The sequence below is a fragment of the Paenibacillus sp. 4624 genome, from assembly GCF_050435065.1.
Lineage (GTDB): Bacteria > Bacillota > Bacilli > Paenibacillales > Paenibacillaceae > Paenibacillus > Paenibacillus amylolyticus_D.
This window is the reverse complement of sequence record NZ_JBNDJR010000003.1, coordinates 172,590-230,260: the sequence shown is the minus strand read 5'-3', so window position 1 is coordinate 230,260 and position 57,671 is coordinate 172,590. Positions and strand designations below refer to the sequence as shown.

The 57,671-nt window shown below is 43.5% G+C and carries 44 protein-coding genes and 1 pseudogene (2 of these 45 cut by a window edge); 6 read left to right on the top strand and 39 right to left on the bottom strand.

Features of this window, described 5'->3' with window-relative positions; translation table 11 throughout:
* The 5 genes from ABIE27_RS08725 to ABIE27_RS08705 form a co-directional block, all read right to left on the bottom strand.
* Positions 1-9,182, bottom strand: the 5' portion of a protein-coding gene (locus ABIE27_RS08725; protein WP_429350340.1) for an amino acid adenylation domain-containing protein. Its footprint begins 2,782 nt before the window's first position; only the first 9,182 of its 11,964 coding nucleotides appear in the window; the start codon lies at positions 9,180-9,182; its stop codon lies beyond the left edge, outside the window.
* A gap of 265 nt (positions 9,183-9,447) precedes the next feature.
* A complete protein-coding gene (gene fabD / locus ABIE27_RS08720) occupies positions 9,448-10,653 on the bottom strand; it encodes an ACP S-malonyltransferase (protein WP_429350339.1) in 1,206 nt (401 codons plus the stop codon).
* Positions 10,654-10,852: 199 nt separating this feature from the next.
* Positions 10,853-11,707 carry a Cof-type HAD-IIB family hydrolase gene (locus tag ABIE27_RS08715; protein ID WP_429350338.1) on the bottom strand — a complete coding sequence of 285 codons (855 nt, stop codon included), beginning with the start codon at positions 11,705-11,707 and terminating at the stop codon, positions 10,853-10,855.
* 51 nt (positions 11,708-11,758) lie between these two features.
* Positions 11,759-12,274: an SMI1/KNR4 family protein gene (locus ABIE27_RS08710; RefSeq protein WP_240037037.1), complete on the bottom strand. Its 516-nt coding sequence runs from the start codon at positions 12,272-12,274 to the stop codon at positions 11,759-11,761.
* On the bottom strand, positions 12,235-12,741 hold the full coding sequence (locus ABIE27_RS08705; protein WP_123065826.1) for a GNAT family N-acetyltransferase: 507 nt from the start codon (positions 12,739-12,741) through the stop codon (positions 12,235-12,237). Before ABIE27_RS08705 ends, ABIE27_RS08710 begins: the two co-directional genes overlap by 40 nt.
* Positions 12,742-12,931: 190 nt before the next feature.
* On the opposite strand from ABIE27_RS08705, the gene ABIE27_RS08700 reads away from it, so the two are divergent.
* Positions 12,932-14,092, top strand: a complete 1,161-nt coding sequence (locus ABIE27_RS08700) for a S8 family peptidase (RefSeq protein ID WP_123065789.1) — start codon at positions 12,932-12,934, stop codon at positions 14,090-14,092.
* A gap of 136 nt (positions 14,093-14,228) precedes the next feature.
* Here ABIE27_RS08700 and ABIE27_RS08695 read toward each other — a convergent pair whose 3' ends face one another.
* From ABIE27_RS08695 to ABIE27_RS08665, 7 genes are all read right to left on the bottom strand, one after another.
* Complete coding sequence (locus ABIE27_RS08695; protein ID WP_123065790.1) at positions 14,229-14,627, bottom strand: RidA family protein; 399 nt, start codon at positions 14,625-14,627, stop codon at positions 14,229-14,231.
* Positions 14,628-14,969: 342 nt separating this feature from the next.
* On the bottom strand, positions 14,970-16,412 hold the full coding sequence (locus ABIE27_RS08690; protein WP_123065791.1) for a 6-phospho-beta-glucosidase: 1,443 nt from the start codon (positions 16,410-16,412) through the stop codon (positions 14,970-14,972).
* A gap of 67 nt (positions 16,413-16,479) precedes the next feature.
* A complete protein-coding gene (locus tag ABIE27_RS08685) occupies positions 16,480-18,393 on the bottom strand; it encodes a beta-glucoside-specific PTS transporter subunit IIABC (protein WP_429350337.1) in 1,914 nt (637 codons plus the stop codon).
* 344 nt (positions 18,394-18,737) lie between these two features.
* Positions 18,738-19,577 carry a BglG family transcription antiterminator LicT gene (licT, locus tag ABIE27_RS08680; protein WP_123065793.1) on the bottom strand — a complete coding sequence of 280 codons (840 nt, stop codon included), beginning with the start codon at positions 19,575-19,577 and terminating at the stop codon, positions 18,738-18,740.
* A 156-nt stretch (positions 19,578-19,733) separates the two neighbouring features.
* The gene (locus ABIE27_RS08675; protein ID WP_123065794.1) at positions 19,734-20,039 is read right to left on the bottom strand and encodes a hypothetical protein; all 306 of its coding nucleotides are present in this window, start codon (positions 20,037-20,039) and stop codon (positions 19,734-19,736) included.
* A 382-nt stretch (positions 20,040-20,421) separates the two neighbouring features.
* Positions 20,422-21,510 (bottom strand): acyltransferase, encoded by a 1,089-nt coding sequence (locus ABIE27_RS08670; RefSeq protein WP_123065795.1) that lies wholly within the window; start codon positions 21,508-21,510, stop codon positions 20,422-20,424.
* A gap of 126 nt (positions 21,511-21,636) precedes the next feature.
* Complete coding sequence (locus ABIE27_RS08665) at positions 21,637-24,327, bottom strand: family 78 glycoside hydrolase catalytic domain (RefSeq protein ID WP_429350336.1); 2,691 nt, start codon at positions 24,325-24,327, stop codon at positions 21,637-21,639.
* Between the two features lie 137 nt (positions 24,328-24,464).
* On the opposite strand from ABIE27_RS08665, the gene ABIE27_RS08660 reads away from it, so the two are divergent.
* Entirely contained in the window at positions 24,465-25,346 is an 882-nt protein-coding gene (locus ABIE27_RS08660; protein ID WP_429350335.1) for a helix-turn-helix domain-containing protein, read from the top strand.
* Between the two features lie 34 nt (positions 25,347-25,380).
* Here the strand turns inward: ABIE27_RS08660 and ABIE27_RS08655 are convergent, their stop codons facing one another.
* From ABIE27_RS08655 to licT (ABIE27_RS08640), 4 genes are all read right to left on the bottom strand, one after another.
* Positions 25,381-25,953, bottom strand: a complete 573-nt coding sequence (locus tag ABIE27_RS08655) for a 5' nucleotidase, NT5C type (RefSeq protein WP_123065798.1) — start codon at positions 25,951-25,953, stop codon at positions 25,381-25,383.
* A gap of 138 nt (positions 25,954-26,091) precedes the next feature.
* Complete coding sequence (locus tag ABIE27_RS08650) at positions 26,092-27,555, bottom strand: glycoside hydrolase family 1 protein (protein ID WP_429350334.1); 1,464 nt, start codon at positions 27,553-27,555, stop codon at positions 26,092-26,094.
* 16 nt (positions 27,556-27,571) lie between these two features.
* Positions 27,572-29,497, bottom strand: a complete 1,926-nt coding sequence (locus tag ABIE27_RS08645; RefSeq protein ID WP_429350333.1) for a beta-glucoside-specific PTS transporter subunit IIABC — start codon at positions 29,495-29,497, stop codon at positions 27,572-27,574.
* A gap of 186 nt (positions 29,498-29,683) precedes the next feature.
* Positions 29,684-30,526, bottom strand: coding sequence for a BglG family transcription antiterminator LicT (gene licT / locus ABIE27_RS08640; RefSeq protein WP_123065801.1), 843 nt, complete (start codon positions 30,524-30,526; stop codon positions 29,684-29,686).
* 267 nt (positions 30,527-30,793) lie between these two features.
* Here licT (ABIE27_RS08640) and ABIE27_RS08635 point away from each other — a divergent pair, with 267 nt between their 5' ends.
* Positions 30,794-31,810, top strand: a complete 1,017-nt coding sequence (locus tag ABIE27_RS08635) for a hypothetical protein (protein ID WP_123065802.1) — start codon at positions 30,794-30,796, stop codon at positions 31,808-31,810.
* A 56-nt stretch (positions 31,811-31,866) separates the two neighbouring features.
* On the opposite strand, the gene ABIE27_RS08630 is transcribed toward ABIE27_RS08635, so the two are convergent.
* The 4 genes from ABIE27_RS08630 to zwf form a co-directional block, all read right to left on the bottom strand.
* The gene (locus tag ABIE27_RS08630; RefSeq protein WP_123065803.1) at positions 31,867-32,970 is read right to left on the bottom strand and encodes a metallophosphoesterase; all 1,104 of its coding nucleotides are present in this window, start codon (positions 32,968-32,970) and stop codon (positions 31,867-31,869) included.
* Positions 32,971-33,249: 279 nt separating this feature from the next.
* Complete coding sequence (gene gndA / locus ABIE27_RS08625) at positions 33,250-34,668, bottom strand: NADP-dependent phosphogluconate dehydrogenase (protein WP_429350332.1); 1,419 nt, start codon at positions 34,666-34,668, stop codon at positions 33,250-33,252.
* A 66-nt stretch (positions 34,669-34,734) separates the two neighbouring features.
* A complete protein-coding gene (gene fsa, locus ABIE27_RS08620; RefSeq protein WP_090916923.1) occupies positions 34,735-35,400 on the bottom strand; it encodes a fructose-6-phosphate aldolase in 666 nt (221 codons plus the stop codon).
* Positions 35,401-35,446: 46 nt separating this feature from the next.
* Positions 35,447-36,970 (bottom strand): glucose-6-phosphate dehydrogenase, encoded by a 1,524-nt coding sequence (gene zwf / locus ABIE27_RS08615; protein WP_429350331.1) that lies wholly within the window; start codon positions 36,968-36,970, stop codon positions 35,447-35,449.
* 112 nt (positions 36,971-37,082) lie between these two features.
* Here zwf and ABIE27_RS08610 point away from each other — a divergent pair, with 112 nt between their 5' ends.
* Positions 37,083-37,988, top strand: coding sequence for a LysR family transcriptional regulator (locus ABIE27_RS08610; RefSeq protein ID WP_123065806.1), 906 nt, complete (start codon positions 37,083-37,085; stop codon positions 37,986-37,988).
* Positions 37,989-38,105: 117 nt separating this feature from the next.
* On the opposite strand, the gene ABIE27_RS08605 is transcribed toward ABIE27_RS08610, so the two are convergent.
* The 10 genes from ABIE27_RS08605 to ABIE27_RS08560 form a co-directional block, all read right to left on the bottom strand.
* Positions 38,106-40,112, bottom strand: coding sequence for a chemotaxis protein CheA (locus ABIE27_RS08605; RefSeq protein ID WP_123065807.1), 2,007 nt, complete (start codon positions 40,110-40,112; stop codon positions 38,106-38,108).
* Positions 40,113-40,125: 13 nt separating this feature from the next.
* Positions 40,126-40,551: a chemotaxis protein CheW gene (locus ABIE27_RS08600; RefSeq protein WP_123065808.1), complete on the bottom strand. Its 426-nt coding sequence runs from the start codon at positions 40,549-40,551 to the stop codon at positions 40,126-40,128.
* Positions 40,552-40,572: 21 nt separating this feature from the next.
* Positions 40,573-42,165 (bottom strand): methyl-accepting chemotaxis protein, encoded by a 1,593-nt coding sequence (locus ABIE27_RS08595; protein WP_123065809.1) that lies wholly within the window; start codon positions 42,163-42,165, stop codon positions 40,573-40,575.
* Positions 42,166-42,713: 548 nt separating this feature from the next.
* Complete coding sequence (locus ABIE27_RS08590; RefSeq protein WP_429350330.1) at positions 42,714-43,397, bottom strand: hypothetical protein; 684 nt, start codon at positions 43,395-43,397, stop codon at positions 42,714-42,716.
* 165 nt (positions 43,398-43,562) lie between these two features.
* A complete protein-coding gene (locus ABIE27_RS08585) occupies positions 43,563-44,147 on the bottom strand; it encodes a cupin domain-containing protein (RefSeq protein ID WP_123065810.1) in 585 nt (194 codons plus the stop codon).
* A gap of 204 nt (positions 44,148-44,351) precedes the next feature.
* Complete coding sequence (locus tag ABIE27_RS08580) at positions 44,352-44,861, bottom strand: hypothetical protein (protein WP_429350329.1); 510 nt, start codon at positions 44,859-44,861, stop codon at positions 44,352-44,354.
* A gap of 85 nt (positions 44,862-44,946) precedes the next feature.
* Positions 44,947-45,318: a hypothetical protein gene (locus ABIE27_RS08575; protein WP_429350328.1), complete on the bottom strand. Its 372-nt coding sequence runs from the start codon at positions 45,316-45,318 to the stop codon at positions 44,947-44,949.
* 23 nt (positions 45,319-45,341) lie between these two features.
* Positions 45,342-46,082 (bottom strand): hypothetical protein, encoded by a 741-nt coding sequence (locus ABIE27_RS08570; RefSeq protein WP_123065813.1) that lies wholly within the window; start codon positions 46,080-46,082, stop codon positions 45,342-45,344.
* 2 nt (positions 46,083-46,084) lie between these two features.
* A complete protein-coding gene (locus tag ABIE27_RS08565; RefSeq protein WP_123065814.1) occupies positions 46,085-47,392 on the bottom strand; it encodes an SPFH domain-containing protein in 1,308 nt (435 codons plus the stop codon).
* Between the two features lie 274 nt (positions 47,393-47,666).
* Positions 47,667-48,734, bottom strand: a complete 1,068-nt coding sequence (locus tag ABIE27_RS08560; RefSeq protein ID WP_429350327.1) for an ankyrin repeat domain-containing protein — start codon at positions 48,732-48,734, stop codon at positions 47,667-47,669.
* 158 nt (positions 48,735-48,892) lie between these two features.
* Between ABIE27_RS08560 and ABIE27_RS08555 the strand changes: the two genes are divergently transcribed.
* Entirely contained in the window at positions 48,893-49,867 is a 975-nt protein-coding gene (locus tag ABIE27_RS08555; protein WP_429350326.1) for a serine hydrolase domain-containing protein, read from the top strand.
* Between the two features lie 179 nt (positions 49,868-50,046).
* Here the strand turns inward: ABIE27_RS08555 and ABIE27_RS08550 are convergent, their stop codons facing one another.
* The 5 genes and pseudogenes from ABIE27_RS08550 to ABIE27_RS08530 form a co-directional block, all read right to left on the bottom strand.
* Positions 50,047-51,069 (bottom strand): serine hydrolase domain-containing protein, encoded by a 1,023-nt coding sequence (locus ABIE27_RS08550; RefSeq protein WP_429350325.1) that lies wholly within the window; start codon positions 51,067-51,069, stop codon positions 50,047-50,049.
* A 10-nt stretch (positions 51,070-51,079) separates the two neighbouring features.
* A complete protein-coding gene (locus ABIE27_RS08545; protein ID WP_429350324.1) occupies positions 51,080-51,796 on the bottom strand; it encodes a DUF1361 domain-containing protein in 717 nt (238 codons plus the stop codon).
* Positions 51,797-52,017: 221 nt separating this feature from the next.
* Positions 52,018-52,968, bottom strand: coding sequence for a sigma-70 family RNA polymerase sigma factor (locus ABIE27_RS08540; protein WP_429350323.1), 951 nt, complete (start codon positions 52,966-52,968; stop codon positions 52,018-52,020).
* Positions 52,969-53,002: 34 nt separating this feature from the next.
* Positions 53,003-53,470, bottom strand: a complete 468-nt coding sequence (locus ABIE27_RS08535) for a carboxymuconolactone decarboxylase family protein (protein ID WP_429350322.1) — start codon at positions 53,468-53,470, stop codon at positions 53,003-53,005.
* 486 nt (positions 53,471-53,956) lie between these two features.
* Positions 53,957-54,475: pseudogene (locus tag ABIE27_RS08530) on the bottom strand (cupin domain-containing protein); the annotation flags it as partial.
* 182 nt (positions 54,476-54,657) lie between these two features.
* Here ABIE27_RS08530 and ABIE27_RS08525 point away from each other — a divergent pair.
* Positions 54,658-54,972, top strand: a complete 315-nt coding sequence (locus ABIE27_RS08525; protein WP_429350321.1) for a hypothetical protein — start codon at positions 54,658-54,660, stop codon at positions 54,970-54,972.
* 112 nt (positions 54,973-55,084) lie between these two features.
* Here the strand turns inward: ABIE27_RS08525 and ABIE27_RS08520 are convergent, their stop codons facing one another.
* The 4 genes in view from ABIE27_RS08520 to ABIE27_RS08505 are tightly spaced (at most 53 nt apart) and all read right to left on the bottom strand, a layout consistent with a single transcriptional unit that may run on beyond the window.
* On the bottom strand, positions 55,085-55,696 hold the full coding sequence (locus ABIE27_RS08520; RefSeq protein WP_429350320.1) for an SMI1/KNR4 family protein: 612 nt from the start codon (positions 55,694-55,696) through the stop codon (positions 55,085-55,087).
* Positions 55,693-56,139 carry a hypothetical protein gene (locus tag ABIE27_RS08515; protein ID WP_123066131.1) on the bottom strand — a complete coding sequence of 149 codons (447 nt, stop codon included), beginning with the start codon at positions 56,137-56,139 and terminating at the stop codon, positions 55,693-55,695. The genes ABIE27_RS08520 and ABIE27_RS08515 overlap by 4 nt, the downstream gene beginning before the upstream one ends.
* A gap of 53 nt (positions 56,140-56,192) precedes the next feature.
* Positions 56,193-57,494 (bottom strand): hypothetical protein, encoded by a 1,302-nt coding sequence (locus ABIE27_RS08510; protein WP_429350319.1) that lies wholly within the window; start codon positions 57,492-57,494, stop codon positions 56,193-56,195.
* Between the two features lie 26 nt (positions 57,495-57,520).
* Positions 57,521-57,671: the 3' portion of an SMI1/KNR4 family protein gene (locus ABIE27_RS08505; RefSeq protein ID WP_429350318.1), read on the bottom strand. It continues 599 nt past the right edge of the window; 151 of the gene's 750 nt are visible here — the last part of the coding sequence; its start codon lies beyond the right edge, outside the window — the gene reads right to left on this strand; its stop codon occupies positions 57,521-57,523.

Sequence of the window (57,671 nt, the reverse complement as noted above, 5' to 3'; positions counted from 1 at the left end):
ATTTTCCCATCGAAAATGATCCTTTGTTTCAGATGCTCTTGTGTGACCAACACCATCGCTCCTGAATCACGCAAGATATGCTGGATACGCTCTTCAGGAGAATCCGGATCAAGCGGTACATATGCCCCGCCCGCTTTGATAATGCCCAAGATACCAACAATCATATTCATGGAACGCTCTGTCATAAGGCCTACGAGTTGATTCGCGCATACCCCTTCAGCTCTTAGCGTATATGCCAGCTGGTTCGCCCGTTCATTCAATTGACGATACGTTAATTGCTGCTGATTACCATAACTAACAGCCAATTGGTCAGGTGATCGTTCTACCTGTGCCTCGAAGCGTTCCTGAAGGGTCTGATCCCGGGAATAGTCGATTGCGCTATCATTAAAATCATGTAATAGAACGTACTGCTCCTGTTTAGACAGCATTTGAATATCAGACAATACAACATCCGGTTCGATCACGATGTCTCTGAGGATATTCAGCAGATGTGTCTTCATTCGGTCGATGGTATTCCGTTCAAATAGATCTGTCTTATAATTCAAGTGCATCTCCAGACACTCGTGATCATCTTCAACGATGAACATCAGATCATATAATGATACGCCGACATTGCTCTCTCTCACTTTGAAACTGCAATCTTTTTCCTGCCTTTGGTTCAACGCTGTATTTTGAAAAATATACATGGTATTAAATAATGCTGTTCCAGTCGACTCGCGATGTATGTTTAATTTTTCAACAAGATGGTCAAATAGATAGTCTTGGTTGTTCAATGCATCGAGGGATTGATTTTTGATCTCCTCGAGATAGGATCGGAACGACTTATTTGCCTTAGGCTGTGTTCGAATCGCTACCGTCTGAATAAAGACACCTACAATACGCTCAACATCTGGATGATTTCTTCCTGAGGTTGGCGTCCCTACGATAATGTCCTCTTGAGCCGTATACCGATGAAGCAACGTATTATACGCGGCTAACAACACCATAAACAATGTGGTGCCTGTCTGTTTGGCAAGACTGTTCAGCGAATCCTTCAAGTGGTGATCCAAAACAAAAGACAGTCTTGAACCAGCCGAAGTCACATAGGGTGTTCGAACAAAATCGGTAGGCAGATTCAGACTAGGTATCTCCCCACTGAATTGATCCAGCCAATATTTCTCCTGCTGACTGTAGTTTTCACCTGTCATGTAGTCTTTCTGCCAAGCAACAAAGTCCTTGTATTCAACCTTGATTTCCGGCATGTTTCTTCCGTCATATGCATCGATAAGTTCATTCGCTAGAATACCAACGGAATAGCCGTCGGATATAATATGATGCATCTCAATGAGAATCTCTGCATGATCATCGTTAACACGAATGAATTCCGCACGTATTAACGGAGCTTGGGAGCAATTAAACGGTTTGGTAAACGCCTTGATATGCTGTTCAAATGAGTCATAGCTTTGCTCCGAGCGTTTCACTTGAAAATCAATCGATGGGGCAATGGCTTGATAAAGTTCTCCTTCAACCAGATGAAAACTGGTGCGAAAAGCTTCGTGACGCTTCACCATTTGTTCTAATGCATCAATTAATCTAGCTTCATCTATATCTCCTCTAACGGTCAGATGACCGCACATATTCTGGAACACACTACTGGGCTCAAATTGATCCAGAAAATAGATTCGTTGTTGTGCAGGAGAAGTCTCGTAAAGCTCTTTGACCTCCAGTGGTCTAATCGGAACGATTGGGCTTACGTTCTCGTCTGTAATCAGACTGGCAAGCTCCTTCAGATGTCTATTCTTGAATAATTGAACGATCGAAATATGTTGTGCAAACTGCTGATGGACTTTGGTGAGCATCACAGTCGCCTGGAGAGAGTTGCCTCCGAGATCAAAGAAGTGATCATTTCTGCCCACTTGATCCAGAGACAATACGTCCTCCCAAATCCGCGCCAGCTTTCGTTCAATATCATTGAGCGGATACGCAAACTCGGCAGTATGCCTAATGCTAACAGCACGTTCTGTTTTAAACTGATTGTACATATCGTCTAATTGTGCCTGTTGTTGATCTGTAAATAATGTCAACGACAAGATCTCAGCTTCAGGACGACTGACCATACGATGCAGTAAACCTATAAACCCTTCAGACCACAATTTCATGATCTCATGTCCAATCAGATCGGTATTGTAATCAAAATCGAGATAAAGTTCATGGCTTACATCCGTAATATTTAGAAATAAATCATATGAAATATGTTTGATCGGATACGACACAAGCTTCGTTTCAATATTATCGAATTGAAGGTGATGAATCGTTCGATCCATATTAAATAAGATGCGGGTCTCGGGTGCGCTCGTAGAGGCAAGATGCTCGGATACAAGCGTTAATGGAACATGCTGATGTTCCATGACAAGAGCCAACTTCTCCTTAAGCTGAACAATATGGTCCGCAACAGACTGCTCCGTTAACAAGCTATGATGAACAGGTACAATATTGACGCAGTTGCCCATCAAAGCATTTTTCCTCATATGAGATTGACCTGCCGTAGGCACTCCGATCACAAGCTGAGACTGCCCTGTGAGCCGATGTAAATATAAATGAAACGCGGCAAACATCGTGACAAACAAACTGTTTTTATTATTTATACTTAATGCTCGCAAGGATGCTGTTAAGGAATGATCCAGTTTCATGGAGTATCGTGCGCCTGAATATCCCTTTTGCACCTCAACGGACTGTGCCGTTGGTAGAACTACGTTCGGATAGGATAAGGAAAATTGCTTTTGCCAGAACTGCAGCCCTTGGTCATACGCACCTCTGCCCTGTTGAAGCCGCTGCCAAGTTAAATACTGACGAAAGGGAGTGGCTTCTGGCAATTGAACTTGAGTTCCTCGAATAAGAGAAGAATAAATTTGTTCCAATTCTTGAACAAATAAAGCAATCGACCAGCCATCTGCAATAATATGATGAAAGGTAAGCACCATAACATATTGATTCGCTGCCTGTTTAAGCAACGTAATTCTAAACAAAGGTTCCCCTGATTGCAGATTGAATGCTTCACTCGCGTCGCTAGATAACCAATCGGATATTTCCTGCTCTTGCTTCTCGCCAACATACATGGAGAAATCCAGCCATGTGCAGTGAAATTCCATTACTTCCTTGATTTGTTGTGTCTCACGATCCGCATGAATAACAGTTCGCAGAGCTTCATGACGCTGTATGATCTGATTCACAGCTTGTTCTAGAGCGGACGGGTTCATGTCGCCCTTCATTTTCAAAATAATACTCTGATTTAATGCCGCATTTGCATCTTCACCGTGTAGTGTAGTTAGTAATAATTGCTTTTGCTCCAATGACAAGGCAATTTCCATAACAGGTGAAGCACCAGGAATAAAGCCCAGTTCCCGCAATTCACTGATCGTCTCTTTCACAATCTTAATGATTGTATTCATGTCATCCATGGAATGAACTGTAGATATAAAGCAGTTGCGACCTTCCCAAATATATAAACCTTTATGGATTAGATGGTAGAAAAATAACTCCATATCTCCAAAGGAAATAAATCTAAACAGTGATCCAAAGTTCACCATCTGCATAGGCACATTCGATGTTTTAAAAAACTCATTTAATTCCTTTACAAGATAATCTGTTCTTTCATTTAATTCGTCGTATAAAACTCCTGCTTCGGATTGAAGATGCTGCAGTACGGCTAACGTTACTCGCATAGTAAGCGGATGGGTACAGAATGTTCCACCAACAAAGGTTTTTTTGTCTGCGTCAGGAGGGAAAGAAGAATCACCAAAATTCCAGGAGCCTCCGTCTACAGCATTCATATATTCAGCTTTGCCCGCAACGATGCCAATTGGCAGCCCGCCGCCAACCACTTTTCCATAGGTAACCAAATCCGCCTGAACTCCAAACCATTCCTGTGCTCCACCCAATCCGATCCTAAATCCAGTTATGACTTCATCAAAAATAAGTGCAGTACCAGATTGTATAGTAATCTCTCTAAGTTCATGTAAAAAAGGCGTTGGTTGCAGATCAGGTCTTCGACTCTGTACTGGCTCAACAAGCACAGCAGCCAATTCATCACCCATACGACGAATCAGTTCAAGGGATTGCGGATGGTTATAATTCAGAATGATCAAATCCTCCATAGAACTTTTCATAATTCCAGGAGCCATGGGCAGTGCAGAAGATAAAATATTTCCGGGGTCCGCTACTCCTAATACGCCGTCATGTGTACCATGATACGACCCGGAAAATAATACAACTTTGGAACGTCCCGTTACTGCCCTTGCCAAACGAAGCGCAACCATGACAGCTTCAGTACCCGAATTATAAAATGCGACACGCTCTACACCTGTCAGCTCTGAAATTTTGGCTGCAACATCTCCTGCCAGATCGGACATAGGGCCTAATGGAGGCATCTGTCCTTGAATGCTCTCAGCCATAATATGTTGAATAAACGATGGATTATGACCAAACAAATTCACACCAAACCCCATCGTCAAATCCAAATATTCGTTCCCGTCTACATCCCATATTTTGGACCCATCAGCACGTGCAGCAATGATGGGGTACACCATTTCCTTCCAATAAGAACGAAACCCAGCAACATTACGATTGTTGGCATGTACATAACGGGTTTGATTGGTTTTTAGCTTAGAGCCCTTGGTTTTAGCAGTATATTTGGCTATAAATTGTTCAATATATTGGTTCTGCAATTCTGAGAATGGACTTTCTTCTTGAATTTTCAGTGATTGATACGGTATAAACGGCTTGATTTGTTTGGAATCGAGATTAGATGTAACGTTTTCCGTTCGAATCCCCTTACCATTTTCATTGTTTGCTTCCATATTGGGCACTTCTCTGACCTTTTTAACTTCATTGAGTTCATTAAGTTCATTGAGTTCATCGTGTTTAGGATGTTTCATTTGCGAATGATTCACTTGAGCAGCTGTTTGCTCACCCAATAGCAAATTCAGACTTTTTAATTGGGATTCCATCAGCTGAATGGCAGACATCACAATTTGGTCTGAATTCGCTGATGATCTGGCCGGATTTGTATGAGGCACCGATGCAAGATGTTGTTGTTCAGAATGTTCCTGTTCTGGCGCATCATCTAAGTGTGCAGACATATCAAAACCCTTTGTATTCTCTGACACATATTGCACTAAGGAATGGATATTCGTAAGATTCTCAAAAAACATCTCCATCGGAACATCCAGGCCAAACCCGTCTAATATCTCTTTCTTGATTTGCACAAGGATGATGGAGTCCAGTCCCATCTGCAGAAAATGGGCATGTTCATCTAGTTCTGCCAGTTTCAGACCGGATGCGCGGCTGATGCTTGTCTTAATTTTCAATTGTACATCGTTTGTTTTTTTCTCCATTGGAACCCCATTCCTTTCTACCTTATGTTTTGCAGATACCGGTTGTTTGACTTCGATCCAACACCTTTTCTGCTCAAAAGGATATAAAGGCAATGGAATTTTAGGGATGATCTCGCCTTCGTACAGCCTCTCCCAATCGATCACTGCCCCTTGTGTAAATAACTCACCGAATGAACGTAATGATTCTGCCTTTGTCAGTGCATAGAGATGATCAGAAGCGATAGCTCTGTCTTTTTTGGCATAGCCAAAATAAACGTCGGAAATCTTGTTTTCTCCTTGTGCAATTTGTTTCAATTTTCCATACAGTTCCTGTGCACTCTTTGCAACGATGGCAAGCCGATAATCCAGACTAGCCCTTCCCCTACTTGCTGTGTAACAGATTTGTTGAACGCTAACGTTGCTGTGCTCTTCTATATACTGAATATACATTCTGATCAGTTCATTCAGTGACCGTTCATTAAGAGCAGATAACACAAATAGGTGAGGCTCTTGATCCGATGTTTGTTGTACTGTCTGTGATGGAACATATTCTTCAAGAACCACATGCGCGTTTGTGCCGCTGAAGCCAAACGAGCTGACCCCGCATCGTAAAGGTCGATCTTCGTCAGTCAAAGCCATCAATTCCTGATTCACATAAAAAGGAGAAGATTCAAATTTCAGTGCCGGATTAGGCTTATTAAAGTGGACCAACGGCGGAATCGTCCTATGTTGTAACATGAGAACAGATTTAATTAATCCGGCGATACCCGCCGCTTCAAAACTATGTCCTATGTTGGTTTTAGCGGACCCGATCGCACAAAATTGTTTTCGATCCGTATATTTTTCAAAAGCCTTACGTAAAGCATTAAATTCAACGGGATCACCTAATTTGGTGCCTGTTCCATGTGCTTCTATGAAATGCAGTGTATCCGGTGAAATGCCAGCCTCTCTCCACGCCTGTTCAATGACATTCGTCTGTGACTCGGGATTAGGCGCTGTTATACCAACCGTTCTACCATCTTGATTAATCGCACTTCCTTTGATTACGCCATAGATATGGTCGCCGTCCTGCATGGCTTGTTGCAATGGCTTCAGCATAACCGCTCCAACACCTTCACCAAAGCCTGTACCGTTCGCGTCTTCGCTAAACGTTCGTGTCAATGCATCTGGAGATTCCATATCCAGTCCGATACTGATCGGTAACAACGCGGTTCGAATCCCTCCTGCAATAGCCATCTCACAATCTCCTGCAAGCAAACCTTTACATGCCATATGAACCGCAACAAGCGAGGAAGAACAAGCTGTATCAATTGTCAGTGCCGGACCCTTCAAATTTAAAAAATATGCGATTCTGCTCGCCAGTACAGATGGTAAATTTCCAATAATATAGTGTTTGATCTCTGAAGGATAACTTGCCGTGATAAGTCGTTCATAATCATACCCAACTTTGGAATAACCCACATACACGCCAACATGACTGCCATTAATCCCTGCACCTGCATACCCCGCATCTTCGATCGTATGCCATGCTGTTTGCAAAAACATTCTTTGATTCGGGTCCATAAATTGGGCAGTTCTCGGGGTTAATCCAAAGAATGAATAATCAAATTGATCGATTTGATCTAAATAACCGCCTTTGATCCATTCCAGTTGATCCGTTTCATTCCGAATGGACTGAATATAATCCGCTGCGTCTTGTATCCGATGCTCAGGATAATCCCTAATGCAGTGCTCTCCCTCTTCCATGACACGCCAAAAATCACTTGCATTCGATGCTCCGGGAAAATTCATAGACATACCGATGATGGCTATATCATTTGATGATGACTCATGTTCCCGAGCGGGATGAACTCTTTTATTTTCACTGCGACTACCAGCCAAATATCCTGCTAAATCCGTTATTGAGGGATAGGTAAAGAGATCCGTAACGGCTAACTCTTCTCCATACTTCTCTTCGATACGTTCAGCGATCTGGGCCAACTGCAATGAAGTTGCACCCATATCGAAATAGCTATCTTCAACTTTAATCCTTTTCCCCACCAAAACATCAGAAAATAGGGATATCAGTTCCCGTTCCAAGACTTGAACAGAAACGGTTTCCATTTCTCTTCCTGTATCCTTCATAAGTGCTTCTTGGATAAGTGCAGATTCTACTGAAAACTTTCCAGCTTCATATTGCTTGGCTAACTGATAGCGCTGAATTTTTCCGCTCGTTGTTTTCGGTAATTTTTTAATAGGCAGTACTTCCTTGACACTCCATCCTCCATGGATATATAAATGCTTTTTAATTTCTTTTACGAGTGGGAGAAAGTGTTCGATCTTTTTTTTATAAACGACAAAAACAATAATTTCTTCGCTCTGACTATTCGAATCGTACACACCGCAAGCCGCAATTCTGCCGAGTTCAATCTCGTGCAATTGAATAGCTACACGCTCGATGTCATGAGGATATATATTTTTACCATTCATGAAGATAATGTCTTTCTCTCGTCCTGTGACCACAAGAGAACCGTTCATGGTAAAGCCCAAATCCCCTGTAATTACCCAACCATCACGAGTAAATACGTTCTCGGTTGCCATCTGATTATTGTAGTATCCTTGGGTGACGTTATCTCCCTGAATTTGTATCCTGCCGATAACATAATCTGGAACGGGATTCATATCCTCATCACATATTCGGACATGACAATAGTCCACAGCTCGACCAACGACAGCAAACGATGCCACATGCTCTGCATCCTTCTCGACTTCAATGACATGCTCAACAAAATTCAGGTGATCGCGGTGTACATATACCGCAGCAAATTCTTTCTCTATTGGGGGAAAGCAAACTGCTACGGATGCCTCTGCTAATCCATACACGGTAAACATAGCCGTTTTCTTCAACTGATAGGCTGATAACACATTCAGAAACTCATGGCAAACCTCTGGTAATATAGGTTCAGCACCATTATAGATGACTCTGACACATGATAGATCCCATCCATCGGCCTTGTCTTCACGGAAAAAATTCAAAAAATACTTGTAACCAAAGTTAGGAGAGGAGAGGATAGTGGCTCTATGTTGATTGACTTTTTTCATCCATAGAATTGGTTTTCGAATAAATAATTCCGTTGGGATCAGATATTGATGAATACCCGCCACGAATGGAACGAGGTGGAATCCGATCAAACCCATATCATGGGTGAGCGGCATCCAAGAGAGGAAACGATCATCCGAGCTGATTTTTGTGCCATTGATTGCAGCACACGCATTGTATATCAGGTTTCGATGGGTGAGCATAACACCTTTGGGATCACCGGTTGATCCAGACGAGAATTGAATAAATGCCAGGTCGTCCGACTTGGGCTCGTTATATCTAACAACATCATACTTATATACCTGGTCATGTATTATATCCGTTCTTTTCTCCAGCTGATGATGGAAATCTGACATTTCATGCTCCAAAGCAAAATTTTTCATTTTACCCAGCACTTTCTCAGATGCAATCATGAAAGGGTCCTTCAGCAAATCCCAAATACGGTATACTTTCATATTTTGTTCTTCATCTTCACCAATACTTACAGGTACAGGTATCATTCCACCCAATATACAAGCCCAAAATGCGACAATAAATCGTTTGTTTTCTTGAATCTGAAAAATAATCTCCTGCCCTGGTTTTATGCCGATTTCTTGTAGATATCCCAAATAACCTTTGGCTTCGTTAAATAATTGACGATAGGACATCAAAGTTTCCATTTTATCAGAATCAATAAAACGAATACCTCGGTCTGTTGTATTACTTCTGTCGCGAATAACGTCTACGAGTGTTTGAAATCGACTGGTATACATATCTCTCCTCCAAATGAATCATCTCTGTGTAACTTATCTAATTAGTTACACATATTTACTGCAAAATTTTACCATAGAAATATATGTATTTTCAAGAAAATTATTGTTACTATTTGGTAAAATATAGTTTTCAATGAAGAGTGACTTTTTACACATTTTGATAAAATAGATACATTTTCAAGTAAATCCAGTATAAATCCAATGCCAAATAGGCTGCCTCAGATGAGGCAACCTGGAGTGTATAGCAATTGGTGAAGCCAGTAATCTAAATCGTACTTATCATCGCTTTTGCGTTCATTGGGGATTGCTTGGCTGCAAAAATCAGCTCACACAGCACAATTGAATCCTGTATTTCAGCTTCGCTAAGTTCATGGCGAGGATTGTCTAGCTGTTCTTTCATCCGTTGTAATTTAGGAAATAATGGCTCAACTGTTTTGTTGTATATTGTTGGGTCCTGACTGTAATTCCGTGAAGTGAGTGCTGTGCTCATCAGTTGAGACAACTTATGTTTTCGTATGGTTAAGAGTTTGTCTTGTCTTGCCTGTGAGTTCGCGAGTATCGTTAAATCGGAAGGTTGACCTAAAGAATAAGGTACAATGTTCTTCGCTATTTTATTCATAAGACTCACTAGCACTTGTTTGGAACCCAGTTCAATGACCTCCGTAACCCCTTGTTCCACTAAGTAGTGCATGGACTCTAACCACCTTACTGGCCAAGTCATTTGTCTATTCAAATAATCTACAACGGATTGGTCCGACGGATAGGGCTTCGCTGTGACATTGGAAATGATAGGGTATGCTGCATGATCATATTGATATTGATCTAATTCAATCTTGAATTGTTCTGCCGCATTTTCCATCATGGGAGAATGATATGGACCGGATACCTGAAGATAAGAATGTTTTGTTCCTTTGAATGCCGTTCTTCTTATGACCTCTTGTACAGATTGGCGTTGGCCCGAAATAACAAACTGCCGGTTCGCGTTTATACAGGCAACACAGACAGGTCGTTCGTTTATAGACACTTCTTCACATATTTTTTGAAGCGTACCGATTGAGATATTGGAAATAGCCGCCATGGTACCTTGTTGATCTGGATCTGCATTGTGCATAATCATGCCTCTTCGTCTTACAAGTTGAACAGCCTCTCGGAAAGATAGAACTCCCGCGCATACGAGAGCCGAATATTCTCCCAGGCTGTGCCCGGCCATATAAGCCGGTTTCACTCCAATTTCCTGCATATAGATCTGAAATGCAACAACACTAACGGTTAACAGTGCGGGCTGGGCGTTCATCGTTAATGTCAATTCATTCATGTTTCCTTCAAAACACAGCTTTTCTAAATCGAAAGAAATAGCGTCACTAGCTTCTTCAAATAAATGCCTGGCTACATCAAATTGATTCCAGAAGTCTCTTCCCATCCCAATGATCTGAGAACCTTGTCCAGGAAACAACAGGGCGATATTACTCATCTGGTGTCCTCCATCTATTCAGTTTCATATTCCTCCAACCTCCGTTTAAACCCAATAAATTCCTTGTTTTCAAAATTCATATTAAACTTTCATACTAAGATATGCAATAAGCTCGGGTATAAAATAAAAACAGACACCTCCAACTACAGAGATGTCTGTCTTAACGGATTGAATCTTATGATTCTCTTTTTCTCAAGATTTAAATTAACCCATGCTTCACAAAGCTATGATATAGTCCATCTTCTTCCACGGAGCCTGTGATATCATCGGCAATTGCTTTCAGCCCAGGCTTCGCATTGCCCATTGCAATCCCTATAGCACAGAACTCCAGCATCTCGGCATCATTCATGCCATCGCCGATGGCCAACGTATCTTCTCTCGACATTCCCAGATGCTCTAACAGATCAGCAATCGCGATCGCTTTGTGGATGCCCGGAATCATCAATTCCCCGCTGCCCTCTCCGAAAACAGGCACAGTACATTGAATCACTTCGAATTTGCCTTCAAACTCCTCTTTGATGCGTTCAAACGGGACGACTTCACTTTCCAGAAAACAGACCTTGTTTACGTCGTCTTTATACAGATCGGCTTCACCATAGGTTAATCCTGCAATAAACGGATGAGGTTTTGTTTCCTTTTTCTCCAGAGCAACTGGATCATTCTCGATATCTCCATAGATGCGGCGTTCCAGATGAGTCTGAAGATTACTGCTCGCATACAATGCAGAGTTGGATTCGAGATAGAAATCAATGCCGTTTTCATTGAAGAAATCGACCATATGACGAACATCTTCTGCAGTTACTTTTTTGTGATATAACACATCTGATCCGTATTCAACGTACCCTCCGCCTGCTCCAATCAATCCGTCAAAGCCTACATCCCAGATCGAATCATAGATCTCAGCCTTAGAGCGGCCTGTGCATAAGTACAGCAGATGTCCATTCTTACGCGCTTGTTTACAAGCCTCTTGAGCAGACAATGGGATGTTACCGTCATCGTCTACCAACGTGCCATCAATATCAATAAATACGATTTTTGGTTTTGTGTTGCTCATCTGTTATTCCCCCAGTTGTATTCTCTGTCTGAAACCTTACGTTTTACTGTACTACGCGTTCCGAGGTGTTCGTTGATCAATCAACTTTTCTAGAAATTCAGCAAAAGAATCCGCATACACTTCGGGCTCTCCATTAAAGTAATCTAAACGCATCACCTTGAACTCCCCGCGTGCATCAGTCATTCGTGTATCGAAATAATAATATTCATCCTCATCCGGGATAAATAGTTCCAGCTTGCCTTCCTGCTTTGCCTGTTCATCTGCAAGTCTGTAGATATAGAGAATGTCCGTATCCGTGTACTCTCTGTGCTCTGATGAAGTAATTGTTAAAATTTGTGTCCCGCTTAACATCGCTTGCCCATAATTGAGAAGCCACCACCGGTAGGAAGGCGGTAACAAAAACCCCAGTTCCTGTTCAACTTCAACGATCCAGCTTTCCTCGACTTGACGGTTCGGGAACCATTTTAACGCCTTTGTGTGGGCCAGTTTCTCAATCAGACTTGTGTACATTCCTACATCTCTCCGATCTAAAATTTGATGGGTTTGTCCATATGCACGATCTGCCATTCATTCTGCTCTTCCGTAATAAAAGTGAATCCTTGACGTTCCCAGAAATCTACGGCTCCCGGCAGAAAACGATGGGTGTGCAGATATAACGTTGTATATGGCATCTGGTTTACGAACTGCTCCAGTTCCCTCACCAAGAGTGAGCCAATGCCGTACCTGCGGTAGGCAGGATCAACGTAACATTTTACAATCTCAGCTGCAGCGTGTTCGGGGTATCGACCATCAATAACCTGAATTCGTCCATCGTAAGGAATAATACCGATCGAGCCGATAATGCCCGCTTCACCCAATCGCGCAATCACAAAAACAGTATCCTTTCGGTTCATATAATGTTCGCTGAACTGTTCAAAATCCTTGGGAAGTACGCTGTGATCCATCATGGGAAATACTTCGCTACGCACACCCATAGCAAAATGAATCGCTTCCTGTATCTCATGGGATTGAACAGGTCTTACTTCCGGTTTCATCTGATGTTCTGTCAACCATATCACATTCCTTATTTTCGATTATAGAATACTTCTCTTCATCTTAACGAATTAAGACAAACCTATGAATCTATCTATACTCCCGACCAATTTGGAAGCAAGCCCGCGCATTTTCATAGATTCCGCATAGGATAAGGCGTGTCAGAATCCAATATGGAAAGGGGTAAAGCCGATGTGGTTATGGTTAGGCATCTTGGCCGTTTTCATTTTGATATCCACTTGGTTCACCCTTCGCTATGTCGACCAAAGGGAAACAAATACATTCGACCCTCACGCCCCACATCAACTGTTAATCAAGTTCAAGGAAGGTACAACCCCTGATCAGATGCACACCCTTCATCGAAAAGCGAAATGTAAAGTTGCCGAAACTTATGAAGACCTCGGGTGGTATCGAATCGAATCTCGCAAAAAAATGCACCGGATGCTCAAACAGTACAAGGACCATGATCTCATAGAACATGCACATCCCAACTATCTGGTTGAAGCTTCCTTTATCCCCAATGATCCCTTCTTTCCTTATCAGTATAATCTCACCAAAATCAATGCGCCCGCTGCATGGGATATCAGCCAAAGTAACAGCTCGATTAAAATTGCTATCATTGATACAGGTGTACAGTTGAATCATCCCGAACTTGCATCCAAACTATTGCCTGGTTACGATTACGTCGATTATGACAACATCCCGGAGGACGGAAATGGTCATGGCACCCATGTTGCCGGTATCGCCGCTTCCATCACCAATAATGGTGTTGGCATTGCAGGCACAGCACCTCTTGCTTCCATCGTACCGCTTCGTGTGCTGGACAACAACGGCCAAGGAACGATTGGCAACGTAGGCAACGGGCTTGTTTTTGCAGCCAATAACGGCGTTCAAGTCGTCAATCTTAGTCTGGGTGGACCGACAGGAGGTACCTTCCTTCAGGATGCAGTTCAGTATGCATGGGATCGAGGAGCTGTCATCATTGCAGCAGCAGGTAATGACAATACGTCATTCCCGATTGTTCCTGCGTCGTATGCCAACGTCATCGCTGTTGCATCCACCAACTCTTCCGACCTAAAATCAAATTTTTCTAACTATGGCTCCTGGGTGGATATGGCTGCACCAGGGGATACCATCCTCTCCACGTATCTTGGTGGTTCGTACGCCTACCTTAGTGGAACGTCTATGGCCGCTCCTCAAGTTGCCGGTGTGGCTGCTTTACTCGCATCTCAAGGCAAAACGAATGCCCAAATCCGGGATGCCCTATGTTTCGCTTCAGATCCCGTATCCGGTTCAGGCATCTATTGGACGTACGGAAGGCTGAATGCTCATCAAAGTGTGCAAGTCCCTTAATGATGCGTCCGTTCATTTACCGCTAACATAATAGGTTGACCCGTGTTTCCTTATATTTCATCGTCAATATGCAAATAAAACGATAGAGCTTCTACAAGATAGAAGCTCCATCGTATTTATTGAAATGTATTTGGTTTTACAGTTTTGCAGCCCAAATTTCAATTTCAATCTTGATCTCAGGTAGACCTAACTCTGTAATATATCCAATGGTCATTGCAGGATAATCATGATCGAATAATTGCTCCCATTCACCGTAAAGGTAATCCCAATCTATTTTCTCCGTTGCCCATACATTCACTTTTATAATATGTTCAGCATGCAAATCTTCGGATTGCATAACGGTTTTGATATTGTGAAATGTATTGGTGACTTGTTCATTCAACGTATTCGGAAATTGACCATTCACATCTACGCCAACCTGCCCTGATGTCACAAACAACTCTGCATTTCTCGGAATTTTTGTGATATGCGTATAATTCCCTACAGGGGATGGCATATTGGTTGGATTTTTTCTCGTAATTTTTTCATTTGTCATGTTCATTACCTCATCATTCCTAAGATTTTTCTACGGGTTTTCATTATTTTGATCTCCATTTGGGCAGACTTCTCCCGTGTTTTGGATTCTAGAAAAATACCGCAGTGGAGTATCCATATCCTGAAGATATAAACGCAAGTGATTTTTTCTTCATGGCTGATACTCCCCCTTCTTAGTTGACAAGATTTTCTACATTAATAAATTATAATAAAACTCATAACACGAGTCAAACGGACGTCAAGCCAATGATTCCTTATCAAACCAAAAACAATCCCGTGCGAACAGGACTGTTCTTGGTCTACTTTGATTTGTAGAATAACTTACTTATATGAGCACCTGAAATCAGAAATATTGTGCTCCATTACTTGCGATAACCTCTTTGTACCAATGGAAGCTTTTCTTTCTTACACGACGAAGTGTTCCGCTTCCATCGTTATTTCTGTCTACATAAATGTAGCCATATCGCTTTTTCATCTCACCCGTGCCTGCGCTAACCAGGTCAATAGGTCCCCAGCTGGTGTAACCGATCAGTTCAACGCCATCCTGAATCGCTTCGGCCATCTCTGCGAAGTGGCTATTCAGATACTCAATACGATAGTCATCTTCAACCGTGTCATCATCCAGCAACACATCGGTTGCACCGAGTCCATTTTCGACAATAAACAACGGTTTGCCGTAGCGATCATGAAGCTGGTTACACGTAATACGAAGCCCTTTGGGGTCAATGGTCCAACCCCATTCGGACGCTTGAAGATACGGATTTTTCACCGATCCAAATACATTGCCTTCGGTGGAGTCCTTCAACACTTCCGGATCAGCACTTGTACAACGGCTTGCATAATAGCTGAAACCAATGTAATCAACCGTATGCTGCTTCAATATTTCGGCATCTTCCGGCTGCATCTCAATACGGATATTATTTTCTCTGAAAAAACGTTTGGTATAACCCGGATACTCTCCTTTGGATTGTACATCGATAAAGAAGAATGATTCCCGGTCTTTATCCATCGCTTTCCACACATCTTCCGGGTGTGAACTATAAGGATATACCGTACCCGCAGCCAGCATACATCCAATCTGTGCACTCGGAATGATCTCGTGACAAGCTTTAACTGCCAACGCACTTGCAACGAGCTCGTGGTGAGCCGCCTGATACAACACCTGCTCTTTGTCCTCGCCTTCCTGAAGTACAATCCCGGCACCGATATAAGGCAGATGAAGCAGCATGTTGATCTCGTTAAACGTCATCCAGTATTTCACTTTATCTTTGTAGCGATTAAACAGTGTTTGGGCATAAGTTTCGAAAAAGCCGACCATCTTGCGGTTTTTCCAGCCACCGTAGTTTTTCACCAAATTCACAGGCACATCAAAGTGACAGATCGTGACAACGGGTTCAATATTGTACTTCAGCAATTCATCAAACACATCGTCATAAAATTGAAGTCCTGCTTCATTTGGCTCTGCATCATCACCATTCGGGAAAATCCGTGCCCAGGCTATTGAAAGCCTGAGGCACTTGAATCCCATTTCGGCAAATAACGCGATATCTTCCTTATACCGATGGTAAAAATCAATCGCATCATGTGAAGGGTAAAATTCTCCTTCTTTTGGTTCAAACGAATCCAGGTTACCCAGCGCAATCGGAAAACGATTGGCTCCAATAGGGATCAGGTCAACGGTCGTTAACCCTTTCCCTCCTTCCAGATAAGCACCTTCCAGCTGATTCGCTGCCGTTGCTCCTCCCCAGAGAAAATCATCGGGGAAGGCCTTCATTTTTCCGTACATTTGAATTGTTCCTCCTATTCATCATAGATAGGCATTTATGATCCGATTCGATCAGTTCAAGCACGTACTAGTTCAGTACTGTCAGCAGTTTATCCTGCTCGTTCACAGTCTGACTTTTAGTAGGGACAACGTCGAGATAACTGGAAGTATTGGTGATGATTACTGGAGTCACGATTTCGTAACCCGCATCTTTAATCGCTTGCAGATCAAACTCCATAATCAGATCACCTGCATTGACACGATCACCATCTTTGACATGCGCAGTAAAGTGTTGGCCTTTCAATTGCACCGTATCTTGACCAATGTGAATCAGCATCTCTACTCCATCATCTGTAACAAGACCAATTGCGTGTTTGGTACGATATACGGTTTGCACAACACCTGTAATCGGGGACACAACTCTACCACTTGTTGGACGAATGGCAATCCCTTTACCCATATGTTCTCCTGCAAACGTAACATCGTTAATTTCTTTCAGTTCAACCACTTCACCAGCCATCGGGCTAACAATTTCATAACGGTTATTCGGGTTAGGATCAAGTACAGGTGCCGGAGCTGGCGCAGCTTCTACTTTTTCTTTGAACCCAACAACGTAAGTCAGGATAAAACCGAGAACGAAAGCAACCAGCGTTGCAACAATTGCCATGTAGAATGAGGAATCCAAACCGGTTTCTTTGTTAATAAAAGTTGGGTAACCGAATACACCAAGTCCACCAATCATATATATTTTTGAACCAGCATATCCTAGAATTCCGCCTCCGATACCACCTGCAATACAGCTCATAATAAATGGTTTTTTCAACGGCAGTGTAACACCGTAAATAGCAGGTTCGGTTACACCGAAAATACCCGAGATAAATGCTGGAATACTAAGTGATTTGATTTTCGCATTTTTGGTTTTGAGCAATACCGCAAGTACTGCACCAATTTGAGCAAATGAAGCCGCGAAGGACATCGCGATAACTGGATCAGCGCCTGATGTACTGAGATTGAGAAGCGCAACCGGAACCAGTCCCCAGTGAAGCCCAAACAATACGAATACCTGCCATAACCCACCGATAATCAATCCCGTAACAATCGGACTTAATTCATAAATGTTGGTTGCTCCAGCACCAATCAACTGTCCTGCCCAAGTAGAGATTGGACCAATAACCAGGAATGTTGCCGGAACAATAACCAGTAAAGTGAAGAATGGTACAAGGAATGTGCTTACTACTTTTGGAATTACGTTTTTGAAGAATCTTTCTAACCTTACAGCTACAAATGTAGCGATAATGATTGGAATAACAGATGAAGAGTACTCCATCAAAATAACGGGCAAACCCAGGAACGTAATGTGAATCGGTGATTCAAACAATGTGCCTGTAAACAAGGTATACAATGGATCGCCTGTTTTAAGCCCGGCTAACGTCGGATACACGAGAGAAGCACCGATGGCCATACCCAGAAATGGGGAACCGCCGAATTTTTTGATTGCCGTATAACCCAGGAAGATCGGGAAGAAATAGAAGAGACAGTCTCCAGTTGCTTTCAGCAGCTGATACGTACCTGAATCCTGCGTGAGCCAGCCGAAGGCCACAAACATCTCGTTGAAACCTTTGATCATCCCCGTTGCTGCCAGCAATCCAAGGAGTGGTGTGAATACACCCGAGATCATATCAATAAATCGACTGAACAATCCCACTTTTTTACCCGAAGTATCCGCAGATTCCTCAACCTGCCCTTCCGTTGGGAAATTACCCGCTTTGACCACTGCTCTATATACATCCGGCACTTCATTGCCGATTACGACCTGATACTGTCCTCCGCTCTGCATGACTGTGATCACACCCGGCAGATTTTTAAGCTCTTCTGTTTTTGCTACGCTTTCATTTTTCAGTTTAAACCGCAATCTCGTTACGCAATGGAATACACTGTTTACGTTCTCAGGTCCACCAACCCGTGACAGAATGTCTTTTGCTAATTGATCGTAGTTGCTCATTGTCATTCTTCCTCTCTAAGTAGACTCCCCATGCTTGTGAAACAAAGAAAACCTGAACTACTGAACAATCACAACGTACCGGAAATCCGGAAATCAGTCATGTTATTCAGCAATTCAGGTTTTGCCCTTAACGGTTGCAACCCTGTAAGGCTGTACACATTGATATTTGATTATTTTTGCTTGGCAAGCACATCGATTCATTCCTAAATCTTACGGCCCGGAATTGCCTGATTTAACAGTAACAATCCGTTTGGATAATGTATGCGCTTACTTCTTGAGATCATCATAGTACATCCGGCCTATGTTTGCAAGCACTTTTTTTATTTATTTGTTAAAGCACATGATTATTCAGAAGTTGCATTGACCACTCGCTCTATATGAATGGTTAAATACATCATTTCTTCGTCAGTTAGTTGATAGGTGTAGTTATTTTCAATAAATTTTTTGATTTTAACAGAGCACTTGTGTGCATCCGGGTATTTTTTCTGAATCATCTGGAATAGCTCATCATCATTGTTGCTCTTGTAATGCTTCCCTTTCACCATCCGCTGCGCGAAGTACTTCAGGTGCGTAACAAAACGGGTGTAGTTCAAGGCATTCTCATCAAAGTCTATTTTGAAGTGATATTTGATCACGGTCAGAATCTCCTGCATCACCTGCGTCATGCTACGTATATTAGGCATCTCTTCGTTAAGCGCTGCGTTCACAAAATGCAATGCCATAAATCCGGCCTCATCTTCCGGCAAAAGCACTCCAAATTGATCACAGATCATATTTAACGCTTCAAGCCCTACTTCATACTCGTCTTTATATAACTGTTTGGTCTCCCATAACAACCCATTCCGAATCGGAAGATTGTTGCGGTACCGCTCAATGGCAAAATGAATATGATCTGTGAGATGCAGATAGATACTCTCATTTAACTTTTTACCAAGCTTCAGCTTGGCATACGCGATAATTTCTTCGGAGACTTTCATATATTCAAGTGGAATGCTGGCAATTAATGCCTTGAAGTTTTCCTGAATATCTTCATTCTGTAAAGTAAAGATCTTGTCAACATGCTGGTCAGAGATCAGATCACCCGCCTTTTTTTGAAAAGCGATACCTCTACCAATAACAATAACTTCCTGTTCATCTTTGATGGCGACTACCGCATTATTGTTTAACACCTTCTCGATTCTCACTTCATCACTCCAATATACAGAAAAAGGCAAACCATACCTGCGCCTTGAGGTTACTGGACATGCCCTTATCTCTTCAATGTGAACTATATGTGCGTTCATGGTATTACATTTCACTGTTTTATGCAACTAGAAAACGCTAACATCCTCTGATTGGGATTATGTTTTTTTATTTTTGTTGTCCCGTTCCAATTCCGCTTCAATCTTCCGATTAATAACCTCCATTCTCTCGGATGAGATTCGATCTATATCTTTGTATTCCTGATCTGCCTCGTAATCTTCTGACTCTTCCCTGTTCATTAATTTCAAATGATTTTTGATCGTCCGTATATCTTCGCGTATATACATCGTCTGCCTGTATTGATCAACAACAACAGCAAAGATGATCCCTCCGACAATGATGGGTCCGAAAGGAAACAAAAAACATAAAACAACACCAACTAACAAAAGCATTAAAAAGTACACCTTTTTCCTCCTGTATAAAAGATTATTTCAGTCGTTGCATGAAGATTGTCAAGCATAATTGTCACATGTATAAAACTACAAATCAAAATGCCGCTGGATCAATTGCGCCGTTTGCTCCAACGGTCTTCTCCCAACGGCTTGCGGTCCAAAATAATAACCAGGTCAATAAGTATTTCCCTACTATAATGTAATTCTGTGTGAGCTTTGTCACAGCAATCAGTTCATATTTGCGCTATTTATTCCATAAATTTCATTTAGGCATATTCCATCATCATAACCTTTTTGAGGTGAATAAAAAAGAGATTTCCAAAAACCCTATGAAAAGGGCTTGAAATCTCTTTGTATTTGTTCACATCTTTTTAAGAAAATAATGAAATTATAATTACCGTCCGATGAGAACCCATCCCCATTTTAATCGACGCAGACCCATAGCACAGAGCCAGGAGAATAACAATGCCGCAATGTAAGATAACACAATGCCAAGACTGAAGTGACGGGCAAGATCATCGGTAAGCTCGCGTCTCCAGAATAGTAAAACCAAAGGATGAATTAAAAAGATGCCAAATGCCAAGGTTCCCAAAGAATCCATAAATCGAGATACTTTATATTCCTTACGTCGTTCTCTTGTACCTACTCTTTCACTCAGAATCAGGAGCATCAAACAAGCAGAAAGTATAAATATATTTCGAATAAGAAACAGCAATACATAGGTCACAATCGGCCATTCTAGCAGTGTTGTTTTAATCGTTCCGGTGGCATACAAGGAAATCGCTGCTCCACATATAAGTGCGACCATCAGTGCATAACGGTAATGAAGCATTTTTTTCATCGCCCATTCGAAGTTCAGGCCGATCCAGGCTCCAAACCCAATCACAATAAGATAACTCGGAAGCAAACTGCCTGTTCGCTCAAAGTGAAATTTCAAGTGCAAGGCATAGAACAGTGCTTGACCCGCTATAAAGTATAAAGGCATATAGCGTCTAAACCAAGGCTGTTTTGTCAAGGAAATTAACCAAGGAAAAACAATGTAAAATTGAAGAATAATCAAAAAAAAGTATAAATGAGTATGTGCCGTTCCTTGTACCAGCTGTTTGACAAGCTGCATACTGCTCTCCAGTGGTTCTTTGCCAGCCAACCACTTTTTGATGACAAAATAGATTAGAGACCAGGCGACATACGGTACAAATATATAAAATATTCGCTTCTTGTAAAAAGAAGTCATCCAGCCCTTCTCATTCAGCTTGGCGCTGTAGTTATAAAACAAAACCAGCGAAGATAAAAACAAAAATGCCGGTACGGCAAATTGCAAAAAGGTATTCCAAAAGTAAAACAGATCATGATCAAACGTGTTTTTAGGATAATGCGCAACAGCTGTTGATGTCGCATGAATAGCTACAACTGCCATAATCGCGATAGCACGATAGAGATCCAGATATTCTATGCGCCGGGGGCGATTAGCCGGTGGACTCATACATATAACCTCACTTGTGTCTTAAAATAGAAAGATAGTCTCCGGCAATCCAGATTCCAAATCTTATTTTAATCAGCTAGCGAGGAGATTACAATCTTAATTTGGAATATATTCAGTAAACAAGGTTTAGCTACATTCACTATCTTCATTCATCAACTTGTAGGTGAATCGATATTTCCCAGAGCCTAAAGTCATAGCCACATCTGTGCCCGGACTGTTCAAAAATTGAAATTCAGCAGATTGATGAATCAGACTGCCGTTCTCCCTAATCGTTTGACGATCGGCATTCGGCAGATGTATCTCTGCTCTCGTATTGGCAGGAATCTGAACACAGAGTTCCATTTCCCCATGTGTCTGTTGACGCCAGCTAGACTTCACTTGGCCATACATACTCTCAAAACTCGCATCTGCCCATTCCAGTCCCGGACCTGGATATGGCTTGATATGAACCCTCTTAAATCCGGGCTGCTTTTCATCTGGCTGAATGCCTGCCACGTAACGATACAACCATTCTCCTATAGCACCATATGCATAATGATTAAACGAGTTCATATCAGCACTCCACAGGCTCCCATCCTCCCTCATGCCATCCCAATGCTCCCACACCGTTGTGGCTCCCTGCGTCACTTGGTATAGCCAGGACGGATAATCCTCCTGCAACAATAATTCATAGGCTAGATCATTCCTGCCCATATCACTTAGTACCGGATTCAAATAAGGCGTTCCTACAAAGCCGGTTGTAAGATGATTTTGTGTTTCTTTCAATAGTTCAGTCAATTGCATAGCAGCACGAGTACAGGCTGATATCTCCAGCAGATCAAACTGCAAGGCAAGCACATGCGCTGTTTGCGTTGGAACCGCTAGTCTGCCTGCAGGAGTGACATATTCATCTTGGAATGCCTTGACAATATTTCGATGCAGCTCATCATAATACGTAACATCTTCCAATTTACCTAGTGCAGCCGCAGCTTTACGAGTCAATGAAACGGAGTATGCATAAAATGCAGTCGCAACATAATGGATGTCCGTCGCCCCAACGTAACTGCCTGGTTTGGAATCCAGTGCAAGCCAGTCCCCGAAGTGAAACCCTGTATTCCAGAGGAAGGCATTCTCTCCCTGATCATAGATATATGCAATCCATCTCTGCATACTTTCATATTGATCCTCGAGCAGTCGCATGTCCCCATACATTTCGTACATGACCCATGGACAGATCACCGCCGCATCTCCCCAGGCAGATGAGGAATGACTTGTATCTCCCCAGCCTTCGGAGATCAAGCTTCTCAGGTCTGGGACAAAAAACGGCACTCCCCCATCTTCTCCTTGCTCCGCTCGCAAATCCCGAAGCCACTTCGTAAAAAAGGGAGCTGTATTCATCAGATAAGCGGAGGTTCTGATGAACATCTGTGCATCCCCTGTCCATCCCAGCCGCTCATCCCGCTGCGGACAATCCGTGGGTACGTCAACAAAGTTCCCTTTTTGTCCCCATAAAATATTGTGATGGAGTTGATTAACCAACGGGCTGGAGCAAGAGAAGTGGCCTGTACGTTCCATGCTGGAATGAAGGACAACTCCCGTAAACTGATCTAAAACAACCTCTTCCGGGAAACCAATTAATTTCACATAACGGAATCCTTGAAATGTAAAATGAGGCTCATATGTCTCCATCCCTTCTCCTTTGAGGGTGTAATGTATCCTTTGTTTCGCAGCACGAAGATTATCGATATAAAAATTCCCCTTGTGATCCAGAATTTCGGCATGGTGTAGTTCAACCGTCTGCCCTGCATCCCCCTCAATGCTGAATCTCACCCAGCCTACCATGTTCTGTCCCATATCCAGTACGCGATCTCCTTGCGGTGTTGTCAGCAAAGCTACGGGCTGAAGTTGCTCCATCTGCTTGACAGGTACATTTTCTTGCGCGACGATGATGTCCTTCGGATAGGAAAGGACTTGAGCGGGTAACCATGCACCTTGAGATTGATCTCCCCAGTCGCTCTCCATACGCGCATCATAGGTCTCCCCCATATAAATATCTGACATGCGAATGGCACTTGGTGCAGCAGACCACTCTTCATTCGACCCGATGATCTCTTCCGAGCCATCAACATATCGAATATGAAGCTCCAGCAGTAAAGCAGATGTAGAACCGAAAATCTCTCGTTCTTTATTCCAACCAAGATGCCCCAGGTACCAGCCATCTCCAAGATAGGCTCCAAGTACATTTTGTCCAGCCTTAAGCTGATGGGTCACCTCATAAGTCTGATATTGCAAACGCTTACTATAAGTCGTCCAACCTGGCGTAAAATAATCCTCACCTACCCGAGTATGATTCAGATGTAACTCGTACATGCCAAGTGCCGTAGCATAAATGGTTGCACGGAGAACAGGTTTCACAATCTCAAAGTATCTTCTCATGCGTGGACAGGATGAATCAGGTTCACCAGGTATGCTGGCTGTAATCCACTTTCCGGTCCAATCGGTGCTGAGTTCCATGCGTCCCATCTCGAAATAAGCGGCTTCAGACCACCCTGAGGACTCTTCAAATGCATCCCGAACCTGAACCCGGTAAAAATACCGCGTTCGAGCAGCAGGTTGAAAACCTTCAAGCTCGACATGAACAGACTGATCTGATTTCAGCTCTTGTGTATCCCATATGATAACTGCAAAATCGGGTGTATGAGATAGCTGAACCTGATAAGTCGACTGTATACAGTTCCGACGATCTGATTCCAGCTTCCAGCTCAGTCGGGGTGACCTGACATCCAAACCAATTGGATTCAACCGATATTCACACCGAAGGTCACTGATCTTTAACATGTTGTGCTCATCCTCTCCATCATGGCTTCCCTTGGCAGGTTACGATATAATTATATCGATTCCAGGGTGTGAATTATCCGGTAAAACGGACTATTTCACCCCCCGATACAGCCATCTGTGGGAAGGAGAAACTGTATATGAAAAGGTCTGTAGAATTATTGAAAAGCGAGGCATTCCTGAACCGTCCACTACAGTTATTCGTTAATCGCTGTTTTGAGAACTTTATGATGCCTTTTCACACCCATGATTTCGTTGAGTACAGCTATGTTGCTGAAGGTAGAGGGTTTCACCACATCGGTGAAGATACCGTCCCTGTCAACAAGGGCATGTTATTTGTCATTCCTATCGGAATTCCTCACGTCTTCCGACCAGTGAGTACGGATGCAACAAAAGCACCCCTGATCATCTATAACTGCTTGTTTAACGCCGAATTAATACAAGCTTTGAAACATTTTCTTCGGGATGAGGACATCGTACAACATCTGATGGACCTTGAGCAAAATCGGCAGCAGTATATCTCCGTTACAGATCATTCCGGCCGTTTGGAAGAATTAATGTTACAGTTATACCGTGAATTCTCCGTTCCCGGGCCAGGTTCACTTGCGATGTTAGACACGCTGGTTAGCCAATTGATTATCATGACTTACAGACAGGATCAACAGATGAAGTGTGTGGACTCCACTCCACATCAACCCATGTTTCATGACATGGAATCCATCCTTCATTACCTCAGGCAGCATCTTGGCGAACGTATCCTCATGAAAGATTTGGTTCAGTTATCCCGGTGGAGTGAGAAAAAGATTGGAAGAATGTTCGTTCGTTATACCGGACAGACATTTAGATCCTATGTACAACATCTACGCATTCAAAGAAGTTGTGAGCTGTTAAAGCGATCCGGCCATAAAGTGGGTATCATTGCTGAAATGGTTGGCTATCAGGATATGGATTCCTTTCATGCTGCCTTCAAAAAAATAACGGGTGATACCCCGCTATCCTATCGCAAAAAATCCAGAGTATAACTTCTGCTCTGGATTACGGTAGTATGGTTAAATGTTAAATATGAAGACCTAAGGGCAGCAACATCTCATCTATGTACAGCTTCGCACCTTTCCAGGACGACATCTGGGGAAAGCCGTATTGCTCACGTTGTTGTCTGTTCCACGGATGCGGGATACAGATGACTTTCCGTCCACCTTCAAAAGCCGGAATCAGATTATGAGGCCCGTCATCGATTAAAAGGTCGAATGTGAGCAAGTTTTTGCGTTTGCACGTTATGAATTGTTCCAGTTTAATAAACGGCATATGCATCTGCAGCCACTTCCACTTCTCCAATACCGTCTTAGGCTCTGCTGCCGTAACGATAAGAAGATCATACGCATCGTTTAACTTCCGCATCTCTTCCACCACATACTCATCATATAACTCCAGTTCCTCGAACAATCCGGGTCGCCCGTAAAACACCTCATGGGTACTATCCGGGTGACGCAAGTGAGTGGTGTCCCAATCTACCATATCTTCATAATGAAGCAGATGAGTTGGAAAGCTCTTGTTGTTATGATAAATGGCCCGTTTAACTAGTTGACAGATCGTGTCATCCATATCTACCGCAATAATCGGTTTTCTCATCTTCATTCCTCCCTGATACGAACACAGTATATCATCTCATCCGGGATGCAGTCATTCTTTTTACATGTGAGTAAAATAAAAAGACTTTGCTCCGAGGTAAACAACCGCGAAGCAAAGCCTGTTACGTTCGTTCTTGTATCAATCCAAATCCTTGCCGTTTGAAGCGATCACTTTTTGATACCAGTCGAAGCTTTTTTTCTTGAAACGATTCAATGTCCCTTGTCCGTTATCATCCTGATCCACATAGATTACACCGTACCTTTTGGACATTTCCGAGGTAGATGCGCTGATAATATCAATAGCTCCCCAGTTTGTATATCCCATTAGATCCACACCGTCCATGACCGCTTCCTTCATTTGTGTAATGTGTTTACGGAGGTAGTCAATCCGGTAATCATCCTGAATGGAGCCGTCTTCCTCGACCTTATCTTTCGCGCCGAGTCCATTTTCCACCACAAACAAAGGCAGCTGATAACGATCATACAGCTCTTTCAGTGCAATACGCAGCCCAACCGGATCAAGCTGCCAGCCCCATTCCGTGCGCTCCAGATTCGGGTTTTTGATCGTACTGTATAGATTTCCGCCTGTAACACCGTAATCCTCAGGATTCACCGCGGACACCAGGGAAGTATAATAACTAAATGATATAAAATCTACCGTATGCTTACGCAGTATTTGCTCGTCTCCAGGCTCCATGATCACGTTAATTCCATGATCTGACCAGTAACGAGTCATAAACGACGGATAACTCCCGCGAACTTGTACATCGGTATGCAACAGGTTGAGTTGATTGTCGATTTGAGCTTGCAGTACATCTTCCGGATTGGACGTCGCCGGGTAATGGATCATACGAGCCAGCATACATCCAATCTGGAACTCTGGGTTAATCTGACGTGCTCTCTCGGTCACCAAACTACTGGCTACAAACTGATGATGAAGCGCCTGATAGGACGCCTGCATAACGTTATCCACCCGATCCTCAATGATGCCTCCACCTGTAAACGGCTCAATAATCGTGGTATTGATCTCATTGAACGTCAGCCAGTATTTTACCTTCTCCTTGTACCTTGTCATGACCGTTTCTGCATATCTCACAAAATGTTCAATAACCTCACGGCCTGCCCAACCGTTATATTTCAGTACAAGTGACATCGGCATCTCGTAATGAGAGAGGGTTACCAACGGCTCAATATTGTATTTCCGAAGCTCATCAAACACCTCGTCATAAAAACGAAGTCCTTCTTCGTTTGGCTGTTCATCATAACCGTTCGGGAAAATACGTGGCCAGTTAATAGAAAGTCGGAACGTTTTGAACCCAAGTTCGGCAAACAAGGCTATATCTTCTCTGAAACGATGATAAAAATCAACGCCGTACCGTTTCGGATACCCTTCCGAACTGTAATGTGCCATTGCCTTCTCGACCTTGTCAGTGGTCACATGCATCAACTCTCGCAAATTGGTATAGTCCTTCTTCTCAAAATAAGGAACCATGTCGGCCGTAGACCAGCCTTTACCACCCACATCAAATGCGCCTTCAGCCTGGTTGGCAGCGATCGCGCCGCCCCATAAGAACCCTTCGGAAAACCCTTGTCGATTGTTCATATTGATCTCTCCTTGTTCACAGCTTCGCCTTCAATACGTTCTCACCCATTTGGATATTTCCCAGTTGTATAGGGGTAATCTCTTTATAATCGGCCGTATTAGTCACAACCATAGCGGTTGTTATGTCATATTCCTTCGCAATCTCATCCAGTTCAAAGGTTAGCAATAGATCACCAGCCTGTACGCGTGTCCCTGCTAACACATGCGAATCAAAATATCGTCCACGCAGCTTCACTGTGTTGATCCCAACATGAATAAGCAGCTCCATACCCTCATCACTGCGGACAACAATGGCATGTTTGGTTTTGAAAACATTCATCACCGTGCCCGTAACCGGGGACACCAGTTCACCCAAGGTAGGAACAAACGCCACACCCTTGCCCATCAATTCATCACCAAAGGTCGGATCATTTACTTCTTGCAGCGGGATAGCTCTGCCTGTCATCGGAGCATAAGCTATGGCATCCCCCGTTGGTGCAGGGGCACCAGGATCCTCCATGTTGACGGGTGCTTCAATCTTAACTGCCTTATCTGTTGTCACATTAGCGTTAGTGGCACCTGGAGCAAATTTGGCCAGTGCCTCAGCGTCCCCCTCCTCTTCTTTGATCCCGAACAGGATCGATACAATCGTACCTACAACAAACGCGATAATCATGCCTCCGAAGGAATACAGGAAGGTCTGTCCAACAAGAGACGGCAACCCAGGAAGTCCGCCATTACCCGCGAGTACATAGGCTTTAGCGCCGAATGCCAAGGCGAAACCGCCACCTACTGCACTACCGATCATCGCAGCGGCAAATGGCTTTTTATATTTCATGTTAACCCCGTACATCGCCGGTTCGGTTACACCCATCAGAGCCGTGAAACTCGTGGACAGAGCAACGGTTTTAAGTTTTTTATCATTAGCACGGAAGAACACACCGAGTGTTGCACCAGCCTGACCCATGTTTGAAATAAATGTTAGCGGCAGGAATTTGTCAAAACCGAGTGTAGCAATATTACTGAGAATAATCGGCACAAGTGCGTAGTGCATACCTGTCATGATAATCAGTGCCATGGCACCGCCCAGTACGATACCAGCGATCAAGCCACCTTCGTTCAATAGCCAGTTAATCCCACCGGACAAACCGTTACCAACAAATGTACCCAATGGTCCAATCGCAATCAATGTGACTGGAACCATCACCAGGAGCGTAATCAGTGGCACAAGCAAAAGCTTGAGCGCTGCAGGGATGATCCGATCCACCCATTTTTCAACATAAGACATCAACCATACCGCCAGCAAAATCGGAATAACCGATGAAGCATAGCTTACTGCTGTGACTGGAATACCTAGAAACGCCACCGCTTCTCCGCTGGAGAGCAAGGCCCCCATGTCGGGATACATCAAGGCTGTACCCAGTGCAATCGCTACAAATGGATTACTGCCAAACTTGCGGGCAGCGCTGACTGCAATCAGCAGTGGCAAGTAATGGAACACACCATCACCAATCGCGGACAGAATGCGATACGTATCTGTTCCCGCGGACATCCACTCCAGCGAAACAAACAGGGCAAGTAACCCCTTTAGCATACCCGCTGCTGTAATGGCCGGAAGCATCGGAGCAAATACACCTGCAATCGTTTCAAAGATGCTCAAGATCACATTTTTACTTTTTTCCGGTTTGGCCTGCTTATTGTCTGCGTTTTGCTGAATGGACGGTTCTTCCTTTACCATCGCATCAAATACTTTGGATACATCATTACCGATGATGACTTGGAACTGATCTCCCGAAATGTTGGTGCCCATTACTTTATCCAGCTGTTTTAAAGCGCCGCTGTCGACGTTGTCATTGCTTTTCAGATCAAAGCGCAGCCTTGTAACACAGTGATACACCGAGTTGATATTGTCTTTTCCACCAACGGCTTTGATGATCTGCTGTGCCGTGTCTTGATGTTTCATCTGATTTCCTCCTCATTTTTCCCATAAAAAATACCCGAACAAAACTACGCAGATGTACCTGCGTACCTTCATTCGGGTATTGCCTGATTAAACAGTAACAAGCCCATTGAATATGAAAATGTATTATGTGATACATAACCTGAAATCAATTGCATGAAGGTGCTCACGCTAACATTTTGGAAAACGTTACGCTTCCCGTTTTGTCTTCATCAAGCGCTCTAGATGCAATGTCAGGTACAGTTGCTCCGAGTGAGTCATATCGTACTGATAGTTTTTATGGATAAACGTCTCGACCTTGCCGATACACTTGAACGTCTCCGGATAGTTTTTCCTTACCACCTCATACAGATACTCTTCCGCATCATCATGAGTTGAATGAGTAATGACTCGCTGACAGAAGTATTTCAGATGTGTGATAAACCGGAAATAGTTCACGCCATCCTCATCCAATTCGACGTTGAAGTGATATTTGATAATGTTCATAATCTCCTGCAACAACTGCATCAGATGCGTGACATCATTCATCGAATCGTTGACTTCTGCATTAATGAAATGCAGCGCAATATTGCAGATTTCGTCTTTCGGGAATTCGATATCCAGTCGTTCTTTGAGCAAAGTGAGCGCTTCTCTGGCCACATCATACTCTGCCTTATAGAAATGCTGCACTTCCCACGAAAGTGGATTACGTGTAATCATTCCCTTTTCCAACCGCTGAACAGCAAAATGAATATGATCGGATAAGGAGACATATATCCCGTCACTGATCGTTTTACTCAGCTGTGTTCGTGCCAGCGTCACGATATCATCGGTTACCTGCAGAATTTCAATCGGCACTTCAGCGACGATGGATTTGAACTTTTCATATATCGATGTATCCTGAAGACGAAACACCTTTTCAATTCGCTCTTCGTCAATCTCATCGCCAGCTTTGAACTTAAATCCGATACCCCGGCCGAGGATCAGCAATTCTTTATTTTTATCATCTACCGTGCTGACGATGTTGTTATTAAATATCTGTTTGATAATCATAATGGACCCACCTGGTTTTTTTTGAGACATAAAAAAGGGCAAAACCAAAATAGAAATAATAAAATCATTTCCATTGTGGTTTTGCCCGCTTTACCGGTAACAAGCCTCGCAAATAGTCTAGCATAAGCTGAAAACGGTGTCAACTACAGGCATAAGGTAAAAATTTAGAGTATGCAACATTTTCCTTTTCATCCACGTTAATAGTGTATCCAACTATAAATATCTAATGCAATCACAATTACATTTACGTAACAGGAGGAATAATCATTGAAAAAATTAGTCTCGATCACCGCAGCTATCACTTCTATGTCACTATTATTATCCATAGCTCCCGCCGCTTGGGCAGAATCAAGTCCTACTTCCGTGGTTCAGGATGTTTCAAATACGCTGAATCTGGATCAAAAAGTGACTAAACAATTAACCGACGCCATCACAGCATTGACTGGAAAACGAACCGTTCAATTCACATCTGCAGACACTGCATTTGATGATTGGGTTGTTAATAGCACGTTAACTGGCACAGCCGAGGCTGATATCACTCAAAATTATAATTCCAAAAAGGAAAAAGTTACTTCTACCCTAATCAATTATAAAGCCGATGATCTTAACAAAGTATTGGATCAAGCTTTATACAACAAAATACAAGTGTTCCTAAAATCGTTTGATAAAGACAACAAATTCAAAGCGGATGCCTTCTGGCGAGTTAAACAAGATGTAAACGACAGCGGACTCAAAAACTACTGGGTGATCTGGGGACATGACCAAAGTTTATACGTCGATGTGGATCATAACAACCAATTATCAGCAAGTATTCTTTATGACCTTAAGGATGCACGGGCTACACTTACAAACAAAGCCCGAAACACACTCAAAATACTTGGCATTACATCCATTAAGGCATTTGATTATTCATTGCTTACCCAAAAAAACAAAGATACACTCTGGGTATATCAAGATGACAGTAGTATAAACTCTGTACACATTGGAAGTAACACTGGAAAAGTGTGGAAGGTAATCAATCAATTCGGCACGGACTGGAACAATGATGCTGATTTTAAGAAGTCTTTTGCTAAGCCTAAGCTGAGTAAAAAGAAAGCCCTCTCCGCCGCAGCGCCAAAAGTAAAATCGATCTTTGGCCTGAATTTAAAAGGATACAGCGTTCGTATTCAAGATAACCAATACACCTTTACGAAAAAAGGAGCCACTACTCTCATCGGTAAAATCAATAAAAAAGGTGCCTTTTATTCTTTTGAAGCTATTCCCGTAAATGGAGTACGAAACTAAATGTACGTTTGATGACAGAACAAAACAGCCCCTTCTATCGCGAAGGGGCTGTTCATTTATTGCCCAAAGGTTACGTTGATCTGCACAATCTCGGAACGGCTACTTGTCCGGATTGGCGGTCCCCAGAAACCATATCCTGAGGTGACAATCGAGTGCATGGAGCCCTTTTGCAGATAACCCCAATCATTCTCATAGATCGCTTGTGTTATGAATTGAGCCGGTGCAATCTGTCCCCGGTGTGTATGACCCGATACGACTAAATCAACGTTGTTCTTCTCGGCGATATCCAAATCGTACGGCTGATGATCCAGCATGATTACAGGCTGATTCAGATCTGTATTTTGCATAAGTGTTGCTACGTCTGCCCGATCTTCTTCCGTTCGGTCTTTCCGTCCAATCAATGTAATTTTGTTATCCAGTACGATTTTGTCATCATACAGCACCTGCATATTGCTTTTCTCCAATGCAGCGATGAGATCCTGGGTAGGTCCGTCAAATTTATCATGGTTCCCAAGTGAAGCATATACGCCATAAGGAGCCTTGATTCCACTAATAATATCGGCAATACCACTCTTCTCATACATCGCCAGATTGTCATCGATCAGGTCACCCGGATATAAAACGAGGTCTGGTTTGAGGGCATTAATCTCCTCTACCATCCGTTTCGCATGAGCAGGACCAGACAACAGTCCAAAATGCATATCCGCAGCCATGACAATATTCAACTTGTCTATGCCTTGCACCTTTTTATCAATCTGAATGTTATATTGTCTGACGACCGGGCTGTACGCGTTGAAAATTCCGTATCCCATTGTAGAGATCAGTAAAACCAGCGTAACTACACCCGCCCATTTGTGAGCGTGATGTCTAGGAATTCGCGTCAAGCGCAGAAGCCATAACGTCAGGTGTACAACAGGCAATATGAGCAATAATAGTGAGAAAACCGCCAGCCAATAGGAGCCGATGACACCGAGAAACGAAATGCTGCCAAATATGCGTGCCAAAATAAAGGAAGCGGCCAGAAAAACAAGTGCTGTGATATACAACCAGCGAAATCTGGCTGCCACCACGGGTTTCATCCAACTCCACCCGCTCCAGCCTATGTAGAAGACTAACAATCCATATACGAGCAAAAACAGGATACCTATGAGTACAAACATGCCTAGCCTGACCCCCACCTTCAAAAAGTTATGTACTGCAATTTTAACGGAAACAAATCCGTCTGAAATAGTATAACGTAAACAGAGGTGTCTCAGCATCTTTTACAGACTACAGATGGGTACATTTTATTACAATTTGATGATAATAAATTTTGAAGAGTTTTCCCTCTTTTTCACCAACCGTACATGCCGATGTTGTGCCAAAACAAAAAAACACCTCTGCAACTCTCCCCTGAGTAAACTCAAAAGGACTGTTGCAGAGGTGCTTATATTAAAAAATTACTCGTTAGTATCCATCCATTGGAAATGGAATGAACCTTCTTTGTCCACACGTTGGAATGTGTGTGCACCGAAGTAGTCACGTTGTGCTTGAAGCAAGTTTGCTGGCAAACGCTCTGTACGGTAGCTGTCGTAGTAGGACAACGCGCTGGAGAAGCCTGGTACTGGAATACCTTGTTTCACCGCAGCGGCCACCACTTCACGCCATGCATCCTGGTAGGATTCAACGATGTTTTGGAAGTATGGATCAAGGAGCAGGTTTTTCAGGGCTGCATCTTTGTCGTATGCTTCCTTAATGTTTTGCAGGAACTGTGAACGGATAATGCAACCGCCGCGGAAGATCATCGCGATGTTGCCGTATTTCAGATCCCAGCCATATTCGTCGGATGCGGCACGCATCTGTGCGAAACCTTGAGCGTAGGATACGATTTTACTTGCGAACAGCGCTTTGCGTACGTTCTCGATGAATGCTTTTTTGTCACCGGAGAACGCTTCTACCTTAGGTCCGTTCAGGATTTTGCTGGCAGCGATACGCTCGTCCTTCATCGCCGACAAGAAACGGGAGAATACGGATTCCGTAATCATGGACAATGGTACGCCGAGATCCAGCGCGCTTTGGCTTGTCCATTTGCCTGTTCCCTTTTGTCCAGCGGCATCCAGAATGACATCAACCATCGGTTTGCCTGTTTCCGGATCGTATTTGGAGAAGATGTCCGCTGTGATCTCGATCAGATAGCTGTCAAGTTCACCTTGGTTCCACTCGGAGAAGATTTCATGTAACTCTTCTACGGAAACGTTCAGTACGGATTTCAGCAAATGGTACGCTTCACCAATCAACTGCATGTCACCATACTCGATGCCGTTATGCACCATTTTAACGTAGTGTCCCGCACCGTCAGGTCCTATATACGTGCTGCACGCATCATCGCCAACTTTGGCAGAAATCGCCGTCAGGATTGGTTCTACAAGCTCATACGCACTTTCCTGACCACCTGGCATAATTGCAGGACCTTTCAGCGCGCCTTCTTCGCCACCGGATACACCTGCACCGATGAAGCGGAAACCTTTGGCTTCCAGCTCTTTGCTACGACGCTGTGTATCAGGGAAGTACGCATTACCACCATCGATAATGATATCTCCTTGATCCAGGTGAGGAAGCAATTGCTCAATAGTAGCATCCGTTGCTTTACCCGCTTGTACCATGATCAGAATTTTACGTGGTGATTCCAAAGAAGCTACGAACTCTTCAATGGAAAACGTTCCGATCAAGTTTTTACCTTCTGCTTCTTTCAGAAGATCATGCGTTTTCTCCGGTGAACGGTTAAATACCGATACCGAGAAACCTTTACTTTCAATATTAAAAGCCAGGTTTTTCCCCATTACCGCAAGTCCAATGACACCAATCTGTTGTTTACTCATTATGTCCTCCCGATACTCCATGATTTATATATATTTTCTGTTAAACCTTTTCCCCACGTACGGATATTATTGTACTGTTTTTTTCCAGTCTGCTGCAAATTTCTCCATCCCTTGATCTGTCAGCGGGTGTTTGGAAATTTGTTCAATGACTGCAAATGGAACTGTTGCAATATGTGCTCCAGCCATCGCTACGCGTGTAACGTGATCCGGATGTCTCACGGATGCAGCAATGATCTGTGCATCCAGATTATGTGTGCGGAACAGTTCAGCTACTTTGGCTACAAGTTGTACGCCGTCTTCGGAGATATCGTCCAGACGTCCCAAGAAAGGAGATACGTATGTTGCACCTGCGCGAGCTGCAAGCAACGCCTGATTCACGGTGAAGATCAAAGTCACGTTTGTTTTTACACCTTTTTTAGTCAAGTAACGGCAAGCTTCCAGACCTGCAAGCGTCATTGGCAATTTAATCGTGATGTTTTTGTCGTTGTTATTGATTTTGATCAATTCGTTCGCTTGGGCGATCATTTCTTCAGCAGTCAGCGCATCCGGCGTTACTTCAGCGGAAACAGACTCGACTTCAGGCACAAGCTTCAAAATTTCTTCGATGCGGTCTTCGAATTTCACGCCTTCTTTGGCTACCAAGGAAGGGTTAGTTGTTACACCAGACAATACACCGATTTTGTATGCTTTTTGAATGTCTTCTACGTTAGCTGTATCGATAAAAAATTTCATGATTAAAAACCTCCGATTAGTTTGATTTTTTAGTTTGTTTTGGGCATTAGATGTTTCCGTTAACTGCCATCGGTACATCGCTGTCTTGCTCAGAAATCAGTTCATTAGGTTCGTCAAACCACCAATGATGACCTTCCGCCTCAAGCATGGCATCCGACTCCGCTGGTCCATAACTTCCTGCCGGATATAAGTGGAGCGGAAGCAGATTTTCATTAAATGCATCCAGAATCGGTTGCACCCAAGCCCAGGATAACTCAACTTCATCCCAATGTGCAAAGAAGGTTGGATCGCCATGCAACGCATCGCGAATCAAGTTCTCATAAGCTTCTGCCAGATCTCCCTGATTAGGAGCAAGGTCAATATGAACGGGCTTGAATTCCCCTTTATTTTCAGGATCACTTGCGTTCAGTTGCAGTGTCATGCTTTGATCCGGGCTCATTTCGATCACAAGCAGGTTCGGTTTCGAACCGTTGTTCTTGATCAGGTGACCTTGGCCTGAAGGTTCTTTGAACTCAATCACGATCCGTGTTGATTTCTCCTTCATTCTTTTACCCGTACGGATGTAAAACGGAACACCTCTCCAGAAGAAATCATCAATTTGCAGCTTCGCGGCAATAAATGTGTCATTCATTGTGTTCTCTGCAACACCTGGTTCATCTGTGTAGGCATGTACCGGTTTTCCTTGAATGCTACCTGCAGCGTACTGTCCACGAATGATGCTTGCACCGACCGTTTGCTTCTGCAGTGGCTGAATGGACTCCATGATGTGTTTTTTCTTCTGGCCCACATTTTCGGAAGTGCTGTTATATGGAAGCTGAATAGCCATCATCATAAGCAATTGCAGCATATGATTTTGGAACATGTCACGCACAGCACCTACATGATCATAATAGGATGCGCGTTCTTCAACACCTACAGTCTCATTTGCCGTAATTTGTACGTTAGAGATGTAACGGTTGTTCCAGAGAGCCTTCATAATCGGATTGCTTTGATGAAGTGTCTCCAGCTTCTGAACCATCGGTTTTCCCAGGTAGTGGTCAATCCGATAAATCTCTTCCTCTGTGAAGGATTCACTCAGCTTGCGGTTAAGGTCGCGTGCCGACTGTAAATCATGACCAAATGGCTTCTCAATGACGAGACGTTTCCATCCTTGTGTTGAACCAAGCCCACTTGCCTGAATATTTTCAGCGATCGGCTCGAAGAATTCCGGACCAACCGAGAGATAAAACAAGCGATTGGATGGAATACCAAGTTCAGCCTCTCTTTGCTCAACCAATTGAAGCAACTTTATATAATCTTCCTTATGCGTGATATTCAATACACTGTAGCGAAAAGCTTTTACAAATGATTTTACTGATTCATGATCTCCTTGACGTCTAGAGAACTCATGCAAAGATTTTTCCACTTGAGCTTGGAAAAATTCATCCGACCATTCCCTGCGGCCCATGCCGATCAGGGAGAAGGTTTCAGGAAGCTTTTTCTCAAGGTACAGATTATATAGGGCAGGATATATTTTTCTTTTGGCTAAATCTCCAGTAGCACCAAATAAAACAATTGTTGTTGGTTCCATCTTACCGTGCTCCTTCCAAGTAACTCTGGTTTCTTTGTTGTAGTTACACTATAATACGTTTTATAGCCATACAAGTAATTAATATATTTCACAGGAGCTATAGACGATATCTATGACAACAAATTACGAATTATATAAAGTCTTTTACTGGGCTGCCAAAACGGGCAGTCTGACCCAAGCCGCCAAAGCCCTTTACATCACACAACCTAGCGTCAGTCACGCGATCAAACAGTTGGAAGACAGCTTCGGACTTACCCTGTTCTATCGAAACTCTAAAGGCGTTGCATTAACTCAAGAGGGTGCGAGCCTTTACTCCTATATCGAACAATCCCAGATTCTAATCTCACTTGCAGAAGAAAAAATGGCCGCGCTAAAAAATCTGGATAACGGGGAACTTCGGATTGGAGGCAGCGACTCCCTCTTCAAACATTACATGTTATCGTATCTGGAGGAGTTTCATATTCAGTACCCTAACATCAAGCTGCATCTAAGCCATGGAACGACACCGGAAGTCATTACGTTTCTAAAAGAAGGCAAAATCGATCTTGGGGTTGTCCGTATGCCCATCGTTGACCCACAGCTGGAAGTGCGGGAGAGCATCCAACTAAAGGATTGTTTTGTTGCTGGTGAACGATATGCCCAGTTGAAGGGAAAAGTACTGACCCTCGAACAATTGCTTGAACATGAGCTTATCCTGTTTTCTCGTAACAGTCGGGTTCGGATGGCAATCACAGAACTCTTCAATCATTATAACTACACGTTAAAACCAGAGATCGAGGTCGGCAGTGTTGACCTTCTGATTGAATTTGCTCGCCGCGGCTTGGGGATCTCCTATGTCACACGAGAATTTATCTCCAAAGAGCTGGAAGAAGGCTCTCTCTTCGAGATTCAGCTTGACGTTCCTCTCCCTCCTTCTCATGTTGGGATCATGACAAAACGGAACATGCCGATCTCCTCGGCTGCGAATCACTTTATGGACTTAATTTTCAAAGGACAGGCGGACAGCCCGAGAACATGATCTGAGCAGAACATGATAAAGAGCCTCAAGGCCCTGCATGCAGGATCTTGAGGCTCTTTATCTTTTTTATTTTTAAATAAATTAAAGTGATTACTGGACGCAGTTAGCATTAGTCTTTTAATGGCTGACTAGATAAGTAGCGTCCAGAATCAGAGCCACTTTTCCGTTCCCCAAAATGGTTGCACCAGAGAGGTGATTCATTGCTCCGAGGTACGTTCCAAGCGACTTAATGACCACTTCCTGATTTCCGATGATCTCATCCACGGCATACGCTGAAATTTTATCAACGGAGCGCACAATAACGAGCGGAATCGTCTTCGACTTACGATCTTTACGCGGGTATTGCAGCTTATCACACAGCCGGTAAAAAGGCACAATGCGCCCATGGTTCAAAATGGATTGCTGTCCCTGAATCATCTGAATCTCTTCCGGTTTAATACGTACGATCTCCGCTACGTTATACATCGGCAGAACCAGTACCCGGCCTGACACATTTACTAACAGACCCTTGATAATGGCCAGAGTAAGCGGTAAACGAATCGTGAACGTCGTGCCTACACCGACCACTGTGTCAATATCGATGATACCATTCAGCCTTCCAATCTGGCTTCGTACAATATCCATGCCAACACCTCGGCCAGATACGTCACTAACGGTTGAAGCCGTGGAGAACCCTGGTTCAAAGATCAGATGGACAGCTTCCTGTGCATTCAAACGAGCCGCTTGCTCTTCAGTTATAATGCCTTTTTTCAGCGCGGAAGCTTTAATCTTCTCCCCATCAATACCCTTACCATCATCCGAAAAACGGATTACCACATGATTTTCTTCATGATAAGAAGTCAGTTTAATTCGACCTTTAGCAGGTTTGTTCTGTTTGGCTCGGACCTCGGCACTCTCAACGCCATGATCGGCACTGTTTCGAATCAGATGGATCAGCGGGTCGCTGAGTTCCTCAATAATCATGCGATCCAGTTCAGTCTCTCCGCCTTTAATAACCAGTTCAATATCTTTGCCAAGCTTCTGAGACAAGTCCCTAACCAGTCTCGGGAATCTGTTCAACAATTGCTCGATAGGCAGCATTCTCGTTTTCATTACGCCATCTTGAAGTTCCTTGATGACTCTGCCCATATGGTCGGATACCCCGCCAATGCTTTGAAGTACTGGGGAAGACTCCTTCCGTGCACCCGAACTACTCAAGTCTGCAAGAGAGGTCTGGTCAATAAGCAGTTCACCGACGAGATTCATCAAATGATCCAGACGCTCCACGCTCACGCGAACAGTAGGCTGGGTGGACTTCATTTTATCTTCTTGAAGGGGAACCGAGGTGTCGGATTTTTCTATTCCAACTGTCATTTCATTCTCTATGAATTCAGTTGTTACAGCTGCCTCTTCTGTCGCCAAAATATATGGGCCTACATCAATGCTCTGAATATCGGAGTCCCCGGATAACGCGCTCTCAATTTGTGCTTGATCCAACTTAGAAGCGATAATGATGACAAACTGATTATACTGCGCCTCTTCCCCTTGCTCTTCCTGCCCCTTCTCCTGGATGGAAGTTGCTAGTACACTACCGCACACATCTTCCACTCGTTTGCACAAGATATGATATCTGGCTGCTTTCATTAAACAATCTGTGCTTAAAACGATACGGATAGAAAAAATCTGTTCCCCTGATCCAAGCCCTTCTGTGACTAGGTTAAATTCTCCAGGTAACATCAGAGATTGCCCCTCTTGTACAACCGAAGATGGATGATGAATCATGTCATGTATCTCTTTTACCACCGCACGGAAATCAGAGTAAGCTGCCCCTCGCACATACTGATCTCTAAGCACTCTCATCGCATCCAATGAACGGAAAAGCGTATCAATCAGTTGTGCAGTAATGTCCGGTTTTTTCGAACGCACCCATTCCAAGGCATACTCCACTTCATGTGTCAGATCACTTAGTTCACGAAAATCCATAGTCGAAGCCGAGCCCTTGATCGTATGAGCTGCTCGAAATAAGGTTTGCACAAGTTCCACTGAAGGTGAAAGCTCAAGTGCAAGCAAGGACTGATCCATCCGTTCCAATTGATCATTCAATTCTTCGATAAATATGTCGCGATAGGCGGACAAATCCATCATTGGTGCATTCCCCCTAACCGCCCAATATTTCATCCAGCTTCAAAATACCTACCAGATTCTCTCCCTGTTGCCCAACGCCCTGAAAAAATGTTTCGAGATGACGTCCGTGACCGCCAGAAGGCGGGTGTATTTCCGAATAAGTTGTGACTTTGCTGACTCGATCTACAATCAAACCGATATATTCATCCTGATAACGCACTACAATAATTCGGGTCGCCCGAGTATCCGCTTCATCTGCCATGCCGAGCAAGTTGCGAAGGCTCATAACGCAGACGACTTTACCACGCAGGTTCATAACCCCTTTAATTTCGGTGCGACTAAACGGAATATCTGTAATGCTTTGCATTTTTATAATTTCATGAATTTCTTCGATTCGAATAGCACAGGTTTCTGCGCCGACAGATAATTCGATATATTGTTCTTTCTGAAGTGAAGACATCGTTTCACCCTCAATTCGTTATTATGACTGTGTTTTGAAAGCCGCCGCAGAATTTGCCAACTCTTCAGCAAGGTGTGCGAGCGATTGACAGGTTGCTGCCGTCTCTTCGGATGCTGCCGCAGATTCCTCACTGGATGCGGAAATCGACTCTACCGAGCTCATTACCTCAGCAGCTTGTGCCGCCTCTTCCTCACAAGCAGCCGCAATTTCATTGACTTTCTGAGAAGAATTGTTGACCATCTCAATGATCTGATCAAAGGCTTGTCCTGTTTTGGATGATTGCTCCACACTATCCGAAACGGCTTGCACACTTTGTCTCGTATTCTCCTGCATCACTTTGATGATCGTTGTGATTTCTTTGGTCGCTTCACCACTACGTTCGGCAAGCTTACGAACTTCATCAGCTACAACAGCAAATCCTCTTCCTTGTTCTCCTGCACGAGCTGCTTCAATCGCTGCATTTAACGCAAGCAGGTTCGTCTGTTCAGCGATGTCGTCAATGACTTCGATAATGTCGCCAATTTTGCGTGAATCTTCTTCGAGCTTCGCCATTTTCATATTCACAGCTTGCATACCTTCCAGTGAAGTTTGTACAACATGGCCACCTGCACGTGCTGTTTTCACCGTATCATTGGACAATTCGGCAGCTTCTTCAGCACTTGCAGCTACAGAGTTGATCGCGAGAGACAACTCCTTAAACAATTCGGAGATGTTCGCTGCTTCACCGGACTGACTTGTGCTCGTACTTGCGATTTCCTGTGTACTTGCCGAGATTTGCTCAGACGATGCCGCAACGCTCTGTGAATTCATGACAATGTTATTGATTAATTCTCTAAGATTATCCACCATGCGGTTAAGTGCAGAAGCAAGTTGACCAACCTCATCTTTTGAGGAGATATCAGACTTGAGGGTCAAGTTTCCGTTAGAAACTTCTGTAGCCAACCCAAGCATAGCCATAAGAGGTCTGGAGATGGAGCGAGAGATCACAAATCCAATGATAATGCTAAAAATAATAGAGCCAATGACCAAAACAACGGTAACTGTGAATGCACTTGTGTAAGCTGCCTCAGACTTCATATTGTTCTCTCCCGCCAGTTTCACGTTCAGATCCACCAGACCACCCATCGTAGCGAGGGCTTCATCACCAGGCGGTTTGAGTGTATCTTTCAAGAAAACGATAAATCCTTGATCATCATCGCTTTTTGCCAGTTCTATACCTTGCTCAAAGATCCGCATGTAATTGGAGTACTGTGTATCGAATTTGCTAAGGAGCTCGCTTTCTTCGGGGGTAGTTGCCAGAGGACGGTATCCATCAATTTGATTCTGAATGCTTGCTTTAATGTTATTAATATTATCGACGATACGATTTTGCTCTGCGGCACTCTTTTCAAAGTTAAGATCACGAATGTTAACCCGCATTCTCTGGTAATTCATTTGGGCACCGCTCAAGTCTTTTACCGACATCAGATTGTTGTTGTACATTTCTTTCATGTGTTCATTCGTGCTTCTTAGTGTAGCAATTGAGTACACTCCAAGGATCGCAAGAATCAGAGATACAACCAAAAATGCTGAGATAATCTTTGTTGCTGTTTTCAAGTTGCCGAACCACTTCATTTGATCTCCCCCTAAGTTTCTTCGTGTCCAGTTATGTAAATTAAGTTTGCTAATCCATTCTATGGATCACTCTCTAGACAACATACGATGTATTTCGACAGAAATATTAGAAAACTGAATAGATAAATTTCTTTTTTGTAAAATTTCGTTTCTATGTAAAATTTTTATGATTAATAAAGCACTTGTTTTTATTTAAATAAATACTAACAATCTAAAATTAATTAAAAAATTTTTCATATTAACGAAATTTATATCTATGTTTTTATACATATCTCTTTTCATAGGAAAGTAATACCAATGTTTATTTTTTTACTTGGACCTATATGTTAGTTCATAGTCCTTTCGACCAATTCATATGAATAATCAACAGAGATAGTCGGAATCACCTGCTCAAAATTTCTAATAATACGACTTAAGACTAATAATAAAATCAATAATATGATTCAATTGAACTATAAAAAAACAATCAAATTCACTATACATGAGTTTGATTGTTTTCTAGATTCATATGCAGTTTTCAGCTGTCTCAGAATCAATCGAACTTATATTTATGCATATTCTTCCATCTGGTCCAGCTCTGTCAGACGGTCCTTGATTCGCTGTGGAATAAGTTCAAACAACTCGTTCCATGTCATAAACACCTCCGGTTTCAACAGATACTCTTCAAACTGCATGGAGGGGACAAATGCTTTGGTTTGCAGATGTTTTTTAACACGCGCATCGATTTGTTCATTGGTTTGAAAAAACGGTTCAAACATCTCATTTACAAGCAAGCCATCACATCCCGCCTCAACGCCTGCTGCACTATACAGATTGGGTAACAATTCAAATACAACCGGTAATGGTGAAAAGGCGTGTTTCCCCGGCTGGGAGTACAGGCACACATGATGACCAACCAGATTAACTCTATCTTTTAACAGCCCTCTTAATACTCTCCCATGAAAGCTTGCTTCACAGTCTACCACTTCTCCATTATGTCCCACATACACCCATACATGCTCCATCTCATAGAGATGTCCGATCTCATAATCCCACCATATCGCATATTCGATAACATACTTTACTGCTTCAGAAGGAAACTGTAACTCTCTACGAAATGATGGAGACGGCCCAGAATGCTCAAGCACGGACACGCCAACGAAATCCGGATAAAAAGGTTCATTCTGATCAAACATGATTACTGGTGCATAACTTAATGCTATTTCCAGCCACTCATTTTTAGCAATAGTCATAGAAGAATCCTCCATTTTCATTGGTGTTACTCCTATAGTAACAGAGAGAGGGTGAATGGCGTCAACTTACGCAAAAGTAAAACCTGCAACCGAATATACGCAGTTGCAGGTCGGGAATGATATTCCGTTCATTCAGGCTAAAATCCTTGATTATTTCGGTTACCATTATTCCCTTGGCGCCTTGGAAGCTTTGGAAGCTTGAATGGAGGTATCCGAAACGTCTGTTCCACAACCAATATTAGGGCCAAGAATGGCATCATTCTGGATGGATGCAACCGCTTTGGCATAAGCTTCTTCATCCAGACAATATGCGCGGTGAGCAACCTCCGGCGGTGTAGCCGCAAGAAAATCTGCCCCAAATACAATATCCGGTGTCGGTTGATCAAATATGGTCAGCACATATACGCCATCGGTCTCCGCAACAAACCAATGAAACCAGCCTTTTGGAAAAACAACCACTTGCCCCGGCTTCAAACGATACGTTATCCGTTCACGTGTGAACGGATTAAACACGGATGCTGTAATCTCACCGCTGATTACGACGACCATCTCGGTTACATTGGGGTGCCAGTGGGGCTGCACAATAATCCCTTTACTCAGATAGACATTAAAAAAACCATTTTCAATCGTTGGCAACTGCTCTCCAAATAACTGAGTGACGTAGTTGTTTGGATCTCTCTGGTAATTTACCACAGCATTGGAATCCGCGGCCAGCGGAACATTGGGGGATTTCAAGATCGGATTGATCATCAGTAATATTCTCCTCCTTGGGCAAACATCTCGTTGTTGTACTGTATGCTGGGAAATCATGAGATAATACTGCAATCAAGCTATGGCATTGAATTGAGAAAAATTATCCCTTATAGCCTTTATTTTTGTACAAAAAGAAGACCACAGCCTATCCCCTATTCAAAGGGAAGAAGCTGTGGTTTTCCTTAAATTTATTCTACTGATTTATGAAGCCTCAACCGTTGTTCCACAATACTCACAATCCGTGAACTGTTTCCGATAAACCTTTACCTTAGCCCCACACCCCGAGCATGTCACTGAAACTTGTCTTGGTGCTTCTTCAACCTTTTCCTCCAGCTTTTCTCCATCTTCTTTATCATACTTGTCACTGTTTATATTTATCTCTGTGTAGCTAAATGATTGGTTATTTGTATGAATCACCGTATTACTATTGTAACTTGAGTAACCATTCCCAATTTCTTGGGGTCGACAAGCATTTTCTGTTGCAGGGTCTGAATCACTCTCATAATCCCCGCCATAAAATTGTTTTTGAGGAACCTTTTTTCTTTGGAGTAATTTAATCGCTGAAAATATAAAAATAAATTCAAATACGGAGAGCTCAATGAAGATAAAAGGTTCACTTATAATTTGTTTGTGATAACCTGCATTAAAAAAGCCAAAGGGTATACCAATTGCACCGATCAAAAAAAACAATCCAAAAAACGCTCTGATCATGATAATTCCTCCAAAGAACACGTTATACACACTCAATTAATCTATCACAAGTCCTCACTCATAAGCTTCTAGCAAGTCAGTGAAACTACGAAATTCTCACCGTTGTCCCACAATACTCACAATTTGCCGACAGATTTGGATAAACCTCCACTTTGGCCCCACATCCTGAGCAATGAACGGATACCGGTTTATTCGATTCGCTGTAGTTACCTTTAGGGTGCATATCCTTAATTTGTTCTTGCTCATTTGCTGCATATGGATCATTACGAGCCGATTTAGAACGAGATTTAGGTCGACCGCACATTTTTATTCCCGTAACCAATACAATAACACCAGGAGTAAAAAGTACTATTAAACTAAAAACGGCTAGACCCGCTTCATCCGCCATCATCATTAATGAGAATAGAATGGTTATAAACGAGATGATGATTAAAATAATTCCAAAAAACCTCTTCACTTGCTTCCCCCCCTAAAACATGGTTAAGATTTGAGCGAAAGAATCTGCTGATTTCTTTCTTTTAGACGAGACATCAATCGCGATAATTGCATAGCCACACGTTCACTATTTCCTACTTCTCCTGCCTCATACTGAGTAGACAGTTCTTCTTTCAACAATTCAATATCTATAAGAATCTGACGATCATTATACTGCACGCCAGCTGGTGCGATTGGATCGCTATATTTAACCAGCTCAATGATGGCTTCTACTGACTTCCTGTCCTTTTCCACATTCAACAATGGATACTTATCCATCATATTAAGCAACTGATACATGGCGTTCTCAATCGATTTCCAGTCAGCAATATTCAATTGTTGGTTGGCTTCATGCTCACTTCCTGATCGAATATAGATCATTAAAATAGCGCACAAAATGAAAGTAAGAGCCGCAGTGATTACATGTAGCAAAACAAACCAGCGCAGTGCATGATCTGCGAAACCTACGAATAACGCATAAAAAATGACACACCCCAGATAAATGCTTAATACAATGCCTATAGCCGTGTAACCTGGGACAAAACGTTTAAAGCGATCCATATTTTGCATCACATGACGCACATAAAACCACAAAGTCGTCATCGCAACATACGATGCGGCAAGATTGATCCAGAAGGGGAATGATAGAATATCGTTGCTAAACATCGTAAATGAGATGACCGAACTTAAAATTAAACAGACGAGATAGATTACATCTAGAATAAAAACGTTGCTCCGTTTCGCCATCACTAAGCCTGCCCCCCTTCTTGCAGATTATTTCCGCAATCGAGACAGAATTTCTGACCAGGTTGTACTTCATGTTGACATTGACTACACTTCAACGTTAAACCTGTACCACAGTTTCCACAAAATTTGGTGTGCGGCCCATTCATATGATTGCAATTTGGACATGGCCTTGGCATCGGTTCGTGACACTTCACGCATTCAGACGCATTCTCCGCATTATCAGCCCCACATGAAGGACAAGCATAATATTTGTCACCGCAGTTCGGACAAAATTTGGTGCCTTTCTCCATCGTGTGACCACAATGATTACAGTCCGTCGTTGCGGATTTTTCAGCTAATGATTTGCCGCATTTACTGCAAAAAGAGCTGTGTTCCTGATTCGGATGTTGACAATGCCCGCACAAGCGTACGGCAGACGTTTCTGTTGATGTAGACATCACTTTGGACATTTGAGACATTCCGCTACTAAACGAACCTCCCAAACCAACGCCCATACCCATGCCAAGACCTGCGCCCATAATATCAGACTGCATACTTCCTTCATTCTTGGCTGCACCTTCAAGCGTGTCGAATGAACGTTCCTGCTGATAGGTGTATCCAATGATATCCATTTCCGCCTTGCGAGCGAGCGCTTCCCGTAATCGAATGACCGATGGGTCTTCTTCGGGCAAATTGACATTATGAATGTATAGATTGATAAGTTCGATTCCAAACTCGTCAAATGTAGAAGCTACGTTGTCTGCAAAGTGTCGTGATATTTCAGCGATATAAGCATTGATTTCTAACACACTTACTTTTCTATGTATTAAATAGGAAGATAGCATCGAATTGATATTCATCGTAATTAATCCACGGAAGTAATTCACCATATTGAGCTGATTAAACTCTGGCAGTGTTCCTACAAGTTTGACTAAAAATTTTCGTGAATCTGAAATTTTCATGCCCATTTGTCCAAAAGCTCTAACAGGCACAATTATATTATACTTAGGATCCTGAACCTGAATCGGATTGGCAGTTCCCCACTTGACGTCCATAGCACTTACTTGATTCACATACCAGACTTCTGCCGCAAAAGGAGACTTTCCTCCGAATGGAAGGTTAATAAGTCGGTTTAGTATCGGGATATTCGCTGTACTTAACGTATGCCTGCCTGGCCCGAACAGATCAAGGGCCCTTCCATCCTTAAAGAGTATAGCCTGTTGAGATTGATTTACAATTAACTGAGTCCAAGTTCCCAATTCAGTCTCCGGATGTTTCCAGGCAAATACGTCAGGTGAACCGTCATACTTGATTACATCAATAATAGCCATATTCTATTCCTCACTTTAGATTAAAATACTAGATTCGAACAACTATGATTCCACTAACACGAATCATAAGATATACTAATATTCGTCAATTATCGCGTTTTTTCATGTTTAGGCATTGCTATTTTACCATTTCTAACCTGCTTACGCACTAGTATAGTTCATATTTCATGAGATATTTTTCCTATTTAGGCATCTGTGGGAGGAAAAATCAAAAACCTCTTGCAAGCGCAGCCGCGTTATGCAAAAGGTTAAATAAATGAACTCACCACTCTATCTAATTCAAAAGACGTTCGATGTAAACCTCAGGCTCGTCCAGGAATTGTTCGAATGTGCATAGTGTGCCCTGTTCCTGATGTTCGATATCGGCATATCCTATCATCTTTTTGCTTGGATTCCAGACGATGAGCATATGAGAGTACTGATCCAGATCAGAGGATAAACGAAGCAGCTTCTGCCTGCCCATCTTCATCTCCACCGTATCTGTCAACGAAAAGAATTCAATATAACCAACGCCAGCGGGACAGCTCGGCAGGTCCATTCGGCGTGAACCTTCGGTCATAAAACGGATTAACGTTTCGGGAAGCTTGTATGATTTTAGTGCATGCAGTTTATTGCTCAGATTATGGAACTCCTCAGGCTCGTGTGATTTCAAGTATTCAGCCATTTCATTATTTTTCTGACTGACCGCAATCGTGTAGGCCCGCTCCCCATCCTTCTCCTGCAAGGTCACATCCGCACCTTGTTCCACCAAAAATTTGACCATTCGCATACTGTTCTGGCGTGTAGCTACGGTAAGCGGTGTCGCCTTATACGGATAGACCATATCCGGCTCATTGTAGTTGATGTCCACACCCTCATTCAGCAGGTATTGAACCGTTTTCATATCATGATCCGATACCGCTTTCCGTAACGTTTTGCCGCCATATTTTCGAAGGTCCAGCCCAAGCTCGTTCAGCACCGAAATATTCTTTTTGTTCCCGTAATATGCCTCGTCGTATGCACTCGATTTTAACCGGCTTACTCCGTTCAATTTTGCTCCTTGCTCAACTAAATAACGAATCACATCTGCTCCACAGTAGCGCGCAGCATATAAAATGGCTGGATGGTCTTTGGCATTGATCTCGGCTCCTCGCTCCACAAGAAGTCTGACAACCTTAGACTGATTGCAGATCAATGCCAGGTCAAGCGGACGAAGCGTAATGTTTGAGCTTAATGCTATTTTTTCTTCCAAGTCCATGCCTTGCTCTAAATAGGTTTCAACGCGGGTAACATCCCCTTGATAGATTGCGAGGGCTGGATCAGGCAACGTTTTGAACGTGCCTTGATTACCGATTTTGTACATAAGGTTGGCCTCCTCTGCAATGATAATATTGAAATTCATGTTTGTTGAGCTACACAAATGAATATGCTAACATAGTGGGCAACCCTTTGGAATCTACATACTAAATACACAACGAGCACAGAAAGGACACTATGAATTCCTCAAACCTTCATCATACATTGCAACATATCATTCCACCGCTGGATCTTAGAAGCTGTCTGGTCAGTGTACGCGGGGAGATCGTTTACAAGCACTACCGGAATGTACAGGCTGAGACACATATCGCTAAAATTAATTCATGTACCAAGAGCATCATCTCTGCGCTCATCTGTATCGCCATGGATCAAGGGCTACTGCCCGAGGCAGGCACGCCATTATCTACCTTTTTCCCGGAACTCGTTTCTGATCCTGACCCACGTAAACCAGCGATTACCTTGGAGCAGCTGCTTACGATGACTGCCGGATTTAACTGGGACGAGTTTGGCGGACAAAATTCGTTTCCACGGATGACACGGACGGATCATTGGGTCAACTTCGCTTTAGAACAGCGTTTGCGACATGAACCTGGCACACATATGGAATACAATTCGGGAGTTTCCCAGATTCTATCTTCAATATTAATGCAACATGTAGGCATGAGTGTGGCAGCGTATGCTGAGAGTTATTTATTTGGCCCACTGGGCATTCGAGATTATGAATGGGAGCAAGATCCCCAAGGTGTACACACAGGTGGTTTTGGCCTGAGGCTGCTGCCATCCGACCTGCTCAAATTCGGGCAACTCTACCTTCAGGAAGGGAAATGGGAAGGAAAACAGCTTATTTCCAACCAACTTGTCAAACGTTCAACGCAGCCCTTCATCACAGTTTCTCCGCAAAACCATGGCAGCTACGGTTGGCACTGGTGGGTGGACCAATATGCAGGTCAACATCTTGACGATAACTCGCCATCCCAGCCTGCTGAACAAATGAATCACGAACCACTGAGCTATTACTATGCGAGAGGATTCGGTGGCCAGTATGTATATATTGTTCCCGAGTTGGAACTTGTGACCGTGTTAACCAATGACAAACGCAAGAAGGAAAAGCCGCCCATCGACGTATTCCCCAGATTCATTCTGCCTGAATTGTGGAAGCTAGCTCACTTGTCCAGTTGAATTTACAATAATTCCAAGAGAAATATTGCAAACCTAAGCCCTTGCCTGGATGGTGTGATCGTTAAGCGGACAGGCAAGGGTAACTCAATCTTGAGAATTAGCCCGCTACGGCGTTTTCCCTTCTGTCCGTTTCTAGGTAATTGTCTACGATCCCAAATTATTCTGCCTCACCACTCCTTTTACACCATTGCTTCCTCTACAGCCAACGTTATAGGATAAGGCCCTGACTCCTGATTCGATACAACCACAAGTTGAACCCCCTGCTTCGGATATACGCCAGACATAAACGAAACACCTGGGTCAAAACCCATGACATGCGTTTTAAATATCTCTTTTTCACGTAACTCCAGCCATATCCCCAAACCATAAAATTCCTCGTGCTCATCGTGTGCGTAAGGTGTCAAGAGATGCCGTGTCATCTCCTCACCTAACAACTTGTGTCCCAGCAGAGCATCCCAGAAACGGATCATATCTGGTGCTGTCACATAGGCTCCACCATCTGCTCCACCTTGAACGGGGATCGAAAAAATATTACTAGTCCATGTCCCGTCATCAGCATCGATATATCCAATAGCTGTGTTACGCGGAAGCTGATCGGTCAGGAAATAACCTGAATCTTGCATGCCGGCTCGTTTAAAAATATGTTCCTCCACGTATGTGGTAAACGCCATGCCAGTGTATTGCTCCACAATGAGTCCGAGCACAATAAATGCCGCATTGTTATAATGAAACTTCTCACCAGGAGCAGACTTCATTGGCAAGTGCTGAAACATAGGCAAAAAATCACGGAGCTGTCGCATCGCGTACACGGGTCTGTCTTTCCACAACGCTGAAAAATCATTCATCACTTCCTCATCAAAATAATCCGGCACGCCAGAAGTATGGGTCAGCAATTGGTGCACTGTGATCTCTGAATTCCACGCGGGAAACGGAAGGTTTAGGACATCCTTTAATTTGGAGTCTAACGTAAAATGTCCTTGCTCAATCAACTGACCTATACTTACAGCTGTGAAAACCTTACAGCCCGAAGCAATACCAAAACGTGTATTCATATCATTCAGAAGCTCATCACTGCGGTTCGCGTACCCTCGAACGATCTGAAAAAGGGTCTTACCCTTCTGTTTGCACAGCACAACACCCGAAAAACCCTTTTGTTCCATAACCTCTCTGACTTTTTCCGTGATCTTTACTGCATCCAGCATATCGAAGCACCTACCCTTTCTTATCAATGGTTTGTAAACTTCGTTGATCTGTTCCAGACCCTTTCGCATTCAGCAAATAATATAACGTGAGATAGATGGTAAGAAGAAACGTTCCAAAGAACATACAAAATGCCAAGGAGGACCGGCTAACACTTTCGTGCATCAGTCTGATTAACAACTCGCGACTGGTCAATGCATCCCAGCTGTTCAACCTGTAAACCCGTCCTAATAAAACACCATAACTTCCAAGAGCGGTTCCACCCAGTACAAATATCCATGATGCCGCACGTCCCAACCGATCATAGACGATTTCCTGAATCTGATACATTGATAGGAAGCCGATCAGCAACCCTGCCCACACAAACATCAGCACAACCATCAGATCATACCAGTAGTGGAATGCCGCGCCGTTTCCCGAGAAATACCTTGAGCTCCTTGACGTCAAATGCAATAAATCCGTCACGATATAAGAAGAGTTGGGAAAAAACAACAGCCACATCATCGCACTTGGTACGGCAATCCATGCGGCTCCTTTCCACTTCAGACGTCCCAAACCATAGGTTAGGGATGAGAATACAAATGGAATCCAGCCCAAGAACAAATTCCAGATCAGGAAACGGAAATACCGCTGATCCAGCCAATCGGCCGCAATGTAATACAACCCCAGCGTGATAACCGTAACTGCACTAAGAAAAACAAACATGTGTACATAATTGAGTTTTCTCAAAACATATAACCTCACTTGTGTCGAATTCAATAAACGCTTCAGTTATGGTATATATTTACTAGTTTTCAAATCTATTAGATCATACCATGTACAACACGAGAATGAAATTTATGATAGATAAACTAAATCAAACAGTAATATAAAAACAAAAAAACGACAGTCCGTTGTATAGGCTCCTGTCGCTTATTGAAGAGGTCACAGTAAACATTTCTTTACTATAATCAGTTCAATGATTGAACGCTTTCCAGCTTATGTGGATTGACCATAAGATACACGCCATGGATTCGCTTTCCTGAAGGATCCATTTCCAAACATAGTACTTCTGAAATTTGCCCATCTTTCATCAGAGCGAGTTGAGGCTCTCCGTTAATGAATGCAGGCTTCCACTCTCTTTCTCTCAAGGGCCGAAGCACCCTAGGAGAGGTAAGGATGGCGAGCACCCCCTTGTGTACATGCATTGTTCGCATAATCGTGCGTACTACACCGCCGCCATCCGCTGTGAATACAGGCTGATCTGTAAGCAGCTCCAGCATAGCTGAAACGTCATGTTGTAGAAATGCCGTCGTGAAACGACGAAGCACGTCTTCTTTGGTTGTCCAATCAATGTGGTCGTGCTCTATCGCTGGAAGTTTTTCGGGTAGGTTTCGTCTGGCACGACTGTAAATCTGTCGACAGTTGCTCTCCGTTTTTCCCAACCAACCGGCAATCTCCGAATAGTCATGCTCAAAGGCTTCGCGTAACACAAAAACAGCCCTTTCGAGTGGAGATAGACGTTCCAACATGACCAGATAGGCATACGAGATCATTTCTTTTTGCTGTACTGTATCTTCTGGCACGTTTACCCAATCATTAACACCCATCGGCTCAGGAAGCCATTCCCCGACATAATGTTCCCTCTGGTTACGAGCAGAATTTAACAGATTCAAACAGCGGTTCACAATGATTTTCCCGATGTAAGACTTCGGTTGATGGATATGCTCATTCGTCATCATCTGAAGTCCTGCAAAGCAGTCCTGAACGATATCTTCCGCCTCCGTCACACTGCCGAGCATACGATAGGCGATGGAGAAAGCATAATTTTTATACTGTATATATAACGCACCAACATCCAGAGAAGACGGTTCCGGTATATTTTTTTGTTGATTAAAATCAGAATTAAGATTCGACTGCATAGGATCGCCTCCTCTGGCTTGGTTTGTTTAGCATTTATTTTTCTCGTTTATCGTTTAAGTTAAAACAACCCGGGTACATGCCTGTCGTAATGGCTATGCGGTTCCAACTATTAATCAAGTTGATTGCCATAATCAGGTTAACGATTTCAGTTTCGCTGTAGTGTTCACGAACTTTATTATATAGCTCAAGCGGAACCCCATGCTCCGAAATTCGCGTCACAACCTCGGCCATCTCAAGCATAACACGTTGTTTTTCCGTAAATATAGGCACTTCACGCCACACACTTAACAAAAGAATATGCTCTCCATAATTGCCAAGCTTCATCAAGTCTTTAGCATGCATGTCCATACAAAAGGCACAGCCATTGATCTGAGACACACGGATTTTCAACAACTCATATAACACCTTATCCTCAAATTGCCCGGATACATGTTGCTCCATCGCCATCATAGCTTTGAAAGCACCAGGGTTTGCCGCTCTGTAGTTCATACGTAAATTCATATTCATTCTCCTCCATCTTCTGATCTCATTTGGTCTACATACTGAAGACAAATAACGCATGAAGTTTGTGACATCTCGTGAGGGAAAATGATAAAAAACAAAAAAGGCGCTCGGAGTTGAACGCCCTTAACCAGGAATACATAGGGGAGTCTTATTCAATTTAATTTACACCTGATCATCCGAGTTTAATTGTACCGGGAGTTCGCTATAGTATGGGCAACCTGGTTCGTGGATAATACGTGGATCTACCCAAGTACCCCAATGTGGAAGACGATTTACAAATGGAGGCATATCAGGTTGGATATTCGGTTGCATGTTGGCTTGTATATTAGGCTGTAAGTTCGGTTGCATATTCGGTTGAGCACTAGGTTCGATCTTTGGTTCAATATTCGTCTTGATGCTAGGTGGGATATTAACTGGTTGGATGTTTGGTTGGATGTTTGGTCCTACATTAGGCATATGGTTGGATGTCGGAGCAACCTGCGTTTTACAATCTTTTGGCGGGCCGATAATCACCGTTTTCTGAATTGGAGCCAAGGCTTCCTGTACTTTGTGTACATCCAGACAATAGGTGTGAGCCAGCACATTCGCAGGCGTCAGCCGCAAAATATCAGAGCCGAAGATCGCTTCAGGCACAGGTGCATCAAAGATCGCGAGCAGATGTGTGTGATCTGCCGTTGCCACTTCATAGTGCCACCATCCTTGCGGTACATTAGCGGTTTGCCCTGGTGTAATCGGGAAATGAAGCAGTTCATTCGTGAACGGGTTAATAAGGGAAACAACAGCCGCACCGCTGATGCAATAAACCAGCTCAGTTGCGTTTTGATGAATGTGAGGTTCAACGACATTGCCTGCACTTAGAAAAATATCCAATAAAGAGGTGTTGCCCAACGTGTTGAGCTGTTTTACCGAAAGTGCATTGATGTAATTGTGCTCATCTTTCTTGAATAGCGGATTTTTGCTCAGATCATACGTAAACTGTGTAGTCGGTAAAGTGAAATCCATGTACGAGGTTGCCAAAATAAAACGCCTGCCCTTCTCTCTCGGTTTAGGTTAGACCCTATACCTCAGCGTATGCCCAGCGCCTAGATCGGTGAGCCCATTTCGACTGGGCTAAGTCGCTGTGTCAGCGAGCGACGAATCTGCATAGGCTGATATCATCAATCCATACATTGGAGGCTTGTGATATGTCATATGTTCCAGGTTCCACATCAACCCAGCAACCTGTAGGCTATCCTTATCCTTATTATCCGCCACCTCCCCCACCACCACCTTACCCTTATCCGTACCCCTATCCTTATCCACCCGTGGTTCCTTTTCCTTTTCCCATAGGGGGGCTTGGACCATGGTGGCACGGCGGTTATCCAGGACATTATCCGGGATATCCGGGAGGCCCGCACGGCGGCGGTCCAGGGGGGCACGGGGGCCACGGCGGACCGGGCGGACCCGGTGGGCCTGGAGGTCCCGGCGGATTTCATGGTCACCGTTTTTTCCAGTGGTAGAACTTGAAGGATTTACGTTTTAGCCAAAAGGCAGGAACTGCTTCAACAGCTCCTGCCTTTGGCTATTTCAACTTTTTATATCCATCGTGGTTTACAACGAATATTTAGGGCCCTAGTATTCAATCTCATCCATTAGATTCAAATTGCGGTTAGACATCCGGAGAAGCTCCGTAAACGATGATGTAACGTAATAAACAAAGTCTGGATCATGCACATACATAATAATCTGTCCATATGTCCCTGCCTCTGCTGGATCAAAATCAAGCAGCAAGTAGAGCGAACCTCCAGCCATTGTGGCAAAAGGAATCCATGATTTGTGGAACAAATACGGTTTGATCTCAGGATCTAATTGTCTAATTTCTTCTTCCCCGTAATGCTCCTCCAGCTTCTCATCCACATCACAGAAATATTGTTTGGTCTCCACAATCTCATCTAGCGACATCAGATAGAACGGATTACATGAGCCTTGCTCCATATCCCCCGGGTACAACATATGCAGACCATAACCACTGCCATCCGTATGGCGATAGAAAGCACGGAAATCAACGGGCAGGCGAACCCCATACTTTTTCTCGAACTGATCCAGTTCAGCCTCGGATGCCCCTGCTAATTGAAGATATGTGTCATAGAGCGACCGAATCTCTTCATCTTGTATTTTCAGGTCTAACAGATGGTTCAATTCTATCCGTAGATCATTGATAACAGTATCCACTCCAGACTTCATATCCCGTCACCTTCACCTTTCTCCGCACTTCGGTCCAACACATATTGTTCATATCCCCAGAACGCCTCTTGTTCATCGCCGCCTTCAATCAGGATCATGACTGCATACGAGAACAGATTAAGCCATTCTTCCATCACTGCAACCTGCTCATCTGAGATGAGATGATTACTGCGAAGCATGCCTTCGGGTTCAATCGCCCAAGCCCTCGCCAGATGAGTAATGCTCCATAGGCAAGCGATCACTTCCCGATCCAATGCAGCATTCGAAAGATCTGGAGCGAGCGTGCGTAATATGCGCATTAATTCATGGAAGTTCTCTTCAATCAATTGACCGCGAAACGGACGTAAGCTTCCAAGAAAGCCATGTTCCATTTTCGGATGATTCACATCATCGTGAGCAAAGGCGTGATATTTTAACAATACTATAGCCTCTTGACGTTCCATCTCATCATCCTTTAGCAAAATCAGTATCATTCATTCAAGCTTGCCAGCCTATGCTACCAGCGAAGCGGTTCCTGTTCACGCCATAATACGTAACGCTCCCGTTCACGCAGAGTACCTGTTCCAATTCCGTATTCGTCCATCCGTTCCGAATTCAGATCAAGGATGTGCAGCATACCGCCATATGTTCCAACAGCAAGCTGAGACTGCTCAGGTGACACCATCAGGGAATAGATCGTTGAGCCCACAAAATGACGCCACAGCTCTTGTCCTTCGCGGTTGATGCAATACAAATAACCGTATGCATCACCAATCACCATACCTGCCTCAATCTCAATCATGGCATACACACGTGCATTCTCGTCCATGATAGGCCACTCTTCATCCTGTTTACGATCAGTAATGTTGTCTAGTGGAACTTGAATCGTTACTCCGTTGTAGAAGTGACAAGCATTAAACCAAACAACTTGATTGTCCTGGCTGAATGCCGCACAATGCGGATAACTGGACTCCGGCTGTACCTCATACGTCTTGTTGTTTTCCCGATCCAGAACCGTATGGCTGCTCATCTGGCTTCCCCAGGCAATCCAGCGCTCATCAGAAGATACCGCGGCATGTCCCATAGACAGCTGGGTGTCTTCATATTCGTACTCCTGAATCTCCGCCACATCGGGATGAAGAATGATCACCTGTTCCTGCTCTACAAGATAGATGCCGTACCTGGATTGAAGCAGCAGCGCCTGCCCTTGATCCATGGGGAGCAGCTTTTCGATCGTGTTCTCGGGATGTATAGTATCTGCCAGGGATTCAATTTCAGGCAATTGAGCTTTGATCCGATCCCTGATCTTGTCCCAAGAGTAGAATGCCACTTGCTCACCTTCCAGCTTGCGACCCGGCTCACGGATGACGTGAACACCTTCATGATTCGCCAGAGCTACGTAAGCGCCGCCTTCTGAACATCCTGCAAACGTGTAATCCGGACTACACCACCATCCCTGCTGATCCATCGTGTATACCCGCCCGTTATTCGACAATACTCCTGTATTACAGAGCATCGTATCCTCATTCAAATAACCTACAACTTGAACGGCCTGCATAGAGTCCTGAAAATGATTGCTCAGCGGCCATGTTGCCGCAGGTAATTCTTCTCGAAGCCGCCCAAGCTCACCCTTGAGATTAGCCTGTTTCACCATTTTCATCACTTTGGAGCTGAGCGAATGACGGGAATCATCTGCCAGTTCAGATTCATCCGGATGCTCTCCCTGAAGCATTTTATGTACAAATGCATTAACATCGCTGGCATACCGCTTGCCTTCCTTACGCCACTGTTCCGCTATTTCTGTATCCAGCCAATCCATAAAATCACCTCGCCCTCTGCTGTTCTCTACTTCAATGCAGTGCAATGATGTGCCTGCAAAAGCTGTTGTATCGTCTGCACCTGCTTCTGCGCTTCTTGCGCCTCAGTAGGATGATTATTTACTTCATAAAATAAAACAATTTCGCGTTCACTCGCCATATTAAAACGAACATACCCG

Bases quoted from the DNA above. Each gene is read 5' to 3' on its own strand.
- fsa (WP_090916923.1), bottom strand. From the start codon at position 35,400: ATGAAATTTTTTATCGATACAGCTAACGTAGAAGACATTCAAAAAGCA.
- ABIE27_RS08685 (WP_429350337.1), bottom strand. From the start codon at position 18,393: ATGAGCAACTACGATCAATTAGCAAAAGACATTCTGTCACGGGTTGGT.
- zwf (WP_429350331.1), bottom strand. From the start codon at position 36,970: ATGGAACCAACAACAATTGTTTTATTTGGTGCTACTGGAGATTTAGCC.
- ABIE27_RS08550 (WP_429350325.1), bottom strand. From the start codon at position 51,069: ATGCTGGATGCAGTAAAGATCACGGAAAAAGTCAGAGAGGTTATGGAA.
- ABIE27_RS08570 (WP_123065813.1), bottom strand. From the start codon at position 46,082: ATGGCGAAACGGAGCAACGTTTTTATTCTAGATGTAATCTATCTCGTC.
- ABIE27_RS08695 (WP_123065790.1), bottom strand. From the start codon at position 14,627: ATGACAAATGAAAAAATTACGAGAAAAAATCCAACCAATATGCCATCC.
- ABIE27_RS08560 (WP_429350327.1), bottom strand. From the start codon at position 48,734: ATGTACAAAATCGGTAATCAAGGCACGTTCAAAACGTTGCCTGATCCA.
- ABIE27_RS08515 (WP_123066131.1), bottom strand. From the start codon at position 56,139: ATGGAACGTCAAGAGGCTATAGTATTGTTAAAATATCACGCCTTTGCT.
- ABIE27_RS08510 (WP_429350319.1), bottom strand. From the start codon at position 57,494: ATGGATTGGCTGGATACAGAAATAGCGGAACAGTGGCGTAAGGAAGGC.
- ABIE27_RS08580 (WP_429350329.1), bottom strand. From the start codon at position 44,861: ATGATCAGAGCGTTTTTTGGATTGTTTTTTTTGATCGGTGCAATTGGT.
- ABIE27_RS08525 (WP_429350321.1), top strand. From the start codon at position 54,658: ATGTCATATGTTCCAGGTTCCACATCAACCCAGCAACCTGTAGGCTAT.
- ABIE27_RS08670 (WP_123065795.1), bottom strand. From the start codon at position 21,510: ATGAGTCCACCGGCTAATCGCCCCCGGCGCATAGAATATCTGGATCTC.
- ABIE27_RS08645 (WP_429350333.1), bottom strand. From the start codon at position 29,497: ATGAAACATCAAGACACGGCACAGCAGATCATCAAAGCCGTTGGTGGA.
- ABIE27_RS08710 (WP_240037037.1), bottom strand. From the start codon at position 12,274: ATGGCAGATCGTGCATATGGACAAACCCATCAAATTTTAGATCGGAGA.
- ABIE27_RS08540 (WP_429350323.1), bottom strand. From the start codon at position 52,968: ATGCAGTCGAATCTTAATTCTGATTTTAATCAACAAAAAAATATACCG.
- ABIE27_RS08610 (WP_123065806.1), top strand. From the start codon at position 37,083: ATGACAACAAATTACGAATTATATAAAGTCTTTTACTGGGCTGCCAAA.
- licT (WP_123065801.1), bottom strand. From the start codon at position 30,526: ATGATTATCAAACAGATATTTAATAACAACATCGTCAGCACGGTAGAT.
- ABIE27_RS08690 (WP_123065791.1), bottom strand. From the start codon at position 16,412: ATGTACGGAAAAATGAAGGCCTTCCCCGATGATTTTCTCTGGGGAGGA.
- ABIE27_RS08705 (WP_123065826.1), bottom strand. From the start codon at position 12,741: ATGAAACCGGAAGTAAGACCTGTTCAATCCCATGAGATACAGGAAGCG.
- gndA (WP_429350332.1), bottom strand. From the start codon at position 34,668: ATGAGTAAACAACAGATTGGTGTCATTGGACTTGCGGTAATGGGGAAA.
- ABIE27_RS08655 (WP_123065798.1), bottom strand. From the start codon at position 25,953: ATGAGAAAACCGATTATTGCGGTAGATATGGATGACACGATCTGTCAA.
- ABIE27_RS08595 (WP_123065809.1), bottom strand. From the start codon at position 42,165: ATGAAGTGGTTCGGCAACTTGAAAACAGCAACAAAGATTATCTCAGCA.
- ABIE27_RS08700 (WP_123065789.1), top strand. From the start codon at position 12,932: ATGTGGTTATGGTTAGGCATCTTGGCCGTTTTCATTTTGATATCCACT.
- ABIE27_RS08520 (WP_429350320.1), bottom strand. From the start codon at position 55,696: ATGAAGTCTGGAGTGGATACTGTTATCAATGATCTACGGATAGAATTG.
- ABIE27_RS08660 (WP_429350335.1), top strand. From the start codon at position 24,465: ATGAAAAGGTCTGTAGAATTATTGAAAAGCGAGGCATTCCTGAACCGT.
- ABIE27_RS08715 (WP_429350338.1), bottom strand. From the start codon at position 11,707: ATGAGCAACACAAAACCAAAAATCGTATTTATTGATATTGATGGCACG.
- ABIE27_RS08605 (WP_123065807.1), bottom strand. From the start codon at position 40,112: ATGATGGATTTGTCCGCCTATCGCGACATATTTATCGAAGAATTGAAT.
- ABIE27_RS08600 (WP_123065808.1), bottom strand. From the start codon at position 40,551: ATGTCTTCACTTCAGAAAGAACAATATATCGAATTATCTGTCGGCGCA.
- ABIE27_RS08590 (WP_429350330.1), bottom strand. From the start codon at position 43,397: ATGACTATTGCTAAAAATGAGTGGCTGGAAATAGCATTAAGTTATGCA.
- ABIE27_RS08535 (WP_429350322.1), bottom strand. From the start codon at position 53,470: ATGAATTTACGTATGAACTACAGAGCGGCAAACCCTGGTGCTTTCAAA.
- ABIE27_RS08630 (WP_123065803.1), bottom strand. From the start codon at position 32,970: ATGTTTGTACTCATAGGTATCCTGTTTTTGCTCGTATATGGATTGTTA.
- ABIE27_RS08565 (WP_123065814.1), bottom strand. From the start codon at position 47,392: ATGGCTATTATTGATGTAATCAAGTATGACGGTTCACCTGACGTATTT.
- fabD (WP_429350339.1), bottom strand. From the start codon at position 10,653: ATGAGTAATATCGCCCTGTTGTTTCCTGGACAAGGTTCTCAGATCATT.
- ABIE27_RS08585 (WP_123065810.1), bottom strand. From the start codon at position 44,147: ATGATCAATCCGATCTTGAAATCCCCCAATGTTCCGCTGGCCGCGGAT.
- ABIE27_RS08650 (WP_429350334.1), bottom strand. From the start codon at position 27,555: ATGAACAATCGACAAGGGTTTTCCGAAGGGTTCTTATGGGGCGGCGCG.
- ABIE27_RS08665 (WP_429350336.1), bottom strand. From the start codon at position 24,327: ATGTTAAAGATCAGTGACCTTCGGTGTGAATATCGGTTGAATCCAATT.